40 protein-coding genes and 1 pseudogene are annotated in these 46,917 nt (G+C 52.7%); 26 read left to right on the forward strand and 15 right to left on the reverse strand.

The window, feature by feature from the left end:
* The first annotated feature begins 979 nt into the window (after nt 1-979).
* From pepT to BZK41_RS25445, 5 genes are all read left to right on the forward strand, one after another.
* Entirely contained in the window at nt 980-2,236 is a 1,257-nt protein-coding gene (gene pepT, locus BZK41_RS25425) for a peptidase T (protein WP_079940017.1), read from the forward strand.
* Nucleotides 2,233-3,594: a C4-dicarboxylate transporter DcuC gene (gene dcuC, locus BZK41_RS25430; RefSeq protein ID WP_003830889.1), complete on the forward strand. Its 1,362-nt coding sequence runs from the start codon at nt 2,233-2,235 to the stop codon at nt 3,592-3,594. Before pepT ends, dcuC begins: the two co-directional genes overlap by 4 nt.
* Nucleotides 3,595-4,120: 526 nt before the next feature.
* A complete protein-coding gene (locus BZK41_RS25435) occupies nt 4,121-4,756 on the forward strand; it encodes a DUF2913 family protein (protein ID WP_079940018.1) in 636 nt (211 codons plus the stop codon).
* A gap of 87 nt (nt 4,757-4,843) precedes the next feature.
* Nucleotides 4,844-5,080, forward strand: coding sequence for a hypothetical protein (locus BZK41_RS25440; RefSeq protein ID WP_071444612.1), 237 nt, complete (start codon nt 4,844-4,846; stop codon nt 5,078-5,080).
* Nucleotides 5,081-5,397: 317 nt separating this feature from the next.
* Nucleotides 5,398-6,957 carry a methyl-accepting chemotaxis protein gene (locus BZK41_RS25445; protein WP_079940019.1) on the forward strand — a complete coding sequence of 520 codons (1,560 nt, stop codon included), beginning with the start codon at nt 5,398-5,400 and terminating at the stop codon, nt 6,955-6,957.
* A 91-nt stretch (nt 6,958-7,048) separates the two neighbouring features.
* Here BZK41_RS25445 and BZK41_RS25450 read toward each other — a convergent pair whose 3' ends face one another.
* The gene (locus BZK41_RS25450; protein ID WP_079940020.1) at nt 7,049-7,678 is read right to left on the reverse strand and encodes a LysE family translocator; all 630 of its coding nucleotides are present in this window, start codon (nt 7,676-7,678) and stop codon (nt 7,049-7,051) included.
* Between the two features lie 109 nt (nt 7,679-7,787).
* Between BZK41_RS25450 and BZK41_RS25455 the strand changes: the two genes are divergently transcribed.
* The 3 genes from BZK41_RS25455 (at nt 7,788) to foxA (ending at nt 12,031) form a co-directional block, all read left to right on the forward strand.
* A complete protein-coding gene (locus BZK41_RS25455) occupies nt 7,788-8,693 on the forward strand; it encodes a LysR substrate-binding domain-containing protein (RefSeq protein ID WP_079940022.1) in 906 nt (301 codons plus the stop codon).
* 124 nt (nt 8,694-8,817) lie between these two features.
* A complete protein-coding gene (locus BZK41_RS25460; protein ID WP_079940024.1) occupies nt 8,818-9,801 on the forward strand; it encodes a helix-turn-helix transcriptional regulator in 984 nt (327 codons plus the stop codon).
* Between the two features lie 121 nt (nt 9,802-9,922).
* A complete protein-coding gene (gene foxA, locus BZK41_RS25465; protein ID WP_085954044.1) occupies nt 9,923-12,031 on the forward strand; it encodes a ferrioxamine B receptor FoxA in 2,109 nt (702 codons plus the stop codon).
* A gap of 334 nt (nt 12,032-12,365) precedes the next feature.
* Here foxA and BZK41_RS25475 read toward each other — a convergent pair whose 3' ends face one another.
* The 4 genes from BZK41_RS25475 to BZK41_RS25490 form a co-directional block, all read right to left on the reverse strand.
* Entirely contained in the window at nt 12,366-12,914 is a 549-nt protein-coding gene (locus BZK41_RS25475; protein WP_079940027.1) for a hypothetical protein, read from the reverse strand.
* 143 nt (nt 12,915-13,057) lie between these two features.
* A complete protein-coding gene (locus tag BZK41_RS25480; protein WP_079940028.1) occupies nt 13,058-14,155 on the reverse strand; it encodes a 4Fe-4S binding protein in 1,098 nt (365 codons plus the stop codon).
* Nucleotides 14,156-14,374: 219 nt separating this feature from the next.
* Complete coding sequence (locus BZK41_RS25485) at nt 14,375-15,763, reverse strand: diguanylate cyclase (RefSeq protein ID WP_079940030.1); 1,389 nt, start codon at nt 15,761-15,763, stop codon at nt 14,375-14,377.
* A gap of 79 nt (nt 15,764-15,842) precedes the next feature.
* The gene (locus tag BZK41_RS25490; protein WP_079940031.1) at nt 15,843-16,475 is read right to left on the reverse strand and encodes a LysE family transporter; all 633 of its coding nucleotides are present in this window, start codon (nt 16,473-16,475) and stop codon (nt 15,843-15,845) included.
* Between the two features lie 265 nt (nt 16,476-16,740).
* Here BZK41_RS25490 and yahO point away from each other — a divergent pair, with 265 nt between their 5' ends.
* Nucleotides 16,741-17,016, forward strand: coding sequence for a DUF1471 family periplasmic protein YahO (yahO, locus tag BZK41_RS25495; RefSeq protein WP_032942474.1), 276 nt, complete (start codon nt 16,741-16,743; stop codon nt 17,014-17,016).
* 32 nt (nt 17,017-17,048) lie between these two features.
* Here yahO and prpR read toward each other — a convergent pair whose 3' ends face one another.
* Nucleotides 17,049-18,659: a propionate catabolism operon regulatory protein PrpR gene (gene prpR / locus BZK41_RS25500; protein WP_079940033.1), complete on the reverse strand. Its 1,611-nt coding sequence runs from the start codon at nt 18,657-18,659 to the stop codon at nt 17,049-17,051.
* A gap of 253 nt (nt 18,660-18,912) precedes the next feature.
* On the opposite strand from prpR, the gene prpB reads away from it, so the two are divergent.
* The 4 genes from prpB (at nt 18,913) to prpE (ending at nt 24,586) form a co-directional block, all read left to right on the forward strand.
* Entirely contained in the window at nt 18,913-19,794 is an 882-nt protein-coding gene (prpB, locus tag BZK41_RS25505) for a methylisocitrate lyase (protein WP_003830903.1), read from the forward strand.
* Nucleotides 19,795-19,874: 80 nt separating this feature from the next.
* Entirely contained in the window at nt 19,875-21,044 is a 1,170-nt protein-coding gene (prpC, locus tag BZK41_RS25510; protein ID WP_032942476.1) for a 2-methylcitrate synthase, read from the forward strand.
* Nucleotides 21,045-21,207: 163 nt separating this feature from the next.
* Nucleotides 21,208-22,659, forward strand: coding sequence for a bifunctional 2-methylcitrate dehydratase/aconitate hydratase (locus tag BZK41_RS25515; protein WP_079940034.1), 1,452 nt, complete (start codon nt 21,208-21,210; stop codon nt 22,657-22,659).
* Nucleotides 22,660-22,699: 40 nt separating this feature from the next.
* A complete protein-coding gene (gene prpE, locus BZK41_RS25520; RefSeq protein ID WP_079940035.1) occupies nt 22,700-24,586 on the forward strand; it encodes a propionate--CoA ligase in 1,887 nt (628 codons plus the stop codon).
* A 44-nt stretch (nt 24,587-24,630) separates the two neighbouring features.
* Here prpE and BZK41_RS25525 read toward each other — a convergent pair whose 3' ends face one another.
* From BZK41_RS25525 to BZK41_RS25540, 4 genes are all read right to left on the reverse strand, one after another.
* Nucleotides 24,631-24,903: a YceK/YidQ family lipoprotein gene (locus BZK41_RS25525; RefSeq protein ID WP_079940036.1), complete on the reverse strand. Its 273-nt coding sequence runs from the start codon at nt 24,901-24,903 to the stop codon at nt 24,631-24,633.
* A 154-nt stretch (nt 24,904-25,057) separates the two neighbouring features.
* A complete protein-coding gene (locus BZK41_RS25530; protein ID WP_048226366.1) occupies nt 25,058-26,311 on the reverse strand; it encodes an MFS transporter in 1,254 nt (417 codons plus the stop codon).
* A gap of 57 nt (nt 26,312-26,368) precedes the next feature.
* Nucleotides 26,369-29,446, reverse strand: a complete 3,078-nt coding sequence (locus BZK41_RS25535) for a beta-galactosidase (protein ID WP_079940037.1) — start codon at nt 29,444-29,446, stop codon at nt 26,369-26,371.
* A gap of 121 nt (nt 29,447-29,567) precedes the next feature.
* A complete protein-coding gene (locus BZK41_RS25540) occupies nt 29,568-30,659 on the reverse strand; it encodes a LacI family DNA-binding transcriptional regulator (RefSeq protein WP_139762671.1) in 1,092 nt (363 codons plus the stop codon).
* 102 nt (nt 30,660-30,761) lie between these two features.
* On the opposite strand from BZK41_RS25540, the gene BZK41_RS25545 reads away from it, so the two are divergent.
* Entirely contained in the window at nt 30,762-31,424 is a 663-nt protein-coding gene (locus BZK41_RS25545; protein WP_079940039.1) for a class I SAM-dependent methyltransferase, read from the forward strand.
* Here BZK41_RS25545 and BZK41_RS25550 read toward each other — a convergent pair.
* Nucleotides 31,421-32,371: a helix-turn-helix domain-containing protein gene (locus tag BZK41_RS25550; protein WP_079940040.1), complete on the reverse strand. Its 951-nt coding sequence runs from the start codon at nt 32,369-32,371 to the stop codon at nt 31,421-31,423. The genes BZK41_RS25545 and BZK41_RS25550 overlap by 4 nt on opposite strands.
* A gap of 18 nt (nt 32,372-32,389) precedes the next feature.
* Nucleotides 32,390-33,166, reverse strand: a complete 777-nt coding sequence (locus BZK41_RS25555; protein WP_079940041.1) for an MBL fold metallo-hydrolase — start codon at nt 33,164-33,166, stop codon at nt 32,390-32,392.
* A 376-nt stretch (nt 33,167-33,542) separates the two neighbouring features.
* Between BZK41_RS25555 and BZK41_RS25560 the strand changes: the two genes are divergently transcribed.
* Together BZK41_RS25560 and BZK41_RS25565 are read left to right on the forward strand one after the other, a co-directional pair.
* The gene (locus tag BZK41_RS25560) at nt 33,543-33,788 is read left to right on the forward strand and encodes a DUF2543 family protein (protein WP_079940042.1); all 246 of its coding nucleotides are present in this window, start codon (nt 33,543-33,545) and stop codon (nt 33,786-33,788) included.
* 85 nt (nt 33,789-33,873) lie between these two features.
* Nucleotides 33,874-34,350: a cold-shock protein gene (locus BZK41_RS25565; RefSeq protein WP_079940043.1), complete on the forward strand. Its 477-nt coding sequence runs from the start codon at nt 33,874-33,876 to the stop codon at nt 34,348-34,350.
* A 145-nt stretch (nt 34,351-34,495) separates the two neighbouring features.
* On the opposite strand, the gene BZK41_RS25570 is transcribed toward BZK41_RS25565, so the two are convergent.
* From BZK41_RS25570 to BZK41_RS25580, 3 genes are all read right to left on the reverse strand, one after another.
* On the reverse strand, nt 34,496-34,891 hold the full coding sequence (locus BZK41_RS25570) for a VOC family protein (RefSeq protein WP_079940052.1): 396 nt from the start codon (nt 34,889-34,891) through the stop codon (nt 34,496-34,498).
* 25 nt (nt 34,892-34,916) lie between these two features.
* A complete protein-coding gene (locus BZK41_RS25575; protein WP_079940044.1) occupies nt 34,917-35,213 on the reverse strand; it encodes a putative quinol monooxygenase in 297 nt (98 codons plus the stop codon).
* Nucleotides 35,214-35,348: 135 nt separating this feature from the next.
* Entirely contained in the window at nt 35,349-36,161 is an 813-nt protein-coding gene (locus BZK41_RS25580) for a DNA-binding transcriptional regulator (RefSeq protein WP_003838640.1), read from the reverse strand.
* Nucleotides 36,162-36,352: 191 nt separating this feature from the next.
* Here BZK41_RS25580 and BZK41_RS25585 point away from each other — a divergent pair, with 191 nt between their 5' ends.
* The 10 genes and pseudogenes from BZK41_RS25585 to BZK41_RS27655 form a co-directional block, all read left to right on the forward strand.
* The gene (locus tag BZK41_RS25585; protein WP_079940045.1) at nt 36,353-38,017 is read left to right on the forward strand and encodes a bifunctional 3-(3-hydroxy-phenyl)propionate/3-hydroxycinnamic acid hydroxylase; all 1,665 of its coding nucleotides are present in this window, start codon (nt 36,353-36,355) and stop codon (nt 38,015-38,017) included.
* A 1-nt stretch (nt 38,018) separates the two neighbouring features.
* Complete coding sequence (gene mhpB / locus BZK41_RS25590; protein WP_079940046.1) at nt 38,019-38,963, forward strand: 2,3-dihydroxyphenylpropionate/2,3-dihydroxicinnamic acid 1,2-dioxygenase; 945 nt, start codon at nt 38,019-38,021, stop codon at nt 38,961-38,963.
* 22 nt (nt 38,964-38,985) lie between these two features.
* A complete protein-coding gene (mhpC, locus tag BZK41_RS25595; RefSeq protein ID WP_079940047.1) occupies nt 38,986-39,852 on the forward strand; it encodes a 2-hydroxy-6-oxonona-2,4-dienedioate hydrolase in 867 nt (288 codons plus the stop codon).
* Between the two features lie 9 nt (nt 39,853-39,861).
* Entirely contained in the window at nt 39,862-40,671 is an 810-nt protein-coding gene (mhpD, locus tag BZK41_RS25600) for a 2-keto-4-pentenoate hydratase (protein ID WP_079940048.1), read from the forward strand.
* A complete protein-coding gene (gene mhpF / locus BZK41_RS25605; RefSeq protein ID WP_079940049.1) occupies nt 40,668-41,618 on the forward strand; it encodes an acetaldehyde dehydrogenase in 951 nt (316 codons plus the stop codon). The genes mhpD and mhpF overlap by 4 nt, the downstream gene beginning before the upstream one ends.
* On the forward strand, nt 41,615-42,628 hold the full coding sequence (mhpE, locus tag BZK41_RS25610; RefSeq protein WP_079940050.1) for a 4-hydroxy-2-oxovalerate aldolase: 1,014 nt from the start codon (nt 41,615-41,617) through the stop codon (nt 42,626-42,628). Before mhpF ends, mhpE begins: the two co-directional genes overlap by 4 nt.
* Nucleotides 42,629-42,697: 69 nt before the next feature.
* The gene (gene mhpT / locus BZK41_RS25615) at nt 42,698-43,909 is read left to right on the forward strand and encodes a 3-(3-hydroxy-phenyl)propionate transporter MhpT (RefSeq protein WP_079940053.1); all 1,212 of its coding nucleotides are present in this window, start codon (nt 42,698-42,700) and stop codon (nt 43,907-43,909) included.
* A gap of 274 nt (nt 43,910-44,183) precedes the next feature.
* Nucleotides 44,184-45,587 carry an S-methylmethionine permease gene (mmuP, locus tag BZK41_RS25620; protein WP_079940054.1) on the forward strand — a complete coding sequence of 468 codons (1,404 nt, stop codon included), beginning with the start codon at nt 44,184-44,186 and terminating at the stop codon, nt 45,585-45,587.
* Complete coding sequence (gene mmuM / locus BZK41_RS25625) at nt 45,574-46,506, forward strand: homocysteine S-methyltransferase (protein ID WP_079940051.1); 933 nt, start codon at nt 45,574-45,576, stop codon at nt 46,504-46,506. Before mmuP ends, mmuM begins: the two co-directional genes overlap by 14 nt.
* 115 nt (nt 46,507-46,621) lie before the next feature.
* Nucleotides 46,622-46,745: pseudogene (locus tag BZK41_RS27655) on the forward strand (hypothetical protein); the annotation flags it as partial.
* Nucleotides 46,746-46,917: the final 172 nt, after the last annotated feature.

Consider the following 46,917-nt stretch of genomic DNA (forward strand, 5'->3'; position numbering starts at 1 on the left):
CTACCGGCTGCCACCCAGCGTTGTTGGTTTTATTTGTATGACATCATTGATTAATACATCTTAAGTTTGTCATCGGTTGTATTTTTACTTTGATAAATACTGCTTTATTATAAAAGTGAATTTAAATGAAATTTTAAATTTGATGATTTTAAGAATTTTCTTAATGTTGCTAAGTGTGTATACTCGATCCTGCAAGAAGCTCTTCTGTTATCATCAAAACTATAAAAATGTCCTTAACACCCGTATTACCTCTGCCCTGAATCTCTTCTCAGGGGAGAGGTTTTTTTTTCCTGTGTATAATTTTGATAATCGTCATAAATAGAAAATTGAATATTATTGTTCTTGTTGGTTTGCATTAGTGATGATGACGGATTTTTTTCTCTGAACCATACGACAATGTTGAAATAGTATCACGATGAATCTATTTCATGATGAATAGTGTAATATCATCTTTATTTATAGGGGTATTATATAGTTTTTCTTATAACTGTCTGTTTTTCAGCGTTATGTTAATTCTCGCTTTTGAAGTAATTGTGATTTTGTTCACAGATTTTAGTGCGTTAAGTGGCTATTTGTAGAGAGGTGCAAACGGTTGCATGTTGCTGTTATAGCATTCGTTCATTAAAAAAATATAGCGATGGTATGTCTTGTGTCGGTATAGATGTAGGAATCTAAATGATTTTTATTATCCCTTAGACATGCGAATGCCGTTTATGACTTCTGTTAGCTTAACACCATGGAAAATGCAGTAAAAACGGACAGGGAATATGATTTTATCAATCAAAAGGAGTTTTTAATCACTGGTATAATTACTGGCCTTTTTTATCTTCCTTTATATAAATCGTTGTCGTAACACCCATAAAATCAGCGTTCTGGGATGAGCGCTGATTTTATTTTGTTCTCAGATTATTCAACCCACGCTGTATGCAGGTCTTCTCTTGCAGTACCTCGTAAATGTTACATTAAAGGATCTCCTGGAATGGATATTGTTGAACGCTTTATTAACTACACGAAAATCAATACCACGACCTCAAGGGAAAATGGCGCTAATGGGATAATGCCTTCTTCACCTGGTCAAATGGAACTGGCAAAACTACTTGCAGTAGAACTTGAAGCATTAGGAATGGAAAACATCGAGGTCAGGGATACCGCTATTGTGACAGCGACCTTACCTGGAAATACCGATGACACGATCCCTGTCGTTTCCTTTTTTGGTCATCTGGATACCAGCGCGGAACAGACCGCGGACACAAATGCGCAACGTCTTCACTACAGCGGTGGGGATTTGTGTCTGAACCAGGATCTAAAAATTTATCTGCGCGAAAGTGAATTTCCAGAACTGAAAAATTATATCGGTGATGACCTGCTGGTGACGGATGGAACCAGTCTGTTAGGGGCAGATGATAAAGCTGCCATCGCCGCGATTATGAATGCCCTGGAGTACCTTGTCGCGCATCCGGAGATTAAGCATGGGCCGGTGAAGGTCGGTTTTGTTCCTGATGAAGAGCAGGGATTACGGGGAGCAAAAGCGTTTGATGTGGCGGCGTTTGGTGCTGACTTTGGCTATACCCTGGACTGCTGCGGCATTGGAGAGTTTGTCTATGAGAACTGGAACGCGGGTGATGCGGAAATCATCTTTACCGGCCAGTCCGCGCACCCTATGTCGGCCAAAGGTAAGCTGAAGAACTCGCTGCTGATGGCGCATAAGTTTATTGCGATGCTGCCCGGAGGAGAGGCGCCTGAGTATACGGAAGGACGCGAAGGGTATTACTGGGTAAAACAACTTCAGGGTAACAGCGCTCGTACGGTACTTAAGCTGGATATCCGGGATTTTACCGAAGAAGGGTATAAGGCGCGTATGGCATATATCCGCCAGCTTGCCGTCAGCACCTGCGCGCTGTGGGGAGAAAACAGCGTGGTCTGTCATTTAGCCGATCGCTATGCCAATGTGTTCAATAGTTTGCAGGGCGATGCTCACTACCCGATTGATATTGCGTTACGCGCGTATCAGAAGTGTGGCATTACCCCGCAACCTGTCGCCATGCGTGGTGGATATGATGGCGCAGTGCTATCGCAGAAAGGACTGCCTTGCCCGAATATTTTTACCGGTGCTCATAACTTTCATTCAATTTATGAATACCTACCGGTGCGTTCACTGCGAGCCGCCAGCGATGTGGTGGTAGCGGTCATTGAGGAAACCTTTGCTGAGTTCGCGCAGAGGAGAGCTCAGTCATGATCCAGGTGTTAATTGCCCTACTGGTTATCGTGGTGGTCGCGCGTCTGATCCTGAAAGGCTATCGTGCTGAACCCGTGCTGTTCATTGCGGGCCTGGTGTTGATGATTTGTACGGCGTTAACCGGATGGGGTTCTGTATTACCGAAGGGCGTTGCCAGTACGGGGATTTCATTTCTCGATCCTTTCGAGGTGATGCGCGATCTCTTTAGTACGCGTGCTGCCGATCTCGGCCTGATGATCATGGCGTTAATGGGATTTGCGCATTACATGGATCATATCGGGGCAAATGAAGCGGTTGTGCGGGTTGTGACGAAACCTTTGCGCGCGCTGCGTTCGCCCTATGTGCTTTTATTCTTCTCCTATCTGCTCGCCAGCCTCCTGCAGTTGGCCATTCCATCCGCCACCGGGCTTGCCGTGTTGCTGATGGGGACGATGTTCCCCATTATGCTGGGGTTAGGGCTTTCTGCGGCCTCGGCTGCTGGGGTTATTGCCACCTCGCTTGGTGTGGCGTATACCCCGACGGCCATCGATGCTATCAGGGGATCTAAAGCGGTCAATATGGATGTGGTGGAATACGTTGTTTATCACCAGGGACCCGCAGCGCTGGCAACCGTGCTGGTCGTGGGCGTCTGCCATTTCTTCTGGCAGCGGCATTGCGACCGTAAAGCAGGAACGCTACCACGAGAAATCGGTAGCGCTGAGGTGACAGACTCAGGAAAAGCTCCGGCTTTTTATGCGCTGCTCCCGATGCTTCCGATACTAATGGCGGTGGGATCATCGGAAATGTTCGTCAGTGGTATTAACCTGAATATTATCACCATTGTGCTCATTTCGATGGCTGTCTGCATGTTGATTGAATGGCTGCGAGTGCGTGATTTAAAGTCAGTATGCGAAGGATTCAGCCATTTCCTTAAAGGCATGGGTACCGCCTTTACCGGGGTAGTTGGGCTGCTGGTTGCGGCAGGTGTTTTTGCTCACGGGATTAAAGTTATTGGTGCCATTGATCAATTAATCCTGATGGCGGAGCACGTGGGATTACCTCCATTTGCTATGGCGGTGGTGTTTGCGCTGGTGACGCTGGCGGCAGCAATTATTATGGGATCGGGTAATGCGCCATTCCTTGCTTTCGTTGAGCTGATCCCGCAAATCGCGGCAAGTATGGGCGCTAACGCTGTTGCGATGATCCTGCCGATGCAGCAGGCATCACATATGGGGCGGGCAATTTCACCGGTTTCCGGCGTGGTGATTGCCGTTTCCAGTGGGGCGAAAATAACGCCATTTGATGTGGTTAAACGTACCGCCGTACCGTTAATTGTGGGCTTTGTAACTCATACCCTGATCATCGGTATTTTCTATTAGCCATACCAGCTACAAGCCAACCTCCGGTTCATTGACTCCGGAGGTTGGCTTTTGGTATTAGGTAAAAATTAAAGCGTTAATATTACTGATACCTCTATAAAAAAAATGGTCTGCTACCAAGAGGTGGTATGTTGCTCAGCGCTAGATGAGACGTGATTTTTTCAGGATAATTTATGTCTATATCGTGTTAAGGCGGGGAGGGGTTATGGAGTACCAGGTCAAACCTATCAGGATATTTCCTCTAATCAGCAATTTTTGAAATTTTATGATAATCAGGTTCTTGGCAGAGGTGGAAATTGATAACAGGAAAGTATTATTAGTTTTTTCTTTATCGCATAATTCTTATTATTTATGACTGAGCCATCTGTACATCAATGATTAACAATAATGATGTATTATATTTGCAATTTTATTATGTAGGGATAAGTTAATCTGGATCATATTTTGGTGTTTTTAGTTGTAGTAATTTTTTAAATGGAGTAATGCAAGAGTGACGTGTAAAAATGATTTATTTGGGCAGGTTTAAGTGGTAAAGGATTCAGGAAAAGTTAGTACGTTACGACACCATTATCAGGATGACCTGGAAGCGTTTACCTGGAGTGCATTAGTTGCAATTGGTATCGCAGTACAGGACCGTAAGATCCACTCTAAAATGTCAGAACATCTTTTTATTATGCAGTGGTTGGCTATTGCTAAAAAAAGAAAGATCTTCTCAAGGAACATTGTTAATGAGCTTCAGTGGTTAATTGAAGAAGGAAAGAAAAAAAGTCTCAATGCGCAACTTAAATTTAAAATAGAATATCTATACTCGACTTCGAGTGGTGATGTGACAATGCAAAATGACTATTTTAAATTTACCCATACGATCGAAGTGTTGAGGAATAATGGTTGGGAAAGTTTTCTTCTTACGCCGGAGAAGTGGCGAGATCTACATGAAAAAATAAAAGTAAGAGAAGGTGATTTTATTTTTATGGATGATACTCGACTCCAGGAGTGCTTTGGCGTTCAGGGTGAGATAGTCAAACCTTTCTGTATTCGGGTGTATGGCGATGTTGAGTTTGCAAAGTTAACTTTCATCAAACATAACCTCCCGGTCGAATTTGTAAAGCACAGTTCGAATGAGTTTTATCACTTCCATTTTCTTTTAGTCAGTAGTGCTTAACAGGCTATGTGGATAGTGTATTGTTAATTCAAAAAATGTATTTTTCACTATAAATTATCGGATAGAAACTGCGCGCAAGGATAGCGAATGTTTACTCGAAAATTAGCGATCGCCAGTGAGTGGATTAGGTTGTCAGATACTCCGGATAGTGTATTTATTTCTTTTCGCGGTGTTCTCGAAATAGCTGAAAGTACAGGTGTGCCAGATGCCAGCACACCTTTGCTACGCTTAGAAAATGAAATGGCACCGATTACCGTTGATTCGTTGTCCTGGGTGCGGGTGCCTGTCGATAGGCAGGAAGACGTTACTGTCTATATACTCTGAATACTGACAATTATTTGGCTCGTCGTCTTTAAGTCAGAAGCAGTGATCTCGGTCATTCTCAATGGTTCGCAGGTGCTCAATTTACATGCCACTTTTTAATCCATTAATAATATTAATGTAGATTTTTCTGGTTCTATTCATCCCGAAGCAAGATATACGCTGCTTATCGCAGTGTGTAGACTCATGTTCTTAATTTATGAAGAACATGCCGATAAGGATACGTTCTGATAATTAACCATTTTACTGGTTAAGGTATTTCTTGGCGTGTCGATAACAATTAAGTCGTGGATGACTTCTATTGTTATGGAGATGTTTGAATGTTAAAGAATATGAGGATTAAAACCAGCCTGTTGTTATTGCTGTTACTATTTACTTGTATGCAGTTTTTTTCTAATGGGTTTGAACTTATCGATCTAAAAGAAAATCAAAAAAGTACACTTTTACTGCACAATGTCATAAAGGAACAGGATGCGCTGCATCAGGTTACTGAGGCCATTTATAAAATAAGAGAGGGACTTGATAATATTCAGTTGCATAATACATCTGATACTCAACAAACATTGAACCAGGTACAAGAGGAGATTGATAAAGCCAGAAAACAGTTCAATATTTTCTGGGACATTCCGGGTTTGACTGCTGATGATCAACAGATTGGTAAAACTATTAAGGCAGCCTTTGAACAGCAAATAAATGCGGCGCAAAATCATGTTGAAAAATTAAATGAGATGGTCTCAAGCGGCAGTATTGTGAATGCGCAAACAAATGTCGACCCCGAGAGGCTTGCTTTTCGCAAAAAATTTGATAGTCAGGTGGAGAATTATTACAAATCAACACAGCTAACCGGTGAAAAGATCCTGGAACAGACTCACGTTCAGTTTAATAAATCAATAATAAAAGTATCCGTGATCCTGGTGGTTACAGTCCTTATCTTTTTTATCTGTAATATCTGGATGAACCGGACCATCATTCGGCCATTAAATACCGTATCAGAGCACTTTTCACGGATTGGTAAAGGCGATCTGAGTCATCCGGTTAAGGTACCAGGTAATAATGAGATAGGTTTGTTGTGTTTGAATTTACAAAATATGCAGGTCGGTTTGCGCGAGACGGTCAGTACGATTCGCGATGGCGTCGAATCGATTAATACCGGAATGCAGGAGATTGCGTCGGGTAATTCAGACTTATCGACCAGAACGGAGCAGCAGGCGGCGGCCGTGGTGGAAACGGCAGCCAGTATGGAACAGATTTCGGTAACGACAAAAAACAACTCCGATAAGTCACACCAGGCGTCAGCTATGACCAGTGAAAGCACGGAAATGGCCCTGCGTGGCGAGCGTTTAATGACCGATATGGTCGAGAAAATTCACCTGATCAGTGTTAACGCGCAAAGCGTAAATGAAATATCACATGTCATTGATAGCATTGCTTTTCAGACTAATATCCTGGCATTAAACGCCGCGGTAGAAGCGGCTCGCGCTGGTGAGTCCGGGCGCGGGTTTGCCGTTGTGGCGAGTGAAGTCAGAACCCTTGCTCAGCGTAGCGCCGCCTCGGCGAAAGAGATCAGCGAGCTTGTCGCGAAGGCGGCAATTAGCGTCAAAGAAGGCGTGGAGATAGCTGAGAATAGTGGGACCATGATGGCTGATCTCGCTAAGTCGATACGTAACATCAATGTATTAATGGAAGATATCTCCGGTGCATCAGGAGAACAAAGTCGCGGCATTGAACAGATCCGTGTCGCGGTAACGCAAATGGAGCAAGTGACTCAGCAAAATGCGTCACTGGTTGAGGAGATAGCCGCCACGACAGGCAGCGTGGAAGAACAGTCGGCCATGTTGTCCGAGGCGGTATCAGTATTTCAGGTAGAAGAAAAATCGTAGTCTGATATTCAGGACACCAAGGAGAAGATACCCATCTCATCAGCGGGCAATTCTGTCTGATGAGAGGGTAAGCTGAACAATCTGTCGGGGATCACATCGCGGGTGAGAGCATTTGTAGCGTGTGTACATTATAAATAATGCCAAACACCGCCACCGCGAGCAGAAATAGTGAGGAGATAAAAACGCTGCGTCTGGCAAACCGCTCTGGCATCCAGCGTTTGAAAACCATGATGTAAAAAGACAGCACCGTAACATCAAAAATAACCCACACCAGCGTTAGCGTCAGAATGCTGGTGGTGAAATCTTGCGTAATGGCCATGAACTGGGGGAAAAACGCTACGAAAAACAGAATGTCCTTTGGGTTGGCGACCCCGGTCAGAAATCCATGAATAAGCCCGCTGTTATCGCGTTTTCGCGCACTCAGTTCGGGGGTTGAGGACCTGGCCCGCAGGCCGTTAATCGCTATCACACCGATATACAACGATCCCACAAGACCCAGTACGCCAAGCCATATCGCAGAGATTGATACCACGCCAGCCAGCATCAGTGCAGCCAGAGCAATCAGTACTAAAGAAGCGCCGTTAGTGCCAATCAGCGTGATAAAGGCCCGGCGATAGCCGTGCTGCGCCGCGGTGGTGGTAATCAGCGCCACGACAGGACCCGGAGTTAACAGCAGGGTTACTACGCTGAGGCTATAGGCAGCCAGTAAAGTGAAATTCATACCTGATTATCCTGATGATATTTTCCATCAGTATTCCGCCTGCGTGGCGCATTGAAAAACGAATAAAACTGCGCTCTACTGTGAGTAAAACTCAACATAGAAGCTGAGAATGACGCTACCTCCGTTGTATGCCCTGAGGGCTTTTGAAGCAGCAGCCCGTCTGGGATCGTTCAGTAAAGCCGCTATTCAACTTAACGTGACGCCGGGCGCGGTAAGCCGTCATATTCGCACGCTGGAGGCATGGTTTGGTTGTGAACTATTTGTCCGTAGCGGCCCGCGTATCGAGATAACGCCTTCTGGCCAAGGGCTAGCGCAGCAGTTAACGGCTGGGTTTCAGAGTCTGGAACACGCGTGTCATGCCTTTCGCAGCAGCAGTCATGAGCTACGGCTGAAAGCGCCGTCTACGCTGACGATGCGCTGGCTTCTGGACGTACTGCGTCATTTCCGTGAAGCGCATCCGACCCCGGTAATCGAAATTTCCAGCGTCTGGATGGATACCGATTCGGTATCCTTCAGTCGTGAACCGTATGACTGTGCGATCCTGTTAGGGAATGGCCATTTTGGTGACGATACCGACAGCCGGTTGCTGTTTCAGGAGTGGCTTATCCCGGTGTGCTCACCCGCACTGCTGGTACAGGCGCAGCGCGATCTTTCTGCCTGTGAACTGATTCATCCCTCAGCGGATCGCCGTGACTGGCGTCGGTGGCTGCAACGTACCGGGACGTTTCCGGCGTTGAATCTTGCACGAGGCAAAGTGTTCGACACCCTGGAGCAGGGCAGTCTTGCGGCAATGAGCGGCCATGGCGTGTCCGTTGCCGACCTGCTGTTAAGCCTGGCGGCCATTCAGGCCGGGATGTTGGCGTTACCGTTTAAAGAAGCGGTAGCGACCGGCGAGGGGTATTACCTTGTCTGGCCAAAGGCTTCAACACGGCTCAGAAATATTGAGCTGCTGTATCGCTGGTTAAAAGAGGCTGCGCCGTGTGCCTCCTCGGCAGATCTAAACTGGCTGGATTAAGCTGTTTATTCTGCTAATTACCCATATTGATAATGGTTCTCATTATTATTGTCGTATTGCGCAGGTAATGGTAATGTTGCTTCAGTTATAAACCGTTAATCCCTTTTCCTGTGCAGAAGACAGCATGAACAATACCACCGCCCTGAATGCCTCCGGACGCGTCGCTCGCACTTTCTCCGTCAGCGAGTTTATGGATTTTGGTGAGCGCTACGGGATCGATTACCGTTTTCCCCAGTTGGCACAAAGGCCGGATTTATCGTCTGGCAGCCCTGTTCTGCAAGGTGAAATTGAGGAGATGACTCTCCCATGTGGGATGTGCGTGACGCACTCCGACGTACAGGTATTGCAACCCTACGAAACTACCTCTCGTCACGACAGCCCTCTGTATATGCTGGTGGTGCTGGAAGGCTGCGTGATTCTGACGCTTAACGGACAGGAGCATGTGGTGCGCTCCGGCATGGCGTTTAGCTCACGCCTGAGTGAGCACCAGACGATGCGTGCCCGTCATCATGCTGATTGTAAACTGCGGACATTATCGCTCGGTTTGTATTCCGACGGCGCGTGTCGCACAGGGTTGCTCGAATCGTTGATGCGTGAGTGGGAAAGATGCCAGACGCCGACGCTTATCTGGCAGGTGCCGGGGTTTTTACTCAGCGGACTGCAGTACGCGCAACAGAGTACGATTAGCCATGTTTCTCGTCAGCTGATGCTGGAAGGGCTGATATTACAACTGTTCGGTCATGGCCTCAGCGTGTGTCAGGTCGAGAGCGGTAAACGTCTTGCGGCGAGCGGGGAGCAGCAGCGGCTGGAGGTCGTTCGCCGACTGCTGGAGCAGAGTCCCGAAAATGACTACACCCTTAATGACCTGGCCCAACGTGCGGCGATGAGTCCCAGCAGCCTGCGCAGTAAGTTTCGTGCAGCCTATGGCTGTTCGGTATTCGACTACCTGCGCGATTGCCGTCTGGAACGTGCGCGCGGCTATCTACTGGAAGGATATAGCGTACAGCAGGCGGCCTGGATGTCGGGTTATCAGCACGCCACCAACTTTTCTACCGCTTTTCGTCGCCGTTACGGCTTTTCGCCCGGCGATTTGCTCAAACTTTGCTAATCCATATTTGCTTTTTACGCACGTGATTTCCTGACAATTTGGCACTGCGCATAGGCAACCTGGCATCCGGCATAGCTATCTCCGTCAGCAAAAAGGTAATAATTCTCACTTACAATTAGACATGCCTTTGGAGATATTCATGTTCGCGAAGACTCGCTTGGCGCTTCTGGTGGGATGGGTTACCGGCAGCGTGGCTTTTCCTCTGCTGGCGCAGGAAACAACAAAAAACGATACGGTGGTTGTCACCTCGCAGATGCAGAGCGGGGCCACGAAGCTTGCCACGCCGGATATTGAAACGCCGCAGTCGGTATCGATCGTTACCCGTGAACAGTTTGAAGAGCAGGGCGCAACCAGCGTGCGCCAGGCCGTCAGCTATACGCCGGGGGTGTACAGCAATCAGATTGGTGCCTCCAACCGCTTTGACTACATCGTGCTGCGTGGCTTTTCTGACGGTAGCCTGGATAACGTCTATCTCGATGGTCTGAAGATGATGGGCGACACCAACTCACACAGCTCGCTGGTGGTCGATCCGTGGTTCCTCGAAGATATCGAAGTCGTACGCGGTCCGGCTTCCGTACTGTATGGTCGTTCCTCTCCGGGCGGTATTGTAGCGCTGACCTCACGTAAGCCATCGTTTGATGCGGGCGGCGAAGTGAAGCTGTTTGCCGGCAATAATAACCAACGCGGTGCGGCGTTTGACGTCACCGGGGCGCTGGATGATAACGATCGCGTGGCGGCGCGACTGAGCGGGATGACGCGTTACGCGGACTCGCAGTTTGGTCCATTGAAGGAAGAGCGTTACGCGCTGATGCCCAGCCTGACCTGGCGTATCACCGACCAGACGCGTCTGGATCTGATGGCCTATCTGCACCGTGACCCGGAAGGCGGTAGTCACTCCGGTCTGCCATATGACGGCACCGTGGTTCCGCATTACGGGCAAAAGATCTCCAACACCTTTTACGAAGGCGAGGATGATTACGACAAATACGATCGCCGCGAAAACATGGTGGGCTACAACATTGAGCACATGTTTGATAGCGGCTGGTCGGTGCGGCAAAAGCTGCGCTATCTGCATACCGACGTTGAGCTGAACCAGGTGTATGCGGCGGGCTGGCTGAATGAAACCGAGCTTAATCGCGGCTACTCCGGCTCTGATGAAAAAATGTCGGCCATTACGCTGGATAATCAGCTCGACGGCAGCTTTGATACCTGGCAGGTAAACCACCGTCTGCTGGTGGGGATCGATTATCAGGATCGCAGCAACAATACTACCGGTTACTACGGCGCTTTCCCGCCGATTGACGCTTTTAACCCGGTGTACGGCGCGAAGCCTGATTACATCGACATGTATGCGCGTGAGAAACACAAGCTGCGCCAGACGGGTTACTATTTGCAGGATCAGATGTCATGGGATCGCTGGCGTATTACGCTCGGTGGTCGCTACGATCAGGTTAGCGTTTCTAACATTGATAAGATCAAGGATACTCGCAGCGATCTGGATAAAAACAACTTCAGTACCCGCGCCGCGTTGCTCTATTTATTCGATAACGGCTTTGCGCCGTACGTGAGTTATTCCACTGCCTTTACGCCCACCAGTTTTGCCGATGAGAACGGTAATCTGCTGGATCCGATGAAAGGCAAGCAGTGGGAAGCCGGTCTGAAATATGAGCCGGAAGGACTCAACAGTCAGTTCAGCGCGTCGGTGTTCCGTATCAATCAGACGAATATTGCCACTAAAGAAGAGCCGACCGATCCGTACCGCTCGATTGGGGAAATTGAATCTGAAGGGGTGGAGCTGGAGGCAATTAGCCAACTGACGGATAGCTTCCGTTTGCAGGCGGCGTATACCTATACCGACATTCGCTATAAGAAAAGCAGCCCGGAAGAGCAGGGTAAGCGCGCGGTGTATGCGCCGCGTAACCAGGCCAGTGCCTGGCTGAGTTACGATGTAAAAAGCGGTCCGCTGGACGGTCTGACGTTGGGTTCAGGCGTGCGCTACGTTAACGGTATTACCAGCGATCGCTTGAATACTCACACCCTGCCGTCCTACACACTGGTGGATATGGTGATTGGTTACGACTTAACGAATATCGGTATTAAAGGGTTGAGCGCGCAGTTGAACGTTAACAACCTGACCGACAAGCGCTACGTTGCGGCCTGTAACTCGCTCTCATACTGCTACTTCGGCGCCGAGCGCAGCATTGTCGGCAGTGTGTCCTGGAAATTCTGATGTTTTAGCCGGATGCGGCGCTGGCACCTTATCCGGCCTACGGCAACGTGCAAATCGTAGGCCTGATAAGCGCAGCGCCATCAGGCATAGTGATTGCGGCTATTGTGTAAAACCATTCTGCAGACAAATCTGCGCGCTGGCGGCACCTTATCCGGCCTACGGCAGCGTGCAAATCGTAGGCCTTATAAGCGCAGCGCATCAGGCATTGTGGATTGCGGCTATTGCGTAAAACCGTTCTGCAGACAAATCTGCGCGCGGGCGCTTTATCCGGCCTACGGCAGCGTGCAAATCGTAGGCCTGATAAGCGCAGCGCATCAGGCATTGTGGATTGCGGTTATTGTGTAAAACCGTTTTGCATACAAATCTGCGCGCTGGTTCTCAAAGTAAAGGCGACTTTGTCTGGGTACTGGCTGTAATAGTTATGCTCTTCTTCCAGCCCTTTTGCCTGTGCCAGACGTACCGTTTCCAGCGAGCAGGTACGGTAGATCAGGTCTTTATTCATATTGGTCTGCTTCTCGCGCTGTTTATCTGCGGACAGCGCCAGCCAGCTTTCGGACAGTGAGTAATCGTAGACCACTCGATTTTCTTTCGCCTGCACGTTCTCAATGGTAATAAATTCGTCGATTTTCAGTCTTGGCTGCCCACGCATTTTTTTCTTATCTTCTGCGGCGGCATATTGGGCCAGCGCATGAATATCCATACTGGCTATTTTCTGTTTATAAGCATCTACATAGGCACCAGGTTGCTGATAATGCTGAGCGTAAGCGTTTCTTAATTCCCCGTCACTCATCGTACAACCTGCCAGAAACAGAGGTAATAGCAGTGCCAGTTTTATTTTAGTCATGATGTTATCCCGTTCATTATTTTGATCCCAGTCGCCCATAACAAAATAGAAAAATTATTACGGATGATATTTAAGGTTGTATAAACGAGAGCGCGGTGGCACAAGTTCAATTGTCTTAAAATGGCAGGACAGGCGGGAAACCCTGCCAGAATTGGCAGGGTTTTGAACATACGGATAAAAAATTAATGGCCGATCATGTTTGCCTTCGGGATCAGCTGGAAATACATATGATCGGGTACTGGCGTATCCCAGACATTGGCATAAACGGCATAACCAATGGTGGCAAACAGAATGCCAAGCACCAGTAGCGTCATGGCAACACCTGACATCGTCCTCTGACGCCATAACGATTTACCATCGTTGCCTTGTGCTCCAGGCGGAGTCTGCAGTGAAAAGCTCAGCGTTGAGGCTACCGGGCAGGATTCAACGCAGGTCATGCAGCCAGTGCATTCCACGGTGCGCACCTGAATCAGTCTGTCGACCGGGATATTCGACGGGCAGTTTTTCGCGCATTTTTCGCAGTCGATGCAGCTGTCTGCGTTACGGCGGATTTTAAACGGCGAGAATAGCGAGAACAGGCCGAGCAGCGCGCCATAAGGGCACAGATAGCGGCACCAGGCATTGCGAATAAACAGGCTCAGGACGCTGACAATGACAACAAAGATGAGCGTAGCGGAGCCAATATGGCGAAAGAAATCGAGCATCTTCACGTCGATAATCATGCCATAGGCCGACATTAGAAAATACTGAATCCCCTGCGCAGGCATCGACAGGGCGATATACAAAAAGAAACTCAGCAACAGATACTTCAGACTGAGCAGTGGGATATCCAGCCAGCGCGGCAGCGTGAAGTTGCGACCAAATACTTTCTTCCCCAGATTGCCGAGCAGTTCGGACAGCGTGCCCACCGGGCATAACCACGAACAGAAGGCTTTTTTTAACAACAAACTAATCAGGATAAACGCAACTAACAGCAGCATGGAGGCGGCATGGATAGGCGGAAGAAAACCAGTCTCCAGCGTATAGCGGATATTCATCAAACCCGCGATTGGTAGCCATCCCTCAATACCACCAGGCCTTGGAATATAGACGCTGGTACCGGCGGTTTCGAAATAGCGAACCCAGTAATAGAACGTTACGCCAATATAAATATTAATAGCCAGCAGGAGAAACTGTGTGGCTTTTCGCCAGCTGCTGGCGTTGCGCCAGTCGTTCCACGGCAGTTTGCCTCCGATCGTGCCAGGACGGCGCTGCCAGCGCGTTCTCTTCTTCCCGTTCATGATTTTATACTATCCCTCATATTTCCCCTTCTGCATTCAGAAGGCGTCATCACCGGGATATGCTAGCGCTATTCAGATTTGGTGTATTTGATTTGCATCTTATTACGTGGCTGTTATTTTCATCATGCCAATACGCCTGAATAAAAATAACAGCTCGATATTTATCGCAAGTCAGATAAATACCCTGAACGGGGTATTTATTTCTCTACAGGACAATGATTATTCCTGATAAACCTCAACGCGGTCGCGACCATTACTTTTTGCCTGATAAAGTGCGCGATCGGCTTTATCAACCAGCTGTTTGTAGTCGGGATGATAATCATATTCGGCAATACCGATACTGACGGTAATAGAAAACGTTTCTGTCGCAGAGGCTGCCATGCGCATCCCGGCAATTTTCATACGCAGCGTTTCCAGGATAATACTGGCCTGCGATTTATCTGACTCGACAAGCAGAATCATAAATTCTTCACCACCGTAGCGGAACACGTAATCGCTGCTACGGATATGATCATAAATGACCGCTGCGACATTTTTGAGCGTCAGATCGCCGGTATTATGCCCGAAGTTATCGTTAATTTGCTTGAAGTAGTCGATATCCAGCATCGCCAGGCTAAAAGGCTTACGCGCATGTAACGCCAGCGAGATTTCGCGTCGCATGATGGTCGGAATAAAGCGGCGATTAAGCAACTGGGTCAGCGAATCTTTACCATTTTCCTGCTTAACCAGCGCCTCAAACATTGAAGCGAGCAGGAAATGGATTTTTGCCGACAACTGGCGAACATCCTGTAATAAGCTCATCCGCTCGGGTTCTGTCGGCTGATGATGAGGTGACAGGGTGGTCGTCAGACGGGCGTCGATCTCTGCAATCAGTGATTCCATTTCTTTGAGCAAATTGCTGTTGCCAAGAATATGTTTTCCCTTATGCGAGAACCACATACCAAAATCAGAGTTCGCCAGAAACACCATTTCACCGAAAGGCATTCCGGTGGCGATGTTATAGATAAACTGGTTTTCCCAGTCGGTAAACGAACGGATTTGCCGTTCGCGCTCGACGTTAACGTCATCGTAAATAGTCTGCAGACGATACTGCTCCTGCGTATGCAGGGAGTTTTGATGGCTTGGAGAATAGGAGACGGTCATGGCCTCCAGCGCAGTATCCATTGCCAGACTGCTGAAACAGATAGCATTGCTCAGCAGGGAAGATGATTCGTCAGCTTTGGTTTTCAACACCCGATACAGCTCATCTTTGAGCTTGCGTGCACCGCGATTCACCAGATCGATGGGCAGACCGATGCGGGCATGCACCACGCCAATTTTGCGCTGTTTGTCCAGCAGTTGTGAGAGATCTTCATGCGCGCTGCCAAGCACGCTGCGTAACCAGTCAAACATACTGCCGCTGAGACGGGTACTGACCTGTTCTGTATTGAGGAACAATGCGCTCTGGGCATGGGAGAGCATATAGTCATAAAAAACGGTCACTAAATGACGGATCTCTTCATCGCTTAACGATGTGAGGAGCGTGTGAACTTCAGGCGATGTTTGTCGTATCAGCGCCTGCCATTCTGTAAGGAGTAATGTGTCGTTTACCGGTTCAACCTGTTCCATCTCACTGCCACTCAACCTGCGATTAAAAATTCAGGCGGTATTACGGACAATTACGTCACGATGGTCAAGTTAAACTCTCTTAACGATGGCTAATACCTTCATAAATAAGCCTTAGCGCGAAGACACCTATTATTGCGCCAATGACTCGGCTGGCAACGCGTTGGATGCGGCCATAAGCACGGCGCACAGCGGGCAAAGAAAATGCCTGGCTGAGAAAAATACGCCAGATAACGGAAGACAACACAATGCCTGCCCAGGCCATCAGTCTGGCCCACGTAGGTGTGTCTACGCTCAAAGTGACCGAGAAGATACTAATAAAAAACAGCACGGTTTGCGGATTAGATAAATCCGTTAATAATCCACGGCGGAAAAACACATACCATGGAGCCGAAAGCGGCTGCTGTAGCGTGGGCATTTGCGGCGTGGCCTGATGGCGGATGCTGTTCCAGGCAAACCACAGCAGATAGGCGCCGCCGACAATTTTAATCAATGAAAATATCTCTTCACACTGGGTGATTAGCGTTGCCATACCAAAGAGCCCAAGGCCGGAATAGAACGCATCGCCTAAGGCCACGCCAAGACCGGTCATCACGCCTGCGCGTCGTCCGGATGCCAGGCTAGTTTGTACCACCACGAACAGATTTGCGCCGGGGTTAAAAAAGGTTAAAACAAAGAGGCTGACGGTGAGTACAACGGCGTGCAAAGGTTCCATAGACAACGTTTCCATTAGTAAACACGGGAAAGACAGCTAACACTATAATTTTAGTGCGCACGTCATTCTGCGCATTCACTCACACTGCGCGTTAAAACGCAGCGCCACTGCGTTTTTCGTAATTAACGATTCGCAAAATCTCTTTATATTTCCGCCTGCTCTGGATCTTTTTGTCAGCCTGAACTACTTATTAATCATCCTTGACTCGCATGTCGAATGTTCAGGGGGCGATGATGGCATATATAACAAAATCTGGAGCTTTTATATGAAAACTGGAATTAAAGTACTTATTGGTGCGTTAGCTTTTGTTGTGACCAACGCGTATGCCGCGGAATTTATGACGAAGGTTGAGTTTGAAAAGGTTGAGTCTCAGTATACAAAAATCGGCGATATTTCAACGAGTAATGAAGTCTCTACTTCGGATGCGAAAGAAGACCTTCTGAAGAAAGCTGAAGAGAAAGGCGCTGACGTGGTGGTATTAACCTCCGGCCAAACGGATAACAAAATCCATGGCACAGCCAATATTTACAAGAAAAAATAACGTGCAGCTGTAAAAAATACGACACCCGTCGGTCATTGTACCGGCGGGTTTTCTTTTAATCTGCGCCAGAACGTGGTTCTGCTAATTCCGAGATAGCGTGCAGCCGCGGTTTTATCACCATTGAATTGCGCCAACACCTGCTGCGGCGTCAGCAATGACGATGCTTGCGGTGAGTCAGCAGAAATGGCCAGTTCCGGTAATAGCTGTTGTAAAAATTCTACGTTCAACGCCGGCTGCGGCTCGACGCTTAAAAACAGCGCCAGACGTTCCATCATATTACGCAGCTCGCGGATATTCCCCGGCCAGCCATAATTCAGCAGCGTCGGCTGACTTAATCCCAGCCCCTTGCGCACTGGCTCAGAAAAAGGCACGTCCAGTTCCGCCAGCGACTGTTTTAAAAAGCCCTCCGCCAGTGGCAGGATATCGGGCAACCGCTCGCGCAGCGGCGGCAGCTTGAGGCGTAAAATGCTCAGGCGATAAAACAGATCGGTACGAAATTCCCCCTGTTTCATCTCCTGCTCCAGATTACAGTGTGTGGCGCTAATCACCCGGACATCGACCGGAATCGGCTGATGTCCACCGACCCGGGTAACCTCTTTTTCTTCCAGCACGCGCAGCAGTCGGGTTTGTAACGGCAGCGGCATCTCGCCTATCTCATCAAGAAACAGGGTTCCGCCGTGGGCGATTTCAAACAGGCCCGCGCGCCCCCCTCGGCGAGAGCCGGTAAAGGCGCCATCCTCATAGCCGAACAGCTCCGCTTCCAGCAATGACTCGGTGATTGCCCCGCAGTTGACGGCAACAAACGGCGGCGAGGGTTTACCGCGCCGATTCTCTTGACGGGTGAAAAACTCACGGTGAATGGCCTGTGCGGCCAGCTCTTTACCCGTTCCTGTTTCGCCCTGAATGAGGACCGGCGAACGCGAACGGGCGTAGAGCATAATGGTGTGCCGCACCTGTTCCATCTGCGCAGAGTGACCGCGCATATCTCCCAGCGCATAACGGGTGCGTAACGTATCGCCAGAAGCGTACTGACCGTTTCTGCGTAACGTCAGGCGGGTCATATCCAGCGCATCGACAAAAGCCTGACGCACGGTGGCCGCCGAATAGATAAAGATGCCGGTCATACCTGCTTCTTCTGCCAGATCGGTAATTAATCCCGCACCAACTACCGCTTGTGTGCCGCCGGCCTTCAGCTCGTTGATTTGCCCACGGGCATCTTCTTCGGTGATATAGCTGCGCTGTTCAAGCTGCAAATTGAAGGTTTTTTGAAAGGCGAGAAGCGCAGGGATGGTTTCCTGATAGGTAATGACACCAATCGACGAGGTGAGCTTCCCGGCTTTTGCCAGCGCCTGCAGCACGTCGAATCCGCTGGGTTTAATCAGGATCACCGGAATCGATAAACGGCTTTTCAGATACGCTCCGTTGGAGCCCGCCGCAATGATGGCGTCGCAACGCTCGGTGGCCAGCTTCTTACGGATATAGGCCACCGCTTTTTCAAAACCAAGCTGAATGGGGGTGATGGTCGCCAGGTGGTCGAACTCCAGACTGATGTCGCGAAAAAGTTCAAACAGGCGGGTGACCGAGACTGTCCAGATAACCGGTTTATCGTCGTTCACTCGCGGCGGTAGATGCGTATTTGCCATAACCAACCCCAAAAAGTAAGGAACCGAGTAGTAGGGTTTAGTTGTGTTTCATAAATGTTGCAATGAAACGTGAAGGAACGTTTCATGAAACGATAGCTGACACGCTTTTGTACATAAAAAATGCAGGAAATAAATATAATTCATTGTTTTAAAAATAAAAAATAGAATTTGAGTAGAAGTTAAGGTCTTTGGCATACCCCTTGCTTTAGAAATATCAACGAACGATAACAAGTTGATAACAAGAGGACGGGATATGTCTCTACACTCCCCAGGGCTGGCGTTTCGCGCTGCGCTCACCAAAGAAAACCCATTACAAATCGTTGGCACCATCAACGCCAACCACGCTCTGCTGGCTCAACGCGCCGGCTATCAGGCGATTTATCTCTCCGGCGGCGGCGTCGCGGCGGGATCGCTGGGGCTGCCGGATCTCGGTATTTCAACCCTTGATGATGTGCTGACTGATATTCGTCGCATTACGGATGTTTGCCCGCTGCCATTGCTGGTGGATGCGGATATCGGTTTTGGATCGTCTGCATTCAACGTGGCGCGTACCGTCAAGTCGATTTCCAAAGCGGGTGCTGCTGCGCTGCATATTGAAGATCAAATTGGCGCCAAGCGCTGCGGTCATCGTCCGAACAAGGCGATCGTCTCGAAAGAAGAGATGGTCGACAGGATCCGCGCCGCCGTTGATGCGCGCACCGATCCCAACTTTGTGATTATGGCGCGGACCGATGCGCTGGCGGTGGAAGGGTTAGAGGCAGCCATCGATCGTGCCCAGGCGTATGTCGAAGCGGGCGCTGACATGCTGTTCCCGGAAGCCATTACCGAACTTGCGATGTACCGCCAGTTTGCTGATGCGGTACAGGTACCAATCCTCGCCAACATTACCGAGTTTGGCGCCACACCGTTGTTTACCACCGATGAACTGCGCAGCGCGAACGTCGCGATGGCGCTGTACCCGCTGTCAGCTTTCCGTGCCATGAACCGCGCGGCGGAGAAGGTTTACAACGTGCTGCGTCAGGAAGGTACGCAAAAGAACGTTATCGACATTATGCAGACGCGCAACGAGCTGTACGAAAGCATCAATTACTACCAGTTCGAAGAGAAGCTCGACGCGTTGTACACCAAAAAGTAGCCGTTGTAGGCCGGATAAGGCGTAGCCGCCATCCGGCAATAAATTTGTACCCTACATATTATAAAAATGACGAGGACAACATGAGCGACACAACGATCCTGCAAAACAGTACCCATGTCATTAAACCTAAAAAATCGGTTGCGCTGTCAGGCGTCGCTGCCGGAAATACTGCCTTATGTACCGTGGGTAAAAGCGGTAACGATCTGCACTATCGTGGCTACGATATTCTTGACCTGGCGCAACAGTGTGAATTTGAAGAAGTTGCGCATCTGCTGATTCACGGGAAATTGCCCACCCGCGATGAGCTCACCGCCTATAAAAGCAAACTGAAAGCGCTGCGCGGATTGCCCGCTAACGTGCGTACCGTACTGGAGGCGCTGCCTGCCGCCTCACATCCGATGGACGTGATGCGTACTGGTGTTTCCGCGCTGGGTTGTACGCTGCCGGAAAAAGAAGGACATACCGTATCCGGCGCACGTGATATTGCCGACAAACTACTGGCTTCGCTCAGTTCTATCCTCCTGTACTGGTATCACTACAGCCATAACGGCGAGCGCATTCAGCCGGAAACCGACGATGATTCTATTGGCGGTCACTTCCTGCACCTGCTGCATGGTGAAAAGCCGTCGCAAAGCTGGGAAAAGGCGATGCACATTTCGCTGGTGCTGTATGCCGAGCACGAGTTTAACGCTTCTACCTTCACGGGGCGTGTGATTGCGGGAACGGGCTCTGATATGTACTCCGCGATTATCGGCGCAATTGGCGCACTTCGTGGGCCGAAACACGGCGGCGCGAATGAAGTCTCGCTGGAGATCCAACAGCGCTACGAAACGCCGGACGAAGCCGAAGCGGATATCCGTAAACGCGTTGAAAACAAAGAAGTGGTGATTGGCTTTGGTCACCCGGTTTACACCATCGCCGACCCGCGCCATCAGGTGATCAAGCGCGTGGCGAAACAGCTTTCTCAGGAAGGCGGTTCGCTGAAAATGTACAACATTGCCGATCGTCTGGAAGAGGTGATGTGGGAAACGAAAAAAATGTTCCCCAACCTCGACTGGTTCTCGGCGGTTTCCTACAACATGATGGGCGTCCCCACTGAAATGTTCACACCGCTGTTCGTTATCGCCCGCGTCACCGGCTGGGCGGCGCACATCATCGAACAGCGCCAGGACAACAAAATTATCCGTCCTTCAGCCAACTACACCGGCCCGGAAGATCGCGAATTTGTCCCGATTGAAAAACGTTGTTAATTCAAAACCTCTATACCCTAAATAATTCGAGTTGCATGAAGGCGGCAAGTGAGTGAACCCCCAGGAGCATAGCGAACTATGTGACTGGGGTGAGCGAGCGTAGCCAACGCGCATGCAGATTGAAGTATGACGGGTATAAAGATAAAAACAGGAGTTGTACCCTATGTCCGCACATATTTCGAACGTCCGCCCTGAATTTGACCGCGAAATCGTTGATATCGTTGATTACGTCATGAACTACGAGATCACCTCGAAGGTGGCGTATGACACCGCGCATTATTGCCTGCTTGATACCCTTGGCTGTGGTCTGGAAGCGCTGGAATATCCGGCCTGTAAAAAATTGCTGGGGCCGGTCGTACCGGGTACTGTCGTCCCGAACGGGGTGCGCGTTCCGGGCACCCAGTTCCAGCTTGATCCGGTGCAGGCGGCGTTTAACATCGGCGCGATGATCCGCTGGCTGGACTTTAACGATACCTGGCTGGCCGCAGAATGGGGCCATCCTTCCGATAACCTCGGCGGTATTCTGGCGACGGCTGACTGGCTGTCGCGCAATGCAGTTGCGGTGGGGAAAGCGCCGTTAACCATGAAAAAAGTGTTAACTGGAATGATTAAAGCCCATGAAATTCAGGGCTGTATCGCGCTGGAAAACTCCTTCAACCGCGTAGGACTGGATCACGTCCTGCTAGTCAAAGTCGCCTCAACGGCGGTAGTTGCTGAGATGCTCGGCCTGAACCGGGATGAAATTCTCAACGCCGTCTCGCTGGCGTGGGTCGATGGTCAGTCGCTGCGTACCTATCGTCATGCGCCGAATACCGGCACGCGTAAATCCTGGGCGGCAGGCGATGCGACATCGCGCGCGGTACGTCTGGCGCTGATGGCGAAAACCGGTGAAATGGGGTACCCGTCCGCGCTGACGGCGAAAACCTGGGGCTTTTACGATGTCTCTTTCAAAGGCGAATCTTTCCGCTTCCAGCGTCCGTACGGTTCATACGTGATGGAAAACGTGCTGTTTAAAATTTCCTTCCCGGCAGAGTTCCACTCGCAGACCGCGGTAGAAGCGGCGATGACGCTGTACGAGCAGTTACAGGCCGCCGGTAAGACCGCTGCCGATATCGAAAAAGTGACCATTCGTACGCACGAAGCCTGTATTCGCATCATCGATAAAAAAGGCCCGCTGAATAACCCGGCGGATCGTGACCACTGCATCCAGTACATGGTGGCTATCCCGCTGCTGTTCGGACGCTTAACGGCGGCAGATTACGAAGACGGCGTGGCGCAGGATAAACGCATTGACGCCCTGCGTGAAAAGATTAACTGCTTCGAAGATCCGGCCTTTACTGCCGATTACCACGCCCCGGAAAAACGCGCCATCGCGAATGCCATCACGCTGGAATTCACCGACGGCTCACGCTTTGAAGAAGTGGTAGTGGAATACCCAATCGGCCACGCGCGCCGTCGTAATGACGGTATGCCGAAACTGGTCGAGAAGTTCAAAATTAACCTGGCGCGTCAGTTCCCGACCCGTCAGCAGCAGCGCATCCTGGATGTCTCCCTGGACAGAACTCGCCTGGAGCAGATGCCGGTCAATGAGTATATGGACCTTTATGTAATCTAAACCTGCGTGCGGCAAGGCGTAAGTTCAACAGGAGAGCATTATGTCTTATAGCGAGTTTTATCAACGTTCTATTACGCAGCCGGAGTCGTTCTGGGCCGAGCAGGCCCAGCGTATTGACTGGCAGCAGCCGTATACGCAGGTGCTGGACCACCGTAATCCGCCGTTTGCCCGCTGGTTTTGCGGCGGCACGACCAATTTGTGCCACAACGCCATCGACCGCTGGCTGGAGAAACAGCCTGACGCGCTGGCGCTGATTGCTGTGTCATCAGAAACCGAAGAAGAACGCACGTTTACCTTTCGTCAGCTGTATGACGAAGTGAACGTCGCGGCGGCGATGTTGTTGTCACTGGGCGTACAGCGCGGCGATCGGGTACTGGTTTATATGCCGATGATCGCCGAGGCGCACATTACGCTGCTGGCCTGCGCGCGCATTGGGGCGATCCACTCGGTGGTGTTCGGTGGTTTCGCCTCGCACAGCGTAGCGGCGCGTATCGACGACGCCCGACCGGTGGTTATCGTGTCGGCGGATGCCGGGGCGCGCGGCGGCAAAATCCTGCCGTATAAAAAACTGCTCGATGATGCGATCGATCAGGCGCAGCACCAGCCGCGTCATGTGGTATTGGTCGATCGCGGTCTGGCGAAAATGGCGCGGGTAGAGGGGCGAGACCTCGACTTTGCCGCGCTGCGCCAACAGCATCTCGGCGCGCGGGTGCCGGTTGCCTGGCTGGAGTCGAACGAAACGTCCTGCATTCTCTACACCTCCGGTACAACCGGTAAACCGAAAGGCGTGCAGCGCGACGTTGGCGGCTACGCGGTCGCGCTGGCGACCTCGATGGACACCATTTTCGGCGGTAAAGCGGGCGGCGTGTTCTTCTGCGCATCAGATATCGGCTGGGTGGTTGGGCATTCCTATATCGTGTATGCCCCATTGCTGGCAGGGATGGCGACGGTGGTGTACGAAGGTCTGCCAACGTACCCAGACTGTGGCGTATGGTGGAAAATTGTTGAGAAGTATCAGGTCAGCCGGATGTTCTCCGCGCCAACGGCGATACGTGTACTGAAGAAATTCCCGACCGCGCAAATCCGCAATCACGATCTCTCCTCGCTGGAGGTGCTGTATCTGGCGGGTGAGCCGCTGGACGAACCGACCGCCAGTTGGGTAACGGAAACGCTGGGCGTCCCGGTTATCGACAACTACTGGCAGACCGAATCCGGTTGGCCGATTATGGCGATCGCCCGCGGGCTGGACGAGCGCCCGTCGCGGCTGGGCAGTCCTGGCGTGCCGATGTACGGCTATAACGTGCAGTTGCTCAATGAGGTAAGCGGTGAGCCATGCGAAGCGAATGAGAAGGGCATGCTGGTGATTGAAGGGCCGCTGCCGCCGGGCTGTATTCAGACCATCTGGGGGGATGACGCGCGGTTTGTGAATACCTACTGGTCGCTGTTTTCTCGCCAGGTGTACGCCACCTTTGACTGGGGCATTCGTGACGCTGACGGCTATTACTTCATCCTTGGCCGTACGGATGATGTCATCAACGTGGCCGGGCACCGGTTGGGGACGCGTGAGATAGAGGAGAGTATTTCCAGCTATCCGAACGTTGCCGAAGTGGCGGTGGTCGGCGTGAAGGACGCGCTGAAGGGGCAGGTAGCAGTCGCGTTTGTTATTCCGAAACAGAGCGACAGCCTTGAAGATCGCGACATCGCGCATTCGGAAGAGAAGGCGATTATGGCGCTGGTGGACAGTCAGATTGGTAACTTTGGCCGTCCGGCGCACGTCTGGTTTGTGTCGCAGTTGCCGAAAACGCGCTCCGGCAAAATGCTCAGACGGACGATCCAGGCGATCTGTGAAGGCCGCGATCCTGGCGATCTAACGACCATTGACGATCCCGCGTCTTTACAGCAAATTCGTCAGGCGATTGAAGAGTAACATCGTGTGATGCCCGGTGGCGCAATGCTTACCGGGCCTACGTCCTAATCAACTTTCTTATACGGCCCGTGATAGTAATCAAACGGCGCATAAACCGTATCGGCCACGATCGATAACGGTACATCAACAAATAACAGCGCTAAATCGAAATAGTTATAATCGTAAGCGCCTGGGTTTTTTAGTTTATCAATATCATGATGCATACCCACGTAATAGGTATCTGAATTCTCGCCTGCCGTGCGTGCATCAATGCTGCCACATCCTGAAAGTAATGCGCTGATAAAGAGCGTCGTTACCGCAATTGTCTTTCTGTTCATGCTATGACCTGGCTTCTCGCCCCGTTTTACCATAACGGTAAAAAAGCGGTTTGTTGTCCGCAGAACTTAAACCTCCAGGTCAGGATGGTCGTGTGAAGATGGCGCGTTGTAGGCCGGATAAACCACGTGAGTGGTGCATCCGGCAAAGAGGCTTTTACAGCGCGACGCTTTCGCGACGACGCCGCAGGGAAAACGGCCCCGGCCCGCTAAGGGTAAATACGGAAATCAGCGTGAAGCTCAGCGCAATAATCCCCAGCACCAGATACGCTCCCTGGAAACCAATACTCTCATACATTTTCCCGGCCAGAACTGACATGAAAATCATTGCTAACTGTTTGAAGAAACAGAAACACACCAGGTAAATCGTGGCCGAGAAACGTACTTCAAACTGACTGGTGATGTACTTGAAGCAGCCGACAATCAGGAACGGTATCTCAAACATATGCAGCGTTTTGAGGATCACGACCTCCAGTGCAGTGGTAGCGAATGACGAGCCTATGATTCGCACCGACATGATCGTACCGGCCAGCAGCAGGGCGTTCTTCCCGCCAATGCGATTCACAATCAGCGGCGCAAAGAACATGATCGAGGCATTGAGTAATTCACCCATGGTCGTGACGTAGCCAAACACGCGGGTGCCCTGTTCGCCGGTGGCAAAGAACGAGGTAAAGAAGTTGGCGAACTGCTGGTCAAACACATCGTAAGTACAGGAAACGCCAACCACGTACAGGGAGAGAAACCAAAGTTTCGGTTGTTTGAATAACTCCAGCGCCAGCTTCAGGCTGAATGCCGAGTTGTTGGCACCTACCGCATCTGCGACTTTTGCAGAAGAGGGGGCATCTGTTTTTGAAAATAACAGCAGCAATGCCAGAATGACCGCACAGCCGGAGCCTAACCAAAAGACAAATTGGTTATTGATGGTGAACATAATGCCGGCAATAGAGGCGCACAGCGCCCAGCCCACGCAGCCAAACATGCGCGCGCGACCAAATTCAAAGTTGCTTCGGCGGCTGGCTTTTTCAATATAGGCTTCAATCGCCGGAGCGCCGGCATTGTAAATAAAGCCAAGATAAATCCCGCCGACAATTGAACCCAATAAAATATTAACCTGTAATAATGGGCCAAAAACGTAAATAAAGAACGGGGCAAACATTACCAGCATGCCGGTAATTACCCACAGCAGATGTTTACGCAGGCCGAGCTTATCGGATAGTAGTCCGAAAATTGGCTGGAATAACAAAGAAAACAGTGAGATACAGGCGAATATGATGCCGGTATCGCCTTTGCTGATATGGTTTACATCGTGTAACCAGATAGGGAAGAAGGGGAAATACGCACCCATAATAAAAAAGTAAAAGAAGAAGAAAAAGCCGAACATCCAAAAGTTAGTGTTTTTTAAATAATACATAACTGACTTCCTCAGGCAAAATAAGGGCAGGTCATAACCTGCCCATTATTATTATGTTTAACCCCAGATAACCTGGTAGTGATAACGTCCGGCGCTTAGCTGAAATTCCGGCGACACGGAAGGACTCCACGAATCATCGCCGCCAACGCCCATATGGAAGCCATCAATATTGAGCCAGGTGCCCGCTTCAGGTTGCAGCAAATGGCGGTGGCTGGTTTCCATCAGTTGCTGCTGGCTAAAGCGGCTGATGTTGAACTGGAAGTCTCCGCGCCACTGATGCGCGCCGTAGTGCAGTTCGCGTGTGCCGCAGCGCAGACCGTTTTCACTTGGGAAAACATACGGGGTGTACATCTCATCAAGCGACAGATCCCAGCGATCAAAACAGGCGGCGCCCAGGCGGTCCGGGTAGTTCTCATGTGGGCCGAGGCCTAACCAGTTCACTCGCTCTGCGACCTGCGCCAGCTGGCAGCTCAGGCCGATGCGGGCCGGATGCGGCGTACCGCTGGCAACGTCGACATCCACCGTTATCTGCATTTCACCACTGCCATCAATGCGGTAGTTTTTTCGGCTGATGAACAGCGTTTTGCCCTGATACTGCCACGCATGTTCGGTGGTGATCAGTACCGCATTGCTCAGCGTATCGGCAGCACAGTGCAGTAACGTTGCTTCAGCCTGATAGTGACCGGCAGCCTTCCAGCGCTCGACCCAGGCGTTAGGGTCGATGCGGGTTGATTCGCTCACGCCGATGTCGTTGTCCAGCGGCGCGCGAGTGAACTGGTCGGTCAGTGGGGTTAACAGCTGGGCTACATCATCAATCCAGTATTGTGTCAGCAGGCCGGACTGACGATCGAATTGCCAGCGTGTGTTGTTGGCCGCCACGGTAAAATTGCTTTCGCTAACATCCAGTTGTGGTGCGCTGCTGGCGCGTGATGGACGTACCAGGCTGAGCTTCTCTTCCAGCTTCCACTGCTGCCAGGCGCTGATGTGCCCGGCTTCTGACCATGCGGTCGCCTGAGGCTGCTCTATGCGCACCGTCAGCCACAGCTCGCCTGCGGTGTCCGGCATCGGAACGTTCGGCAGGGTAATCACCTGGCGGCCCTGTGGGGCGATATCCAGAACGATTTCTCCGGCGGCCAGCGGGTTGCCGTCCAGGGCAATCGACCAGTGCAGAACTTCGTTATCGCTGCGGCGGAACAGATATTCACTGGTCACTTCAATCTGGCGTTCAGCGCCCGGCAGTAGCGTGAACTGGAAAAACTGCTGTTCATGTTTGGCCTCATATAACGCCGGATGCGGGGTGCGATCGGCAAATACCAGTCCGTTCATGCAAAACTGACGATCGTTAGGCGTGTCGCCAAAATCGCCACCGTAGGCTGACCACGCTTTGCCGTTCACATCATATTTGATCAGCGACTGATCCACCCAGTCCCAGACAAATCCGCCCTGCAGGCGCGGATACTGACGGAACGCTTGCCAGTATTTGGCGAAGCCGCCAAAGCTGTTGCCCATGGCGTGGGCGTATTCACAGAGGATCAGCGGGCGTTGTTCGCCGGGCATCGACAGCCACTTTTTAATCGACCATTTGGGGACTGCGGGGAAGGGCTGATCCTGATCGACGCGGGCGTACATCGGGCAAATAATGTCGGTCGCCGCGGTATTTGCGCCGCCGCCTTCATATTGTACCGGACGTGACGGATCTTCTGATTTTATCCAGCGGTAGAGCGCGTCGTGATTGACGCCATGGCCGGATTCATTGCCCAGTGACCAGATGATAATGCTCGGATGGTTGCGATCGCGCTGTACCATGCGCGTGACGCGCTGGCTCATGGCTGGCAGCCATGCGGGATCGTCGGTGAGGCGATTCATCGGCACCATGCCGTGGGTTTCAATGTTGGCTTCGTCGACCACATACAGGCCGTAGCGATCGCACAGGGTGTACCACAGCGGATGGTTCGGGTAATGGGAACAGCGCACGGCGTTGAAGTTATTCTGCTTCATCAGGATGATGTCCTGCACCATCGTCGCCTCATCCATCACCTGGCCGTTGACCGGATGGTGCTCATGGCGGTTGGTACCGCGAATCAACAGCGGCTTGCCGTTTAATAGCAGCAGACCGTTTTCGATACAAACCTGGCGAAAGCCAACGTCACAGGCTTCCGCTTCAATCAGCACTCCGTCCGCGGTACGTAACTGCACAACGGCGCGGTACAGATTGGGCGTTTCGGCACTCCACAGCGCCGGTTTTTCGACGTTCAGACGTAGAGTCACCCGGTCATGATAAGCGCCGCGTTCATCAATGATCTCGCTGCCGAGCGGTGAGGTCGTTTCGTGGCTGAGCGTTTCACTTTCCCACAATTGTAGGGTGACGCGTAAATCTTCGCTCTCGCTGCCCGCCACTCTGACTTCCGCTTCCAGCGTGGCGCGGCTGAAGTCGTCATTAAATCGGGTATTAATGCGCAGGTCGCGGATTTGCGTAGTGGGCTTATGCAGCAGGGAGACATCGCGAAAAATGCCGCTCATGCGCCACATGTCCTGGTCTTCCAGATAGCTGCCGTCGCTCCAGCGCAGCACCATCACAGCCAGGCGGTTTTCGCCGCGCAGCAGATAATCGCTAAGATCAAACTCAGACGGTAGACGGCTATCCTGACCGTAGCCGACCCAGCGACCATTGCACCACAAATGAAATGCGGAATTGACCCCGTCAAAAATAACGCGCGTCTGACCTTCATCTAACCACGCGTCTTCGATATTAAATGTGAGCGAGTAACATCCTGTCGGGTTCTGTGCCGGAACGTACGGAGGATTAACCGGGATTGGGTAGGTGACGTTGGTATAAATTGGCGCATCATAACCGTCCATCTGCCAGTTAGAGGGGACGTTGATGATGTCTGCCTGTGGCAGATCGCTTGTCAGCCAGCTTTCCGGCACAGCCTCCGGTGCGGCAAACCAGGCAAATTGCCACTGGCCATTCAGCGAGCGTAACTGAGTCGAGCGCTGATTAGTCCGCGCATCATCCGCTGAGCGCCAGCTACAAAAAGGCGGATGCGCTTCCAGCCGGTTGAGCTGCGTGACGCCGGGATTCTCCCAGTCGCGGCGGGCCAGAACAGCGGAGAGTGAATCTGTGTTCAGGTTCATAACGGTATCCTGTTTGAATTTGTTACTCGCTCACAATTTCAATCAAAATACGAACAAGCGCTCCTTGCTGTAAAGGATGGGGCGTTCAATAAGTGAACTGACTCACACAATTGTTATGCGTTCACATTTTAGGGGTGAGCTGAGAAACTTGCCGCGCCAGCTGGATCAGTGAATCCGCCAGCGCCTGGGGAGTGGTGGTTTGCGTATCGGGAGGAAGAACCGTTTTGCGCTTGACCAGGGTGACTGGCAGCAGTTGGTTGCCCGCGGTTGATTCGCCACGGGGGAGTTGCAGCAGCCTGTCGACGCTGGTTTCACCCAGCAACGGGAAATCCTGCCTGATGGTGGTCAGCGGTGGGATGTAACAGGCGCTGTCTTCTGTGTCATCGTAGCCTATTACCGATATATCTACGGCGACCCGCAGACCGAACTCGCTGATTGCCCGCATCGCGCCCAGCGCCATTTGATCGTTAGCGACCAGCATGGCGGTAGGGAGGTTACCGTTATTTAGCATGTGCATCGTTTGCTGAAAACCAGACATCGCGCTCCAGTCACCTTCCAGCTCCACAACGGGTTGTAGCTGGTAATGTGCCAGATACTTGTGCCAGCCCGCATGTCGAAGCCTTGCCGAAACGGAAGTGTGCGGCCCGCTCAGCAGGGCGATACGCTGATGTCCGTACTGCACCAGATGTTCAACGCCGAGGCGCGCGCCGTCGTCATGAGAGAAAATCACGCTGTTAATTGGCGTCAGGTCAGAGACATCGAGAAACAGCACCGGCACCGTTCCGCAGGCGGTGGCCACGGCAATGGCATCTTCTTCATCCAGCGGATAGTTGATGATAAGCCCGGTTACACGTTGAGCAAGCAGATTGTGGACCGCAGCTTTACAGGACTCCACGCCGCTGCGCTCGACCATGGCGATCACCACGCTGGCACCAGACTGGTCGGCGCGGGATTTTATGGCGGCAACGATTTGTGAGGGGGCATGCAGGGCAAGGTTTGCCGTCACAACGCCAATTAGTGGCGTCTGTTTGCCAGCCAGCTGCTGTGCGACGCGGTTAGGGATGTAATTGAGTTCCGCCATCGCGGCCTCAACTTTCTGTCGGGTTTTTGCGGAAACGTGGCTGGCCTGGTTCACGACGCGCGAGACGGTCTGGTAAGAGACGCCTGCATGGTCTGCAACATCGTATAGCGTTACCGGTTTCACGTTTATCACCCCTGTCATGACGTTATCTGTGCGCTATGATGCCACAGCGGGACGGTTTTGGGGTATTTGCGCATGGGTTCTGCGAGGCACATTCCAGGGTTTGAGGATAGTGTGCTGAAGGATTTATCGTCGTTATACCTAACAGAAGAAAAAAGTGAGGACATTGTGAGCGATTCTGCGGCAAATAATATTCTGTCCATCTACCGACGTTATGCGGATGCCTTTGCCAGCCAGCGCTCGCGCACCTTGTTCGAGAAAAGCTGGCTCGATAAGTTTATTTCCGTGATCGGCGGGCAGGGCAGCATTGTGGATATTGGCTGCGGCAACGGTCAGCCGATCGCCGGTTATTTTATCCAGCAAGGTTTTCAGCTTACCGGCGTTGATGGTTCCCCGGCGATGCTGGCACGGGCCCGGAACACTTTTCCCGCACAGCGCTGGCTGGAGCAGGATATGCGCGAGCTGGCACTCAATGAGACTTTCGATGGTCTGATCGCCTGGGACAGCTTTTTCCATTTAACTCAGCAGGACCAGCAAAAGATGTTCCCGATTTTTGACCGCCTAAGCCATCCCGGCAGCGCACTGATGTTTACCAGCGGCACGGACAACGGCATCGCGATGGGGCAATTTGAGGGTGAGCCGCTGTTTCACGCCAGCCTCGCGCCGGACGAATACCGCGCATTGCTGTCAGCGCATGGTTTTGCGGTGGTTGAGATGGTGATGGAAGATCCGCACTGCACCGGGCACACCGTCTGGCTGGCGCAAAAAAGAGGCTAATCGCCGCGAAAGGTTTTACGCCATTCAGCCGGGCTAACGCCAAAGTGGGATTTAAAATGCTGGCGCCAGGTGACGGGCGACTGAAAACCAACCTGTTCGGCGATGCGTTCAACGGGTAACTGGCTGGACTCCAGCAACGTCTGGCTACGGCGCAGGCGCTCGGCAATCAACCATTCAGCCACGCTTGATCCGGTGGCTTTCATAAAATGACGGGTGAGGGTGCGACGACTCATCATCACCCGTTGCGCCAGCTCGTCGAGGTTATGTGGTTCATGGAGATGCTGGCGCAAATAGTCGAGCAGGACGTTGATGCGCTGATCTTTGGTATTTTTCGCCACCGGCTGCTCAATAAACTGCGCCTGGCCGCCCTCGCGATGTGGCGGCACAATCATCCGTCGGGCAATCTGATTCGCCACAGTGCTGCCAAAACGCTGGCGGATGACGTACAGGCAGCAATCCAGCGCGGCGGCGGTGCCTGCCGAAGTAATAATACCGTCGTCATCCACGTATAGCGCGTTGATATCCAGACGAGCGGCCGGAAAGCGCGCCTGAAAATCCTGTTCGAACTCCCAGTGCGTAGCCGCCCGTTTGCCATCCAGCAGACCGGCATAGCCGAGAACAAACGCGCCCAGACATAGCCCGACAATCTGCGCGCCGTTTTGTCGGGCGCGGTTGAGCGCATCAAGCAGGCTTTGTGGTGGCCGATGCGCGGTGGTGCCCCACCAGGGGATCACCACAATATCGGCGGCCTCCACCGCTTCATAGCCGTAGGCTGCGGTAATGGAGAAGCCATCCTGCGAGGAAACGATGCCCGGCTGTTCAGCGCACAGTTGCACCTCAAAGCGCTTTTTCGCCGCTACTTTGTCGCTAAAAATAATGCACGGCACCGAGAAGTGAAACGGGCTGAAATCTTCCACGGCAACAATGGCGACGTTAAGCGGTTGCATACGATTCCTCTGTGGAGTTTAAAACGTCAGGGTTTCGCCATCTTCCGGCACGTTAACGAATTGCGCAATCTGGTTGTCGCGGGCGTACTCTTTCAAGGCTGAGCGAGTCAGCAGACAGTGGTTAATCGCCTCCATGTGGGTCGCCACAATTTGTGCTTCGGGCAGCGTGAAGTGGGTTTTTAGCACATCTTCCGCGCCCATGATAATTGGGCCAAAACCGATAACGTGGGCAAAGCCTGCGTTCAGAATGACTACGCCTGGTTGGAACGTCCGCATGTTGGTTTCCACCTCGTCGCGCCAGATGGTGTCCCCGACCAGATACAGCGTTTTTTCCGCCGGATGCTGGAAGATAACCCCGCAGGCATCACCCAGACGCTCTGCCATTTGCGGGATGGCGTAAGCGCGATCCGAACCGTGCTGGCCGCCTGTTTTACGCAGGGTGATATCGCCAAGCGCGGTGTTTTGCGTCAGTACGGTCAGTTGCGTGAAACCTTGTTCCCGCAGTACCTGCGCATCGCGATCGTTTTGCACATAAATCGGTTTGTCTTTCGGCACGACACGAGCCGCGGCTTCATCCCAGTGGTCTTCATGCAGATGGGTCACGATCAGCGCATCAACGTTGAGCAGCGTGTCGATATCGACGGGCAGATCAACGGTCGGGTTGCGGATCTCGGCGCGTGCCGTTCCAGCAAAGCCCGGATAAGTGCCTTTTGCCGCCAGCATAGGGTCGATCAGAAAGGTTTTGCCACCAAAGGTGATGTGCTGCGTGGCGTTACGGATTTGCGTGATGTTCATGGTGTTTGCTCCACGTGTTGGGTCAGTGGTGTCATCGTAGAGTGTTGTCCAGAAGATGAATGTGGGCAAATGGGCGACTAGCGATGGGATTGGGCCAACTGCAGATGACAGATATCAATTATGTAATTAAAGTAAATTAATATTTCCTTCCAGACTTATTATTTAATTCGCAGCCATTATATCGAACTGAATAAGAATACTGTTATTTAAATATGGAAGAGTTTATTAAATACGAAGTGGTGCCAGAAAACATTATTGATATATGTAATACATAGTGGCCAATAAAACAGATCGCGAACCATGAAATAAGAATGCTATCATTCACATCAGACGCGGCAGGCAACTGCTGGCACACGCATTTACCCCGGAGCAACTGATGAACAACGACATTCCGCTTAAATATTATGATATCGCCGACGAGTACGCGACCGAGGCCGCAAAGCTGGTGAGCGACACAGAACGTGATGCGCTGGCGCACTACTTCCAGCAGTTGATCACCCGTTTGATGAACAACGAAGAGATCAGCGAAGAAGCGCAGCAGGAGATGGCTACCGTGGCAGGTGTCGACGCTCAGCGTATCGATGATATCGCAGAGTTCCTCAATCGTTGGGGTAACGAGTAGCCAAAGACATGGCCTGTGTTTTACACTGCGCGCAAATTGAGTAGGTATACTCTACGAGTAATAGGTTAATCAGGCGGAAACAGCAATGAACGGAACAATCACAACGTGGTTTAAAGATAAAGGCTTTGGATTTATCAAAGATGAAAACGGCGACAACCGTTATTTTCATGTGATTAAGGTTGCTAATCCTGAGCTGATCAAGAAAGACGCGGCGGTGACTTTTGAGCCCACCACCAACAACAAAGGCTTGTCTGCCTACGCGGTAAAAGTCATACCAGACAGCAAATACATCTATATCGCAGGCGAGCGTCTGAAGCTCACGGCGATCAAGTCATACCTGGTCTACAGCGAAGAAGTCCCTGCTGAGACTCGTATCGACAAAGAAAATGCGGTGCTGTCTGTTGGCGTGCTGATGAATAGCATCCGACCGAAATCAGACGCCAAGCCTGGCGAAATGCGCACGCTGAAAAAGCTGGCCATCACCACCTTCCAGGGCACGACGCTGATCTTCTCGGAAGATGAAATCGACATCGACGCGACGGTGAAACTGCTTAAAGTCTGAAACCCTTCAGACTGAATAAAAACCGGAACGCTGCTCTTTTCAGAAGCGGGTTTCGGTTTTTTTATTTGTGGCGCGGGAAGAACAATTTTGTGCCAGAAATGTATATCCAGTTGAGTCAGATAACGTTAATGGTTACATATGGTGTTTACTTTCTCTGTAGTAAATCCCATCGATTACCATAGAGATCCTCAAAGACTACCACGGTACCGTATTCTTCTTCTCTGGGAGCTTCGCAGAACTGAACACCAGCTGTCTTCATTGTATTGTAATCACGCCAGAAATCATCAGTTTGCAGAAACAGGAAGACCCGCCCGCCACACTGGTTACCGATGAACGCTTCCTGAGTTTCATTAGCAGCCCTGGAGAGTAGCAAATGACAATCACTGTCCGGGTTCGGCGATACCACAACCCAACGTTTCCCCGGCTGCGGAGTATCTTCAACCAGGGTAAAACCGAGTTTGTTGGTGTAATAATCGATAGCTCTGTCGTAATCATCGACAACAATCGAAATATATCCCAGACATTTTTTATGCTTTTTCAATATGTTCTCCTGCATAAAGTTAATATTAATGAGGGTTCACTACTCCATCCATCAATATGTAACGTGCTTCCTGGCGCGTGTATTGATCGATTAGTGGTACAAGTCGTCGGAAATGCTCGCTGGCACAATGTTCATCAAGAGCTGCGTGGTTTGGCCATTCTTCGATAAAAATAAAATGGCTCGGATCTTTTTCATCAATATAGAGGTCGTAAGCAATACAATGCGGTTCTTTCTTCGTTGCCGATATTAGCTCACGATACAACGGGAGAACGGTTTCAATATACTCAGGTTTGATAAAATCCTCAGCAATGACCTTTAACATGCAGCCTCCTGGCAGAAAACGAATGCACACTATGTAATGAAGATATTTTTTGGGCAAGGCGTCATAGAGTTTTATCGGTCGGTTAGTGAATTATGCCAGCTATCAATCAGATGATCCGCATAACTGTGATCCATCTCACCTCCCGGCAACCAAAATCTCCTGCGACTCGACGCCGTCCTCTATCTGTTTCGCCACCTTTTGTAAGGCTGGAAGATGCTTTTCTGCAGCCTGTTCGATGGTCATGGCGCTGGCCATATACACCAGATTCAGGCAGCCGATCACCCGCTGTTCGCTGCGGATGGGGACGGCGATAGAAGCGATTTTCTCTTCCTGATCCCAACCGCGAAAGTTCTGGCCAAAACCGTCTTTTCGCGCGCGGGTCAAAATGGCATTGAGCTTCAGCGGTTCGCGCGCAAGCTGGAACTCTTCTCCCGGTCGCGAGGCCAGCATTTCAATCAGTTCCTGACGTTCATTCTCCGGGCAAAATGCCAGCCAGGTCAGGCCGGATGCGGTTTTCAGCAGTGGCAAACGACGCCCTACCATCGCCCGGTGAAATGACAGTCGGCTGAAGCGGTGGGTGGTTTCACGTACCACCATCGCGTCCACATCCAGCGTGGAAACGTCGGTCGGCCAGATGACCTCGCGCAGCAAATCCCCCAGCAGCGGGGCGGCGAGTGCAGAAATCCACTGCTCGTCACGAAACCCCTCGCTGAGCTGGCGGACTTTAATGGTTAAGCGAAAGCTGTCATCGGACAGGCTGCGCCGGACGTAACCCTCATCCTGCAGGGTTTCCAGCAGTCGTCTGACCGTGGTGCGATGCAGGCCGCTTAACTCAGCAAGTAAGCCAACACTGGCCCCACCATCAAGGCGGTTTAACATATTTAATAACATTAATCCGCGCGTTAATCCGCGTACGGTTTTGTACTCAGTGCTCTCGTCATTTTTCATATTTATTGACAAATCTACAGGTAAAACAACGTTGTGCACTTAGTGCACATCCAGGCATGTTTTGATTGTAGCGCAAAAACTCACTCCTATACTGACCGCACAACAAAAAATTATTCACATATTTTTAACAAAACAGATTGCGCCTCACCAGGGTCTGCAATTGCGTTTTGTCCGAGTCGTGAGGTTCTGAAATGACAACAAAAAACCCGGATATCCAACCCGCTGTGCAGCATACCGCGCAGGTGGCGATTGCTGGTGCCGGTCCGGTAGGGCTAATGATGGCCAATTATCTTGGCCAGATGGGCATTGAGGTGTTGGTAGTGGAGAAGCTCGACACGCTGATCGACTATCCTCGCGCCATCGGCATTGACGATGAAGCGTTACGCACCATGCAGTCTGTGGGTCTGGTCGAGAACGTTTTGCCGCACACCACGCCGTGGCATGCGATGCGCTTTCTCACCCCGAAAGGCCGCTGTTTTGCTGATATCCAGCCGATGACTGACGAATTTGGCTGGTCGCGCCGCAATGCGTTTATTCAGCCGCAGGTGGACGCGGTGATGCTGGAAGGGTTGTCGCGTTTTCCCAACGTGCGCTGCCTGTTCTCCCGCGAGCTTGAGGCCTTCAGCCAGCAAAACGGCGAAGTGACGCTGAATCTGAAAGCGCCGGACGGTCAACGTGAAACGGTGAAGGCCCAGTGGCTGGTGGCTTGTGACGGCGGCGGCAGCAACGTCAGACGCTCGCTGAACGTGCCGTTTGAAGGTAAAACCGCGCCGAATCAGTGGATTGTGGTAGATATCGCCAACGATCCGCTCAGCACGCCGCATGTGTATCTGTGCTGCGATCCGGTGCGCCCGTACGTCTCCGCCGCGCTGCCGCATGCGGTGCGCCGTTTCGAATTTATGGTGATGCCGGGGGAAACCGAAGCGCAGCTTAGCGAGCCGCAGAATATGCGCCAGCTCTTGAGCAAAGTGCTGCCGAACCCGGACAACGTCGAGCTGATCCGCCAGCGCGTGTATACCCATAACGCCCGTCTGGCCGAACGTTTTCGCATTGACCGCGTGCTGCTGGCGGGCGATGCGGCGCACATTATGCCGGTCTGGCAGGGGCAGGGGTACAACAGCGGCATGCGCGATGCCTTTAACCTGGCGTGGAAACTGGCGCTGGTGATTAACGGTAAAGCCGGCGATGCGCTGTTGGATACCTACCAGCAGGAACGCCGCGACCACGCCAAAGCGATGATCGACCTCTCCGTGACCGCAGGCAACGTACTTGCACCGCCCAAACGCTGGCATGGTGCGGTGCGCGACGGGGTTTCCTGGCTGCTGAACTATATTCCGCCGGTCAAACGCTACTTCCTTGAAATGCGCTTTAAACCCATGCCGCAGTACCACGCCGGGGCGCTGTTGCGTGAAGGCGACGTGAAAACGTCACCGGTCGGCAAGATGTTTATCCAGCCGAAGGTGACGCTGGAATCAGGTGAAGTGACGCTGCTCGACAACGTCATCGGACCGAATTTCGCGGTGATTGGCTGGGGTTGTAACCCGCTATGGGGCATGAGCGAGGCGCAGATCCAACAGTGGCAGGCGCTGGGGACGCGTTTTATCCAGGTCGTGCCGGATACGCAGATACATACCGATCAGGATAACCACGATGGCGTTACCCGCATTGGCGATACGCAAAACCGCCTGCGCGCGTGGTTTGCCCAGCACAACGCCGCGCTGGTAGTCATGCGCCCGGACCGCTTTGTCGCCGCCATCGCCATTCCGCAAACCCTGGGCAGCACCCTGAATAAACTGGCGTCGGTGATGACGCTCACTCGCGCTACTGCCGACATTCCTGTTGAAAAGGTTGCCTGATATGCACGCTTATCTTCACTGTCTTTCCCATTCGCCTCTGGTGGGCTATGTCGACCCGGCACAGGCTGTGCTCGACGAGGTTAACGGCGTGATCGCCAGCGCCCGGGCGCGTATTGCGGCGTTCGAACCTGAACTGGTAGTGCTGTTTGCCCCCGATCACTACAACGGATTTTTCTACGACGTGATGCCGCCGTTCTGTTTAGGCGTTGGCGCTACGGCGATTGGTGATTTCGGCAGCGCGGCGGGGGAACTGCCGGTGCCGACAGATCTCGCTGAAGCCTGCGCCCACGCGGTGATGAAAAGCGGTATCGATCTCGCCGTGTCCTACAACATGCAGGTCGATCATGGCTTCGCGCAGCCGCTGGAGTTTTTGCTCGGTGGTCTGGATAAGGTGCCGGTGCTGCCGGTGTTTATTAACGGCGTCGCCACGCCGCTGCCGGGCTTTCAGCGCACCCGCATGCTCGGTGAAGCGATTGGCCGTTTCGCCAGCTCGCTGAATAAGCGCGTGCTGTTTTTAGGCTCCGGTGGTCTGTCGCATCAGCCACCGGTACCGGAGCTGGCGAAGGCTGATGCCCATATGCGTGACCGCCTGCTCGGCAGCGGAAAACAGTTGCCTGAAAACGAGCGTGAGCTGCGCCAGCAGCGGGTGATTAGCGCCGCCGAGAAGTTTGTGGTCGATCAAAACACGCTGCACCCGCTTAACCCCGTCTGGGATAACCGTTTTATGACCCTGCTTGAGCAGGGGCGTTTGCAGGAACTGGACGCGGTCAGTAACGAAGAGCTGTCCGCGATGGCGGGCAAATCAACGCACGAAGTTAAAACCTGGGTTGCCGCCTTTGCCGCCATTTCTGCCTTTGGCAGTTGGCGCAGCGAAGGCCGTTATTACCGTCCGATCCCGGAGTGGATCGCCGGATTCGGCTCCCTGAGTGCCACTACACAGAACTGAACTGAATATGCAGGAGAACATCATGACTTACCAACCGCAAACCGAAGCCGCTACCAGTCGTTTTCTGGAGGTACAGGAAGCAGGCGAAACCCTACGCGTGCATTTTAATGACTGTGGGCAGGGCGATGAGACCGTCGTGCTGCTGCATGGCTCTGGTCCGGGTGCAACGGGCTGGGCAAACTTCAGCCGCAATATCGATCCGCTAGTGGAAGCTGGATACCGGGTGATCCTGCTGGATTGTCCTGGCTGGGGCAAAAGCGATGGGATCGTTAACCGCGGTTCGCGATCCGATCTCAATGCTCGCATCCTGAAGAGCGTGGTTGATCAGTTGGATATTCAAACAGTCCACCTGCTGGGTAACTCGATGGGCGGTCACAGTGCCGTGGCGTTTACTTTGAGCTGGCCGGAGCGCGTGGGCAAGCTGGTACTGATGGGCGGCGGAACGGGCGGCATGAGCCTGTTTACCCCGATGCCAACCGAAGGAATCAAGCGCCTGAATCAGCTGTATCGCGAGCCGACCATCGAGAATCTGAAGCTGATGATGGATATCTTTGTCTTCGATACCAGCGACCTGACCGAGGCGCTGTTCGAAGCGCGTTTGAACAACATGCTGTCGCGTCGCGATCATCTGGAAAACTTTGTCCTGAGTCTGGAGGCCAACCCGAAACAGTTCCCGGATTTCAGCCCGCGTCTGGGGGAAATCAAAGCCCAGACCCTGATTGTCTGGGGACGCAATGACCGCTTTGTGCCGATGGATGCCGGTCTGCGCCTGCTTTCCGGGATTGCCGGTTCTGAGCTGCACATCTACCGCGACTGCGGGCACTGGGCGCAGTGGGAGCATGCGGATGCCTTTAACCAACTGGTGCTGAACTTCCTCGCTCGCCCTTAAGGAACGGACATGACGAATCGTAATCTTGAGCAGCTGGCCGCTGATTTACGTCAGGCTGAAGAAAAAGGGGAATCCATCGCCCCGCTGCGTGAATTGATTGGTGTGGATAACGCCGAAGCGGCCTACGCCATTCAGCGCATCAACGTGCAGTACGACGTGGCGCGCGGGCGTCGTGTGGTCGGGCGCAAAGTGGGGCTGACACACCCTAAAGTGCAGCAGCAGCTGGGCGTCGATCAACCGGACTTCGGCACGCTGTTTGCTGATATGTGTTATGGCGATAACGAAACCATCCCGTTTTCCCGCGTGCTGCAACCGCGGATTGAAGCGGAGATTGCGCTGGTGCTGAACCGCGATCTGCCCAATACCGACACCACGTTTGATGAGCTTTACAACGCCATCGAGTGGGTACTTCCCGCACTGGAAGTGGTCGGCAGCCGTATCCGCGACTGGTCGATCAAATTTGTTGATACCGTGGCGGATAACGCCTCCTGTGGCGTGTATGTGGTCGGCAGTCCGGCACAGCGTCCGGCAGGATTAGATCTGAAAAACTGCGCGATGAAAATGACGCGCAACAACGAAGAGGTCTCCAGCGGGCGCGGCAGCGAATGCCTGGGACATCCGATCAACGCTGCCGTCTGGCTGGCGCGCAAAATGGCCAGCCTCGGCGAGCCGCTGCGTGCCGGAGACATTATCCTCACCGGAGCGTTAGGCCCGATGGTGGCGGTGAATGCGGGCGATCGTTTCGAAGCCCATATCGACGGTATTGGTTCAGTCGCCGCCACCTTTTCAGCGGCGGTTACAAAAGGAAGTCAGTCATGAGTAAGCGTAAAGTCGCCATTATCGGCTCCGGCAACATCGGTACCGATTTGATGATAAAAATTCTGCGTCACGGCGTGCATCTGGAAATGGCGGTGATGGTCGGTATCGATCCGGAATCAGATGGTCTGGCGCGTGCCCGGCGCATGGGCGTTGCCACCACCCATGAAGGGGTGACAGGGCTTATCGCCATGCCGGAATTCGCCGACATCGACATCGTGTTTGATGCCACCAGCGCAGGCGCGCATGTGAAGAACGACGCCGCGTTACGCGCCGTTAAACCTGGCATCCGCCTGATCGACCTGACGCCCGCGGCAATCGGCCCGTACTGCGTGCCGGTGGTGAATCTGGCCGCCAACGTTGAACAGCAGAACGTCAATATGGTGACCTGCGGCGGACAGGCGACCATTCCGATGGTGGCGGCAGTTTCTCGCGTGGCAAAAGTCCATTACGCCGAGATTATCGCCTCGATCGCCAGTAAATCGGCAGGACCGGGCACCCGCGCCAATATCGACGAGTTTACCGAAACGACTTCGAAGGCGATTGAAGTGGTCGGCGGCGCGGCAAAAGGCAAAGCCATTATTGTCCTTAATCCGGCCGAGCCGCCGCTGATGATGCGTGACACGGTGTATGTGTTGAGCGAAGCGGCCTCTGAAGTTGAAATTGAAGCGTCGATTAATGAGATGGCGGCGGCGGTGCAGGCGTACGTGCCGGGCTATCGCCTGAAACAGCGTGTCCAGTTTGAAGTCATCCCGGAGGATAAACCGGTGAATCTGCCGGGTATCGGCCAGTTCTCTGGGCTGAAAACCGCGGTGTATCTGGAAGTGGAAGGCGCGGCGCACTATTTACCTGCCTATGCGGGCAACCTCGACATTATGACCTCCAGCGCGCTGGCGACCGCTGAGAAGATGGCGCAGTCCCTCGCTCGTCAGGCAGGAGAAGCAGCATGAACGGTAAAAAACTCTATATCTCTGACGTGACCCTGCGCGACGGTATGCACGCCATTCGTCATCAGTATTCGCTGGAGAATGTGCGCCAGATAGCCAAAGCGTTGGACGACGCACGGGTTGATTCTATTGAAGTGGCCCACGGCGACGGTTTACAAGGTTCCAGCTTTAACTACGGCTTTGGTGCGCATAGCGACCTGGAGTGGATTGAAGCGGCGGCGGACGTGGTGAAACATGCCAAAATCGCCACGCTGTTGCTGCCGGGGATCGGCACTATTCATGACCTGAAAAATGCGTATCAGGCTGGCGCACGGGTAGTGCGCGTGGCGACTCACTGTACCGAAGCGGACGTGTCGGCCCAGCATATTCAGTATGCGCGTGAGCTTGGCATGGATACCGTCGGTTTTCTGATGATGAGCCATATGACCACTCCGGAGAACCTGGCGCAGCAGGCGAAGCTGATGGAAAACTACGGCGCGACCTGTATCTATGTGGTCGATTCCGGCGGCGCAATGAACATGAGCGATATTCGCGCCCGCTTCCGCGCACTGAAAGCGGTGCTGAAGCCGGAAACAGAAACCGGAATGCATGCGCATCACAACCTGAGCCTCGGCGTGGCGAACTCGATTGCCGCGGTGGAGGAGGGGTGTGACCGTATCGACGCCAGTCTGGCGGGGATGGGCGCAGGTGCGGGCAACGCGCCGCTGGAAGTGTTTATCGCCGCTGCGGATAAACTCGGCTGGCAGCACGGCACCGATCTGTATGCGCTGATGGACGCCGCCGATGACCTGGTGCGTCCACTACAAGACCGCCCGGTGCGGGTGGATCGTGAAACGCTGGCGCTGGGCTATGCCGGGGTGTACTCCAGCTTCCTGCGTCATTGCGAAGTGGCGGCAGCACGCTATGGCCTGAGCGCAGTAGATATTCTGGTGGAACTGGGCAAACGCCGGATGGTGGGCGGTCAGGAAGATATGATCGTCGACGTGGCGCTGGATCTGCGCAACCGCAAATAAAAAATGATTACGCGGCTGGCAATGTATCAGCCGCGATTCACCTGCATCGTGACCTCAGAGGGACATCTTATGACGACCCGTACCCCCGCATCTTACCGCCTGACGTTGACCGTTGGGCTTTGCTTTTTAGTTGCCCTGATGGAAGGGCTGGATTTACAAGCCGCCGGTATCGCTGCCGTCGGTATCGCCCACGCGTTTGCGCTGGATAAAATGCAGATGGGCTGGATCTTCAGCGCGGGCATTCTCGGGCTGCTGCCCGGCGCGCTTGTGGGCGGCATGTTGGCCGACCGCTATGGTCGCAAGCGCATTCTGATTGCCTCAGTGGGGCTGTTCGGCCTGTTCTCGCTGGCGACGGCGATTTCCTGGGATTTCTCATCGCTGGTGTTTGCCCGTCTGATGACCGGCGTCGGGCTGGGCGCAGCGTTGCCGAACCTGATCGCGCTGACCTCCGAGGCGGCGGGCCCGCGTTTTCGCGGTACGGCGGTGAGCCTGATGTACTGCGGTGTGCCGATTGGCGCGGCGCTGGCGGCAGCGCTCGGGTTTAGCGGTCTGGCCTCCGCCTGGCAAACCGTGTTCTGGGTAGGCGGGGTGATCCCGCTGCTGCTGGTACCGCTGTTGATGCGCTGGCTGCCGGAATCGCAGGTTTATACCCAACAAACGCAGGTGGTCGCCGCACCGTTGCGGGCCCTGTTTGCGCCAGCGACGGCGAGCGCCACGCTGCTGCTGTGGCTGTGCTATTTCTTCACCCTGCTGGTGGTGTATATGCTGATCAACTGGCTGCCGATGCTGCTGGTGGAGCAGGGCTTTCAGCCCTCGCAGGCGGCGGGTGTGATGTTTGCTCTGCAAATTGGCGCAGCCAGCGGCACGTTAATTCTCGGGGCGTTAATGGACAAACTGCGCCCGGTGGTGATGTCGCTGCTGATCTACACCGGAATGTTGGCTTCACTGCTGGCGCTGGGTACGGTGTCGTCATTGAGCGGCATGCTAATGGCGGGATTTGTGGCGGGGATGTTTGCCACCGGCGGGCAAAGCGTGCTGTATGCGTTGGCGCCGCTGTTTTACAGCACGCAGATCCGCGCCACAGGCGTGGGCACCGCCGTCGCAGTCGGGCGTCTGGGCGCGATGAGCGGTCCGCTACTGGCAGGGAAAATGTTAGCGCTCGGCACCGGAACGGTAGGAGTGATGGCGGCTTCTGCGCCGGGCATTTTGCTGGCAGGCCTGGCGGTATTTATTCTGATGAGCCGCAAATCGCAGATGCCGATCCCGGCCAGCGGTGCTTAAGCATTCATTCGCTTGTGTGAGTGGGGAGATTCGGTTCCCACTTCCGGGTGAACGCCGTCAGTCAACTGTGTTGCCAAAGTTTAGATAAAACATGGCAACGGAGGCGTTATGAGCTGGCGGCCCTTTTTGTATTTGATTATTAATCCCCACCCGCTATTAAGCGCCCGGCGCGGTCATCTGCGTCTGGTGCAGGGTTGACTTTGCATTCTGTTAACAAACGCGGTATAACAAACCTTCTTTGGATGTTTAGATGTCCATACGTTTAGAAGGTTATATGCAAACAACACAACAAAATGCGCCACTGAAGCGCACAATGAAAACGCGTCACCTGATTATGCTTTCCCTGGGCGGCGTGATTGGCACAGGATTATTCTTCAATACCGGGTACATCATCTCCACCACCGGAGCGGCGGGAACGCTGCTGGCCTATCTGATTGGTGCGCTGGTGGTCTGGCTGGTTATGCAGTGTCTGGGCGAGCTGTCGGTCGCGATGCCGGAGACCGGGGCGTTTCACGTCTATGCCGCGCGCTATCTTGGCCCGGCAACGGGGTATACCGTGGCCTGGCTCTACTGGCTGACCTGGACCGTGGCGCTGGGTTCGAGTTTTACCGCCGCCGGATTCTGTATGCAGTACTGGTTTCCACAGGTGCCAGTATGGATCTGGTGCGTGGTGTTCTGTGCGATTATTTTTGGCCTGAATGTGATCTCCACGCACTTTTTTGCCGAAGGGGAGTTCTGGTTCTCGCTGGTCAAAGTGGTCACTATCATCGCTTTTATCATCCTCGGCGGGGCGGCGATTTTCGGCTTTCTCCCGATGCAGGATGGTTCCCCCGCGCCGGGGCTGAGTAATATCACGGCGGAAGGCTGGTTCCCGCACGGCGGCTTACCGATCCTGATGACTATGGTGGCAGTGAACTTTGCTTTTTCGGGTACCGAGCTTATCGGCATTGCCGCTGGTGAAACGGAAAATCCGCGCAAAGTTATCCCGGTAGCGATTCGTACTACCATCGCGCGACTGATTATTTTCTTTATTGGCACCGTGTTTGTGCTGGCGGCGCTGATCCCGATGCAGCAGGCGGGCGTGGAGAAAAGCCCGTTTGTGCTGGTGTTTGAGAAAGTTGGGATCCCGTACGCCGCTGATATTTTTAACTTCGTGATCCTGACGGCTATTCTTTCTGCGGCGAACTCCGGGTTATATGCTTCCGGGCGCATGCTGTGGTCGCTGTCGAATGAACGTACGCTACCGGCCTGTTTTGCGCGAGTAACGAAAAACGGCGTGCCGCTGACGGCGCTGTCAGTCAGTATGCTCGGTGGTGTGCTGGCGCTGTTTTCCAGCGTGGTGGCCCCGGATACGGTATTTGTTGCGCTGTCGGCAATCTCCGGGTTTGCGGTGGTGGCGGTGTGGCTGAGTATCTGCGCCTCGCATTTTGTTTTTCGCCGCCGTCATCTGCAACAAGGTAAGGCATTGAGTGAATTACATTATCGCGCGCCGTGGTATCCGCTGGTGCCAGTATTAGGTTTTGTGCTGTGCCTGGTGGCCTGTGTAGGGCTGGCATTCGATCCAGCGCAGAGAATTGCGTTGTGGTGCGGGTTACCGTTTGTTGCGTTGTGCTATGGTGCTTATTTCCTTACTCAACCCCGAAACGCAAAACAGGAGCCAGAACATGTCGCAGAATAATCCGTTACGCGCTCTCCTTGATAAACAGGATATCCTGCTGCTGGATGGCGCGATGGCGACGGAGCTGGAAGCGCGAGGGTGTAACTTAGCCGACAGCCTGTGGTCAGCCAAAGTGCTGGTAGAAAACCCGGAGCTTATCCGCGAAGTGCATCTTGATTACTACCGGGCGGGGGCGCAATGCGCGATCACTGCCAGCTATCAGGCGACGCCGGCGGGCTTCGCCGCGCGAGGTCTGGATGAAGCGCAGTCGAAAGCGCTGATTGGCAAAAGCGTGGAGCTGGCTCGTAAAGCCCGTGAAGCGTATCTGGCAGAGAACCCGCAGGCGGGAACGCTGTTGGTGGCGGGATCCGTCGGGCCTTACGGCGCGTATCTGGCGGATGGCTCTGAATACCGTGGCGATTATCATTGTAGCGTTGAGGCATTTCAGGCGTTTCATCGCCCGCGCGTGGAAGCCTTGCTGGATGCCGGGGCCGATCTGCTGGCCTGCGAAACCCTGCCGAATTTTGCCGAGATTGAGGCGTTGGCTGAGCTGTTGACCGCATATCCGCGTGCGCGGGCGTGGTTCTCATTTACCCTGCGCGACAGCGAGCACCTGAGCGACGGTACGCTGCTGCGTGACGTGGTTGCGTTGCTGGCGGGTTATCCGCAGGTGGTGGCGCTAGGCATTAACTGTATTGCACTGGAAAACACCACCGCTGCGTTGCAGCATTTACACGGCTTAACGGCGCTGCCGCTGGTGGTGTATCCGAACTCGGGCGAGCAGTACGATGCGGTGAGCAAAACCTGGCATCATCACGGTGAGCATTGTGCGCAGCTGGCGGATTATCTGCCGCAGTGGCAGGCCGCTGGCGCCCGGTTGATTGGCGGGTGCTGTCGCACCACGCCTGCGGATATTGCCGCGCTAAAAGCGCGAAGCTGAGAGTTTATCGGGCCTACACCATTCACTGTAGGCCTGATAAGCGCAGCGCATCAGGCATTGCCGGAGGGCGGCACAAGCGCCTAATCGGGTCAACAGTGAATGATGTGGCGATAGGGCTATTGTGATTTTAGGTAACAGATCACATTCGCCAGTAGCTGATCGCTAAAGTGAATCCAAACGTTTTTGTGAGTGGGTTATTACCTGCTGCTACTTACGACAGGATTGTTGACCAGATATAGGGTGCATTGAAGTAAAATTAAAGAAGGGACTCCAGTGGAGTCCCTTTATTTAGAAAATGATTAAAAAACCGATCATTATTGGAATGCAAATCAATAATGACAATGATTCAATTCTAAATCCTAGTGTTAATTTTTTTGGAAGATTTCTTATTAGATTATATCCTTCCATGCT

Source organism: Citrobacter sp. A316 (assembly GCF_002042945.1).
Taxonomy (GTDB): domain Bacteria; phylum Pseudomonadota; class Gammaproteobacteria; order Enterobacterales; family Enterobacteriaceae; genus Citrobacter; species Citrobacter portucalensis.

Bases quoted from the DNA above. Each gene is read 5' to 3' on its own strand.
- pepT (WP_079940017.1), top strand. From the start codon at position 980: ATGGATATTGTTGAACGCTTTATTAACTACACGAAAATCAATACCACG.
- dcuC (WP_003830889.1), top strand. From the start codon at position 2,233: ATGATCCAGGTGTTAATTGCCCTACTGGTTATCGTGGTGGTCGCGCGT.
- BZK41_RS25440 (WP_071444612.1), top strand. From the start codon at position 4,844: ATGTTTACTCGAAAATTAGCGATCGCCAGTGAGTGGATTAGGTTGTCA.
- BZK41_RS25445 (WP_079940019.1), top strand. From the start codon at position 5,398: ATGTTAAAGAATATGAGGATTAAAACCAGCCTGTTGTTATTGCTGTTA.
- BZK41_RS25450 (WP_079940020.1), bottom strand. From the start codon at position 7,678: ATGAATTTCACTTTACTGGCTGCCTATAGCCTCAGCGTAGTAACCCTG.
- BZK41_RS25455 (WP_079940022.1), top strand. From the start codon at position 7,788: ATGACGCTACCTCCGTTGTATGCCCTGAGGGCTTTTGAAGCAGCAGCC.
- BZK41_RS25460 (WP_079940024.1), top strand. From the start codon at position 8,818: ATGAACAATACCACCGCCCTGAATGCCTCCGGACGCGTCGCTCGCACT.
- foxA (WP_085954044.1), top strand. From the start codon at position 9,923: ATGCCTTTGGAGATATTCATGTTCGCGAAGACTCGCTTGGCGCTTCTG.
- BZK41_RS25475 (WP_079940027.1), bottom strand. From the start codon at position 12,914: ATGGGCGACTGGGATCAAAATAATGAACGGGATAACATCATGACTAAA.
- BZK41_RS25480 (WP_079940028.1), bottom strand. From the start codon at position 14,155: ATGAACGGGAAGAAGAGAACGCGCTGGCAGCGCCGTCCTGGCACGATC.
- BZK41_RS25485 (WP_079940030.1), bottom strand. From the start codon at position 15,763: ATGGAACAGGTTGAACCGGTAAACGACACATTACTCCTTACAGAATGG.
- BZK41_RS25490 (WP_079940031.1), bottom strand. From the start codon at position 16,475: ATGGAACCTTTGCACGCCGTTGTACTCACCGTCAGCCTCTTTGTTTTA.
- yahO (WP_032942474.1), top strand. From the start codon at position 16,741: ATGAAAACTGGAATTAAAGTACTTATTGGTGCGTTAGCTTTTGTTGTG.
- prpR (WP_079940033.1), bottom strand. From the start codon at position 18,659: ATGGCAAATACGCATCTACCGCCGCGAGTGAACGACGATAAACCGGTT.
- prpB (WP_003830903.1), top strand. From the start codon at position 18,913: ATGTCTCTACACTCCCCAGGGCTGGCGTTTCGCGCTGCGCTCACCAAA.
- prpC (WP_032942476.1), top strand. From the start codon at position 19,875: ATGAGCGACACAACGATCCTGCAAAACAGTACCCATGTCATTAAACCT.
- BZK41_RS25515 (WP_079940034.1), top strand. From the start codon at position 21,208: ATGTCCGCACATATTTCGAACGTCCGCCCTGAATTTGACCGCGAAATC.
- prpE (WP_079940035.1), top strand. From the start codon at position 22,700: ATGTCTTATAGCGAGTTTTATCAACGTTCTATTACGCAGCCGGAGTCG.
- BZK41_RS25525 (WP_079940036.1), bottom strand. From the start codon at position 24,903: ATGAACAGAAAGACAATTGCGGTAACGACGCTCTTTATCAGCGCATTA.
- BZK41_RS25530 (WP_048226366.1), bottom strand. From the start codon at position 26,311: ATGTATTATTTAAAAAACACTAACTTTTGGATGTTCGGCTTTTTCTTC.
- BZK41_RS25535 (WP_079940037.1), bottom strand. From the start codon at position 29,446: ATGAACCTGAACACAGATTCACTCTCCGCTGTTCTGGCCCGCCGCGAC.
- BZK41_RS25550 (WP_079940040.1), bottom strand. From the start codon at position 32,371: ATGCAACCGCTTAACGTCGCCATTGTTGCCGTGGAAGATTTCAGCCCG.
- BZK41_RS25555 (WP_079940041.1), bottom strand. From the start codon at position 33,166: ATGAACATCACGCAAATCCGTAACGCCACGCAGCACATCACCTTTGGT.
- BZK41_RS25560 (WP_079940042.1), top strand. From the start codon at position 33,543: ATGAACAACGACATTCCGCTTAAATATTATGATATCGCCGACGAGTAC.
- BZK41_RS25565 (WP_079940043.1), top strand. From the start codon at position 33,874: ATGAACGGAACAATCACAACGTGGTTTAAAGATAAAGGCTTTGGATTT.
- BZK41_RS25575 (WP_079940044.1), bottom strand. From the start codon at position 35,213: ATGTTAAAGGTCATTGCTGAGGATTTTATCAAACCTGAGTATATTGAA.
- BZK41_RS25580 (WP_003838640.1), bottom strand. From the start codon at position 36,161: ATGAAAAATGACGAGAGCACTGAGTACAAAACCGTACGCGGATTAACG.
- BZK41_RS25585 (WP_079940045.1), top strand. From the start codon at position 36,353: ATGACAACAAAAAACCCGGATATCCAACCCGCTGTGCAGCATACCGCG.
- mhpB (WP_079940046.1), top strand. From the start codon at position 38,019: ATGCACGCTTATCTTCACTGTCTTTCCCATTCGCCTCTGGTGGGCTAT.
- mhpC (WP_079940047.1), top strand. From the start codon at position 38,986: ATGACTTACCAACCGCAAACCGAAGCCGCTACCAGTCGTTTTCTGGAG.
- mhpD (WP_079940048.1), top strand. From the start codon at position 39,862: ATGACGAATCGTAATCTTGAGCAGCTGGCCGCTGATTTACGTCAGGCT.
- mhpF (WP_079940049.1), top strand. From the start codon at position 40,668: ATGAGTAAGCGTAAAGTCGCCATTATCGGCTCCGGCAACATCGGTACC.
- mhpE (WP_079940050.1), top strand. From the start codon at position 41,615: ATGAACGGTAAAAAACTCTATATCTCTGACGTGACCCTGCGCGACGGT.
- mhpT (WP_079940053.1), top strand. From the start codon at position 42,698: ATGACGACCCGTACCCCCGCATCTTACCGCCTGACGTTGACCGTTGGG.
- mmuP (WP_079940054.1), top strand. From the start codon at position 44,184: ATGCAAACAACACAACAAAATGCGCCACTGAAGCGCACAATGAAAACG.
- mmuM (WP_079940051.1), top strand. From the start codon at position 45,574: ATGTCGCAGAATAATCCGTTACGCGCTCTCCTTGATAAACAGGATATC.